The sequence below is a fragment of the Bacillus sp. MMSF_3353 genome (genome assembly GCF_030733445.1).
GTDB lineage: Bacteria > Bacillota > Bacilli > Bacillales > Bacillaceae_G > Bacillus_A > Bacillus_A wiedmannii.
On the sequence record NZ_JASHJA010000006.1, the window covers coordinates 56,980 to 114,650 of the forward strand.

61 protein-coding genes, 1 pseudogene and 1 riboswitch (1 of these 63 running past the window's edge) are annotated in these 57,671 nt (G+C 35.2%); of the genes and pseudogenes, 48 read left to right on the forward strand and 14 right to left on the reverse strand.

From position 1 onward, the window contains the following. Both RBB48_RS15720 and RBB48_RS15725 read right to left on the reverse strand, forming a co-directional pair. Positions 1–240, reverse strand: partial view of an inorganic phosphate transporter gene (locus tag RBB48_RS15720; protein ID WP_048544857.1) — the beginning only. Its footprint begins 759 nt before the window's first position; the window shows 240 of its 999 coding nt (coding positions 1–240); its start codon is at positions 238–240; its stop codon lies beyond the left edge, outside the window. An 11-nt stretch (positions 241–251) separates the two neighbouring features. Then, complete coding sequence (locus RBB48_RS15725; protein WP_000231446.1) at positions 252–872, reverse strand: DUF47 domain-containing protein; 621 nt, start codon at positions 870–872, stop codon at positions 252–254. Positions 873–1,184: 312 nt separating this feature from the next. Between RBB48_RS15725 and RBB48_RS15730 the strand changes: the two genes are divergently transcribed. Continuing rightward, on the forward strand, positions 1,185–3,227 hold the full coding sequence (locus tag RBB48_RS15730) for a transglycosylase domain-containing protein (RefSeq protein WP_088062680.1): 2,043 nt from the start codon (positions 1,185–1,187) through the stop codon (positions 3,225–3,227). A 126-nt stretch (positions 3,228–3,353) separates the two neighbouring features. On the opposite strand, the gene RBB48_RS15735 is transcribed toward RBB48_RS15730, so the two are convergent. From RBB48_RS15735 to RBB48_RS15745, 3 genes and pseudogenes are all read right to left on the reverse strand, one after another. Next, positions 3,354–3,782 carry a hypothetical protein gene (locus tag RBB48_RS15735; protein ID WP_088608746.1) on the reverse strand — a complete coding sequence of 143 codons (429 nt, stop codon included), beginning with the start codon at positions 3,780–3,782 and terminating at the stop codon, positions 3,354–3,356. A gap of 195 nt (positions 3,783–3,977) precedes the next feature. Next, positions 3,978–5,063, reverse strand: a pseudogene (locus RBB48_RS15740) (Gly-Xaa-Xaa repeat protein); the annotation flags it as partial. 229 nt (positions 5,064–5,292) lie between these two features. Continuing rightward, positions 5,293–6,564, reverse strand: coding sequence for an ATP-binding protein (locus RBB48_RS15745; protein WP_000937261.1), 1,272 nt, complete (start codon positions 6,562–6,564; stop codon positions 5,293–5,295). A gap of 160 nt (positions 6,565–6,724) precedes the next feature. On the opposite strand from RBB48_RS15745, the gene RBB48_RS15750 reads away from it, so the two are divergent. Next, complete coding sequence (locus RBB48_RS15750) at positions 6,725–7,570, forward strand: DUF72 domain-containing protein (RefSeq protein WP_000897338.1); 846 nt, start codon at positions 6,725–6,727, stop codon at positions 7,568–7,570. 298 nt (positions 7,571–7,868) lie between these two features. On the opposite strand, the gene RBB48_RS15755 is transcribed toward RBB48_RS15750, so the two are convergent. The 4 genes from RBB48_RS15755 to deoD all read right to left on the reverse strand — a co-directional run bounded on the left by RBB48_RS15755 (position 7,869) and on the right by deoD (position 11,496). Next, entirely contained in the window at positions 7,869–8,063 is a 195-nt protein-coding gene (locus RBB48_RS15755) for a DUF3924 domain-containing protein (protein WP_001094861.1), read from the reverse strand. A gap of 119 nt (positions 8,064–8,182) precedes the next feature. After that, positions 8,183–8,713 carry a tyrosine-type recombinase/integrase gene (locus tag RBB48_RS15760; RefSeq protein ID WP_000806231.1) on the reverse strand — a complete coding sequence of 177 codons (531 nt, stop codon included), beginning with the start codon at positions 8,711–8,713 and terminating at the stop codon, positions 8,183–8,185. A gap of 107 nt (positions 8,714–8,820) precedes the next feature. Continuing rightward, positions 8,821–10,632, reverse strand: coding sequence for a sensor histidine kinase (locus tag RBB48_RS15765; RefSeq protein WP_088608747.1), 1,812 nt, complete (start codon positions 10,630–10,632; stop codon positions 8,821–8,823). Between the two features lie 156 nt (positions 10,633–10,788). Next, on the reverse strand, positions 10,789–11,496 hold the full coding sequence (gene deoD / locus RBB48_RS15770) for a purine-nucleoside phosphorylase (protein ID WP_000110707.1): 708 nt from the start codon (positions 11,494–11,496) through the stop codon (positions 10,789–10,791). A gap of 175 nt (positions 11,497–11,671) precedes the next feature. Between deoD and RBB48_RS15775 the strand changes: the two genes are divergently transcribed. Then, positions 11,672–12,460, forward strand: a complete 789-nt coding sequence (locus RBB48_RS15775) for a hypothetical protein (protein WP_306007842.1) — start codon at positions 11,672–11,674, stop codon at positions 12,458–12,460. 4 nt (positions 12,461–12,464) lie between these two features. Here the strand turns inward: RBB48_RS15775 and mprF are convergent, their stop codons facing one another. Beyond that, positions 12,465–15,050: a bifunctional lysylphosphatidylglycerol flippase/synthetase MprF gene (gene mprF, locus RBB48_RS15780; protein WP_048541887.1), complete on the reverse strand. Its 2,586-nt coding sequence runs from the start codon at positions 15,048–15,050 to the stop codon at positions 12,465–12,467. Between the two features lie 186 nt (positions 15,051–15,236). Between mprF and RBB48_RS15785 the strand changes: the two genes are divergently transcribed. The 14 genes from RBB48_RS15785 (at position 15,237) to RBB48_RS15850 (ending at position 28,281) form a co-directional block, all read left to right on the forward strand. Continuing rightward, positions 15,237–15,626: a hypothetical protein gene (locus RBB48_RS15785; protein ID WP_000583791.1), complete on the forward strand. Its 390-nt coding sequence runs from the start codon at positions 15,237–15,239 to the stop codon at positions 15,624–15,626. A gap of 22 nt (positions 15,627–15,648) precedes the next feature. Next, positions 15,649–16,140 (forward strand): YpuI family protein, encoded by a 492-nt coding sequence (locus RBB48_RS15790; protein ID WP_000067570.1) that lies wholly within the window; start codon positions 15,649–15,651, stop codon positions 16,138–16,140. A 105-nt stretch (positions 16,141–16,245) separates the two neighbouring features. Continuing rightward, positions 16,246–17,160 (forward strand): superoxide dismutase, encoded by a 915-nt coding sequence (locus RBB48_RS15795; protein ID WP_000082674.1) that lies wholly within the window; start codon positions 16,246–16,248, stop codon positions 17,158–17,160. A 111-nt stretch (positions 17,161–17,271) separates the two neighbouring features. Further along, positions 17,272–18,396 (forward strand): D-alanyl-D-alanine carboxypeptidase DacB, encoded by a 1,125-nt coding sequence (dacB, locus tag RBB48_RS15800; protein ID WP_001252621.1) that lies wholly within the window; start codon positions 17,272–17,274, stop codon positions 18,394–18,396. Next, the gene (spmA, locus tag RBB48_RS15805; RefSeq protein ID WP_000247806.1) at positions 18,389–18,985 is read left to right on the forward strand and encodes a spore maturation protein SpmA; all 597 of its coding nucleotides are present in this window, start codon (positions 18,389–18,391) and stop codon (positions 18,983–18,985) included. The genes dacB and spmA overlap by 8 nt, the downstream gene beginning before the upstream one ends. Beyond that, on the forward strand, positions 18,982–19,512 hold the full coding sequence (gene spmB, locus RBB48_RS15810; RefSeq protein ID WP_000029511.1) for a spore maturation protein SpmB: 531 nt from the start codon (positions 18,982–18,984) through the stop codon (positions 19,510–19,512). Before spmA ends, spmB begins: the two co-directional genes overlap by 4 nt. Before the next feature lie 292 nt (positions 19,513–19,804). Continuing rightward, entirely contained in the window at positions 19,805–20,533 is a 729-nt protein-coding gene (gene rluB, locus RBB48_RS15815; RefSeq protein ID WP_000440552.1) for a 23S rRNA pseudouridine(2605) synthase RluB, read from the forward strand. A 94-nt stretch (positions 20,534–20,627) separates the two neighbouring features. Beyond that, positions 20,628–21,149 (forward strand): thiol-disulfide oxidoreductase ResA, encoded by a 522-nt coding sequence (gene resA / locus RBB48_RS15820; RefSeq protein WP_000742211.1) that lies wholly within the window; start codon positions 20,628–20,630, stop codon positions 21,147–21,149. 121 nt (positions 21,150–21,270) lie between these two features. Continuing rightward, positions 21,271–22,896: a cytochrome c biogenesis protein ResB gene (gene resB / locus RBB48_RS15825; RefSeq protein WP_306007843.1), complete on the forward strand. Its 1,626-nt coding sequence runs from the start codon at positions 21,271–21,273 to the stop codon at positions 22,894–22,896. 14 nt (positions 22,897–22,910) lie between these two features. Further along, positions 22,911–24,068, forward strand: a complete 1,158-nt coding sequence (gene resC / locus RBB48_RS15830; RefSeq protein WP_087985530.1) for a cytochrome c biogenesis protein ResC — start codon at positions 22,911–22,913, stop codon at positions 24,066–24,068. A gap of 302 nt (positions 24,069–24,370) precedes the next feature. Then, positions 24,371–25,087 (forward strand): DNA-binding response regulator ResD, encoded by a 717-nt coding sequence (gene resD, locus RBB48_RS15835; protein WP_000426862.1) that lies wholly within the window; start codon positions 24,371–24,373, stop codon positions 25,085–25,087. Then, positions 25,087–26,862: a sensor histidine kinase ResE gene (gene resE / locus RBB48_RS15840; protein ID WP_000964666.1), complete on the forward strand. Its 1,776-nt coding sequence runs from the start codon at positions 25,087–25,089 to the stop codon at positions 26,860–26,862. Before resD ends, resE begins: the two co-directional genes overlap by 1 nt. Before the next feature lie 137 nt (positions 26,863–26,999). Beyond that, on the forward strand, positions 27,000–27,581 hold the full coding sequence (locus RBB48_RS15845; RefSeq protein ID WP_087985531.1) for a cob(I)yrinic acid a,c-diamide adenosyltransferase: 582 nt from the start codon (positions 27,000–27,002) through the stop codon (positions 27,579–27,581). 85 nt (positions 27,582–27,666) lie between these two features. Next, positions 27,667–28,281 carry a peptidoglycan DD-metalloendopeptidase family protein gene (locus RBB48_RS15850; protein ID WP_088062685.1) on the forward strand — a complete coding sequence of 205 codons (615 nt, stop codon included), beginning with the start codon at positions 27,667–27,669 and terminating at the stop codon, positions 28,279–28,281. Between the two features lie 29 nt (positions 28,282–28,310). Here the strand turns inward: RBB48_RS15850 and RBB48_RS15855 are convergent, their stop codons facing one another. Next, a complete protein-coding gene (locus RBB48_RS15855) occupies positions 28,311–28,997 on the reverse strand; it encodes a hypothetical protein (protein WP_000711800.1) in 687 nt (228 codons plus the stop codon). Between the two features lie 245 nt (positions 28,998–29,242). Continuing rightward, positions 29,243–29,382, forward strand: a riboswitch (FMN riboswitch). A gap of 162 nt (positions 29,383–29,544) precedes the next feature. Between RBB48_RS15855 and RBB48_RS15860 the strand changes: the two genes are divergently transcribed. Then, the gene (locus RBB48_RS15860) at positions 29,545–30,123 is read left to right on the forward strand and encodes an ECF transporter S component (protein ID WP_000810851.1); all 579 of its coding nucleotides are present in this window, start codon (positions 29,545–29,547) and stop codon (positions 30,121–30,123) included. Positions 30,124–30,246: 123 nt separating this feature from the next. Here the strand turns inward: RBB48_RS15860 and RBB48_RS15865 are convergent, their stop codons facing one another. Beyond that, positions 30,247–30,495, reverse strand: a complete 249-nt coding sequence (locus tag RBB48_RS15865) for a ferredoxin (protein ID WP_001151994.1) — start codon at positions 30,493–30,495, stop codon at positions 30,247–30,249. A 289-nt stretch (positions 30,496–30,784) separates the two neighbouring features. Between RBB48_RS15865 and RBB48_RS15870 the strand changes: the two genes are divergently transcribed. The 12 genes from RBB48_RS15870 (at position 30,785) to RBB48_RS15925 (ending at position 40,788) form a co-directional block, all read left to right on the forward strand. Continuing rightward, positions 30,785–31,846 (forward strand): YpbB family protein, encoded by a 1,062-nt coding sequence (locus RBB48_RS15870; RefSeq protein ID WP_088062686.1) that lies wholly within the window; start codon positions 30,785–30,787, stop codon positions 31,844–31,846. Next, positions 31,836–33,365, forward strand: a complete 1,530-nt coding sequence (locus RBB48_RS15875) for a RecQ family ATP-dependent DNA helicase (RefSeq protein WP_088608748.1) — start codon at positions 31,836–31,838, stop codon at positions 33,363–33,365. The genes RBB48_RS15870 and RBB48_RS15875 overlap by 11 nt, the downstream gene beginning before the upstream one ends. After that, complete coding sequence (locus RBB48_RS15880) at positions 33,365–33,928, forward strand: CPBP family intramembrane glutamic endopeptidase (RefSeq protein WP_001025770.1); 564 nt, start codon at positions 33,365–33,367, stop codon at positions 33,926–33,928. The genes RBB48_RS15875 and RBB48_RS15880 overlap by 1 nt, the downstream gene beginning before the upstream one ends. Positions 33,929–33,950: 22 nt before the next feature. Next, entirely contained in the window at positions 33,951–34,430 is a 480-nt protein-coding gene (locus tag RBB48_RS15885; RefSeq protein ID WP_001231546.1) for a LysM peptidoglycan-binding domain-containing protein, read from the forward strand. Positions 34,431–34,488: 58 nt separating this feature from the next. Then, the gene (locus RBB48_RS15890; RefSeq protein WP_088062688.1) at positions 34,489–35,271 is read left to right on the forward strand and encodes a metallophosphoesterase; all 783 of its coding nucleotides are present in this window, start codon (positions 34,489–34,491) and stop codon (positions 35,269–35,271) included. After that, positions 35,271–36,146 (forward strand): MerR family transcriptional regulator, encoded by an 876-nt coding sequence (locus RBB48_RS15895; RefSeq protein ID WP_142291699.1) that lies wholly within the window; start codon positions 35,271–35,273, stop codon positions 36,144–36,146. The genes RBB48_RS15890 and RBB48_RS15895 overlap by 1 nt, the downstream gene beginning before the upstream one ends. 77 nt (positions 36,147–36,223) lie before the next feature. Further along, positions 36,224–36,832, forward strand: coding sequence for a genetic competence negative regulator (locus tag RBB48_RS15900; RefSeq protein ID WP_001235391.1), 609 nt, complete (start codon positions 36,224–36,226; stop codon positions 36,830–36,832). A gap of 351 nt (positions 36,833–37,183) precedes the next feature. Next, positions 37,184–38,470: an NAD-specific glutamate dehydrogenase gene (gene gudB / locus RBB48_RS15905; RefSeq protein WP_000225171.1), complete on the forward strand. Its 1,287-nt coding sequence runs from the start codon at positions 37,184–37,186 to the stop codon at positions 38,468–38,470. A gap of 78 nt (positions 38,471–38,548) precedes the next feature. Further along, complete coding sequence (locus tag RBB48_RS15910; protein ID WP_000426773.1) at positions 38,549–38,758, forward strand: hypothetical protein; 210 nt, start codon at positions 38,549–38,551, stop codon at positions 38,756–38,758. Between the two features lie 93 nt (positions 38,759–38,851). Further along, the gene (locus RBB48_RS15915; RefSeq protein ID WP_098670533.1) at positions 38,852–39,088 is read left to right on the forward strand and encodes a DUF3961 domain-containing protein; all 237 of its coding nucleotides are present in this window, start codon (positions 38,852–38,854) and stop codon (positions 39,086–39,088) included. 79 nt (positions 39,089–39,167) lie between these two features. Next, positions 39,168–39,698: a peptidoglycan recognition protein family protein gene (locus tag RBB48_RS15920; RefSeq protein ID WP_001240648.1), complete on the forward strand. Its 531-nt coding sequence runs from the start codon at positions 39,168–39,170 to the stop codon at positions 39,696–39,698. A 109-nt stretch (positions 39,699–39,807) separates the two neighbouring features. Beyond that, a complete protein-coding gene (locus tag RBB48_RS15925; RefSeq protein ID WP_088608749.1) occupies positions 39,808–40,788 on the forward strand; it encodes a YpdA family putative bacillithiol disulfide reductase in 981 nt (326 codons plus the stop codon). Between the two features lie 36 nt (positions 40,789–40,824). Here the strand turns inward: RBB48_RS15925 and ansA are convergent, their stop codons facing one another. Next, entirely contained in the window at positions 40,825–41,799 is a 975-nt protein-coding gene (gene ansA, locus RBB48_RS15930) for an asparaginase (protein WP_087985537.1), read from the reverse strand. Between the two features lie 180 nt (positions 41,800–41,979). On the opposite strand from ansA, the gene RBB48_RS15935 reads away from it, so the two are divergent. The 4 genes from RBB48_RS15935 (at position 41,980) to RBB48_RS15950 (ending at position 45,504) form a co-directional block, all read left to right on the forward strand. Further along, positions 41,980–42,153, forward strand: coding sequence for a YpfB family protein (locus tag RBB48_RS15935; RefSeq protein ID WP_000738047.1), 174 nt, complete (start codon positions 41,980–41,982; stop codon positions 42,151–42,153). 128 nt (positions 42,154–42,281) lie between these two features. Further along, positions 42,282–42,959, forward strand: a complete 678-nt coding sequence (gene cmk, locus RBB48_RS15940; protein WP_000361262.1) for a (d)CMP kinase — start codon at positions 42,282–42,284, stop codon at positions 42,957–42,959. A 334-nt stretch (positions 42,960–43,293) separates the two neighbouring features. After that, on the forward strand, positions 43,294–44,442 hold the full coding sequence (gene rpsA, locus RBB48_RS15945; RefSeq protein WP_306007844.1) for a 30S ribosomal protein S1: 1,149 nt from the start codon (positions 43,294–43,296) through the stop codon (positions 44,440–44,442). Between the two features lie 12 nt (positions 44,443–44,454). Then, positions 44,455–45,504: a type 2 isopentenyl-diphosphate Delta-isomerase gene (locus RBB48_RS15950; protein ID WP_306007845.1), complete on the forward strand. Its 1,050-nt coding sequence runs from the start codon at positions 44,455–44,457 to the stop codon at positions 45,502–45,504. 331 nt (positions 45,505–45,835) lie between these two features. Here RBB48_RS15950 and RBB48_RS15955 read toward each other — a convergent pair whose 3' ends face one another. Continuing rightward, the gene (locus RBB48_RS15955) at positions 45,836–45,970 is read right to left on the reverse strand and encodes a YpzI family protein (protein WP_000513900.1); all 135 of its coding nucleotides are present in this window, start codon (positions 45,968–45,970) and stop codon (positions 45,836–45,838) included. A 116-nt stretch (positions 45,971–46,086) separates the two neighbouring features. On the opposite strand from RBB48_RS15955, the gene RBB48_RS15960 reads away from it, so the two are divergent. The 14 genes from RBB48_RS15960 to hepT all read left to right on the forward strand — a co-directional run bounded on the left by RBB48_RS15960 (position 46,087) and on the right by hepT (position 57,553). Continuing rightward, positions 46,087–46,698, forward strand: a complete 612-nt coding sequence (locus RBB48_RS15960; RefSeq protein WP_046955225.1) for a YphA family membrane protein — start codon at positions 46,087–46,089, stop codon at positions 46,696–46,698. Next, positions 46,691–47,584: a YIEGIA family protein gene (locus RBB48_RS15965; protein ID WP_000141603.1), complete on the forward strand. Its 894-nt coding sequence runs from the start codon at positions 46,691–46,693 to the stop codon at positions 47,582–47,584. The genes RBB48_RS15960 and RBB48_RS15965 overlap by 8 nt, the downstream gene beginning before the upstream one ends. Then, positions 47,581–47,766, forward strand: coding sequence for a capping complex subunit for YIEGIA (locus RBB48_RS15970; protein ID WP_000979052.1), 186 nt, complete (start codon positions 47,581–47,583; stop codon positions 47,764–47,766). The genes RBB48_RS15965 and RBB48_RS15970 overlap by 4 nt, the downstream gene beginning before the upstream one ends. A gap of 124 nt (positions 47,767–47,890) precedes the next feature. After that, positions 47,891–49,201 (forward strand): ribosome biogenesis GTPase Der, encoded by a 1,311-nt coding sequence (gene der, locus RBB48_RS15975; protein WP_001125888.1) that lies wholly within the window; start codon positions 47,891–47,893, stop codon positions 49,199–49,201. An 18-nt stretch (positions 49,202–49,219) separates the two neighbouring features. Then, positions 49,220–50,242 (forward strand): NAD(P)H-dependent glycerol-3-phosphate dehydrogenase, encoded by a 1,023-nt coding sequence (locus tag RBB48_RS15980; RefSeq protein WP_088062692.1) that lies wholly within the window; start codon positions 49,220–49,222, stop codon positions 50,240–50,242. 115 nt (positions 50,243–50,357) lie between these two features. Continuing rightward, positions 50,358–50,609 carry a stage VI sporulation protein F gene (locus RBB48_RS15985; protein ID WP_000369753.1) on the forward strand — a complete coding sequence of 84 codons (252 nt, stop codon included), beginning with the start codon at positions 50,358–50,360 and terminating at the stop codon, positions 50,607–50,609. Positions 50,610–50,875: 266 nt separating this feature from the next. After that, a complete protein-coding gene (locus RBB48_RS15990) occupies positions 50,876–51,079 on the forward strand; it encodes a DUF2768 domain-containing protein (protein WP_001288995.1) in 204 nt (67 codons plus the stop codon). A gap of 64 nt (positions 51,080–51,143) precedes the next feature. Next, on the forward strand, positions 51,144–51,857 hold the full coding sequence (locus tag RBB48_RS15995; RefSeq protein ID WP_306007846.1) for a hypothetical protein: 714 nt from the start codon (positions 51,144–51,146) through the stop codon (positions 51,855–51,857). Positions 51,858–52,099: 242 nt separating this feature from the next. Next, positions 52,100–53,578: a stage IV sporulation protein A gene (spoIVA, locus tag RBB48_RS16000; RefSeq protein WP_000416519.1), complete on the forward strand. Its 1,479-nt coding sequence runs from the start codon at positions 52,100–52,102 to the stop codon at positions 53,576–53,578. Positions 53,579–53,877: 299 nt separating this feature from the next. Beyond that, a complete protein-coding gene (locus tag RBB48_RS16005; RefSeq protein ID WP_001043860.1) occupies positions 53,878–54,150 on the forward strand; it encodes an HU family DNA-binding protein in 273 nt (90 codons plus the stop codon). Positions 54,151–54,270: 120 nt separating this feature from the next. Further along, the gene (gene folE, locus RBB48_RS16010) at positions 54,271–54,840 is read left to right on the forward strand and encodes a GTP cyclohydrolase I FolE (protein WP_001151478.1); all 570 of its coding nucleotides are present in this window, start codon (positions 54,271–54,273) and stop codon (positions 54,838–54,840) included. A 212-nt stretch (positions 54,841–55,052) separates the two neighbouring features. Continuing rightward, positions 55,053–55,802 carry a heptaprenyl diphosphate synthase component 1 gene (locus tag RBB48_RS16015; RefSeq protein WP_141542766.1) on the forward strand — a complete coding sequence of 250 codons (750 nt, stop codon included), beginning with the start codon at positions 55,053–55,055 and terminating at the stop codon, positions 55,800–55,802. A gap of 29 nt (positions 55,803–55,831) precedes the next feature. Continuing rightward, positions 55,832–56,545, forward strand: a complete 714-nt coding sequence (gene menG, locus RBB48_RS16020) for a 2-heptaprenyl-1,4-naphthoquinone methyltransferase (protein WP_097889741.1) — start codon at positions 55,832–55,834, stop codon at positions 56,543–56,545. A 45-nt stretch (positions 56,546–56,590) separates the two neighbouring features. Beyond that, positions 56,591–57,553, forward strand: coding sequence for a heptaprenyl diphosphate synthase component II (hepT, locus tag RBB48_RS16025; RefSeq protein ID WP_000776075.1), 963 nt, complete (start codon positions 56,591–56,593; stop codon positions 57,551–57,553). The last annotated feature ends 118 nt before the right edge of the window (positions 57,554–57,671 follow it).

The window sequence follows — 57,671 nt, forward strand, 5'->3', positions numbered from 1 at the left end:
ACCATTTTGCAAGGCAAATGGATCAACGATATCTTTTGTAATCGTTTTTGCTACACCTGTAAATGTCATCGCACCTAAAAAGTTCATAATAGCTGCCATAATAATTGCATGTCTAGGCTTTAGAGCTTTCGTTGAAACAGCCGTTGCAATAGCGTTTGCTGTATCGTGAAATCCATTGATAAAGTCAAAAGCTAAAGCGCAAATGACTACTAAAACGGTCAGTATCAAGAGTGTATCCATGATCAAACTCCTTACGCGTTCTTCATAATAATTGTTTCTAATACGTTTGCAACGCTTTGGCAGCTATCCGCTACTTCTTCAAGCTCTTCGTAAATCTCTTTGTATTGAATAATCTTAATCGGATCTTTCTCACGAGAGAATAAGTGCTTAATTGCATGACGGCGAATATCATCACATTGTGATTCGTAATCCTTAATCTTAATCGCGTTCGTACGAATGTCGACTAACTTCTTTTTAGACAGTAGTTCAACAGAATTTGCAATCTCAATCGCACATTGATTAATTGCTTCAACGAATTTAATCATGTATTCATCAGCTTCTGTAATAGAATACATTTCGAATAGACCAGCACTATGATCTAATCCGTCTAATACATCATCCATACTCATTGCAAGTTGTAGGATGTCCTCACGTTCAATTGGAGTAATAAACGCTTTGTTTAGCTCCATAATGATTTCGTGAATAAATGAGTCACCTTTTGACTCATACTCTTTCATGCGCATAGAAAACTCTTTTAAATCGCTAGCATTTTTAATTTTATACTCCACGAAAAACTGCGCGCCTTCTTTTAAATTTTCTGAAACATTCATTAACATTTCAGAAAATTTATCTTTTTTTGATTTAAATACCATTATTAGTTACCCCCACAAAAGTAATATATGTAAAATATATTGGCTAATCAATTCTAACAAAAAACTGTCGTTTTTTAAAACATTTTATCGAAAAGTTTACAAAAACTTAACATAACTCTCATTGTTGTATTAATAATATTAATAATCAATAGTGAATATCTTACTTGTAGAATGTCCTTTTCTTGCAAAAAGTATGAATGTGAAAGAAAAGCTTTACACTATAGGAACGACTACGTTATTATAATAAATTTAAAAGGAGGTATATTCTTCCTTTTGAAAAGAAGAGTGTAAACAAACGAAGGAAGTGAACGAATGAAATTGAAGAACACTCACTTAAAAAAAATGCAGGAGTGGTTCAACAAGAGGAAGAAACTTCGTAATTCATTAATTGTATTAGGGAGTTTACTCGCTACTCTATTTGTTGCTATAAATATAATAATTTCCATTCAAGACATATCTGAATTAAAACAAGCTGTTCCGCAACCGACCTTAATTTATGATGCAAATAATGAAGTTGCGACTAAATTAGCTTCTTCTAAAACAGAAGGTGTTAAAAGGAAAGATATTCCTGACATTATGGTTCAGGCAATTGTTGCAGTAGAAGATAAGGAGTTTTTTAACCATCACGGTATTTACTATAGTGGAATTATAAGTGCAGTTTTTAAAAATATTACAGCAGGAGAAGTTGTAGCAGGGGGAAGTACAATTACACAACAACTTGCGAAAAATGTATTTCTGACACAAGACCGCACATACTCTCGAAAAATAAAGGAATATTTTTTAACAAAAAAAATAGAGCGTACGTATACGAAAGATGAAATTATTGAAATGTATATGAACCAAATTTATTTTGGCGAAGGTGCTTGGGGTATAAAAAGGGCAGCTAAATCTTATTTTGATAAAGATGTAAAAGATTTAACGGTTTCAGAGGCTGCAACGATTGCTGGCTTGATTAAAGCACCGTCTGCATATTCACCATATAAAAACTTTAATAAGTCAATCGAACGACGTAATGTTGTATTAAGTTTAATGAAAGAGCAAGGATATATTTCTGACGAACAGTATAATAAAGAAAAAGAGAGCGGTCTTGTGTTAAAACGTGGTGTGGATGATAAATACAAAGGGAAATACTCTCAATATGTAGATTATATTGTTAGGGAAGCTATGGACAAGTACGAATTAACACAAAATGAAATTTTAGCAGGTGGTTATCGTATTTACACAGAGCTTGATCCGAAAAAACAACAGGCTGTAGAAGACGTTGTGAATAATGAGAGTTATTTCAAAGATAATGGCTCAGACCAGCTTATGCAAACGGGTGTAGTTCTTATGAATCCAAAAACAGGTGGTGTACCAGCTTTAGTTGGAGGTAGAGGACCGTATCAGTTTTTACAGTTTAACCATGCAACCCAATTAAAAAGACAACCTGGCTCAACGTTAAAGCCTCTGGCTGTATATGTACCAGCTTTAGAGCAAGGGTATGAAGTATACGATATATTAAAAGATGAACCATTTAATATTAAAGAATATAAACCGCAAAATAGTGATCACACTTTTCACGGTGATGTGACAATGTATGAAGCCGTGGCAAAGTCGTACAATGTTTCGGCTGTTTGGCTATTGGAACAAATTGGATTGGATAAAGGATTGAAATCTTTAGAGCGATTTGGTATTCCATTAGTGCCAGAAGATCGTACGTATCCAATTGCTTTAGGCGGGATGCATGTTGGGACCTCTCCATTTGTAATGGCTCAAGCATACAGTACATTTGCAAATGACGGTGTCCAAGTGGAAGCTCATGCGATTAGAGAGATACAAAATGCTGAAGGTGAAACAATTGGAAAGTGGTATAAGAAAGAGACACGAGTGACGAGCGAGAAAATTGCTCAAAAGATGACATATTTATTAAAAGGTGTTGTCGAAAAGGGAACGGGCGAAAAGGCGAAAGTTAATAATGTTGATACGGCCGGTAAGACAGGAACTACTCAAATTGTAAATGGACCAAGCACCGGTGCAAAGGATTCATGGTTTGTTGGATACACACCAGATTTAGTAGGTGCGATTTGGGTAGGATTTGATAAAACAGATAGCGATCATTATGTTCCAGGGGGGAGTCAAATTACGACGACAATGTTCCGGGATATTATGAAAAAAGCGAATGCCAATCCAGCTCAAAAAGCATTCCAGTTATCGCTCATATCTGAGGCTGATTATAAAAAACAATTGAATACAATAGAAGAGGAAAAACGAAGAAAAGAAGAAGAGAAGAGAAGGAAAGAAGAGGAACAGCAAAGAAAAAAAGAGCAACAAGAGTGGCTCGACAAAGTGAAAGAATGGATTCCTTCACTTTGGTAAAAGAAAGAGGCGAATAACGGAATTCGCCTCTTTTTCGTATGAGAAATTAAGTGAACTTTTAATCGGTGGGAGGAGCTGTATCTATCCCTACGAGTTGTTAGCCCATATTAATTGGGATAAATAGTATTACTCGTTAAGTGTAACATTTGTACTGCCAAAGGATTGAGAATCGTATGTGATGATTATTTTTCCTTTACTAATAGGTTCGTAAGGTAATTCTTCTTCGTAATTACCATTATTTTCATTATGGATAGAAAGCGTGATTTCATCAATTTCTTTATTTGTATACTGAACTTTAATCGTTTCAGCAATTTGAAGTAACGCTTCGGAACTAGCAGCTTTCGTAATAAGCATTCCTTTTATAACTTTTTTTTCATTATTTGAGGTATTGGAATAAGGGATGTTGCTTTGTTTTGCATACAAAAGTTTGTATGGAACAGTTTTTCTCTCTGCTTTTGATATAGTGGAATATTTTAGAGTTAAAAAAAATCCTACACATAAAATAATGCATACCATAAGAGCAATCCAAATGCGTATTAGTGACATAACTCTCATTTTCATCCCTCTTTCATATCTTTGACTTCACTATTTATCATACAAAATGAGGATTAAGACAGAGTAAATTTGAGGTAAAGAAACGTAAAGAAGGAGCACTTATCCTCCCAAATAAGTGCTCCTTTCTATATAAAGAGAGATTTAATGCACGGTTAAACGATACATATTATTATAAATATACTTATTGATTGAAAATTAGTAAATTCGGAATACGGATAGTGTTGCAGTTGTATCGCCTGTGTTAGGAATAGAAATAGTGTTTGCTGTAGGCTGTACAGCAATCGTTGTACCAGCTTGTAAAGTAACGATTGTAGAGAAAGAAACAGCACTACCGATAACGTTAGTTGAGAAGTTACGATTAGGTGGTTGGCCATTGAATGAAATACCGAATCCGAATGGTGAAGATCCTGGGAAAGTTGTAGACGCTGAGAAACTAATATCATATACGCCTGTTTCTAAAATTGTTAAAGTATCTGAAGTATCGTTGAAAGAGATATTAGTTAATTCAAAAACTTGATTGAATTGGATGTTTGTTCCAGGGGATATAGTTTGTGGATTTGAGTTTCCGATAGCTGCGATAGTTACAGGAATTGGAGTACCCGCTGCTCCTGTTGCGCCAGTAGCACCTTGAGCACCAGTAGCACCTGTTGCGCCAGCTGGTCCTTGAGCACCAGCCGGTCCTTGAGCACCAGTAGCACCTGTTGCGCCAGCTGGTCCTTGAGCGCCAGCTGGTCCTTGAGCACCAGTAGCACCTGTTGCGCCAGCCGGTCCTTGGGCACCAGTAGCACCTTGAGCACCAGCCGGTCCTTGAGGTCCAGTAGCACCTGTTGCTCCTCCTCCAAGGCAACCTGACCCGTATTGAACTAGGATAGTTTGGATCTCTGTTATGAGTTTAACTAGTTTGTCGATAGTGCAGCAATCTACTTTGAATAACTTAGCGATATACAATAAATAATTAAGCAAGCTTTGTAGCTCAACGTACAATGCTCCGCATGAGAAAGGTTTTGTTTTTAAAATAGTTAATAGATTAGCGATAATAGAATTTCCAATTTGTTTTTGTGCTGGAGATAAATCTAAGCAATTGAGGAATTTGTGTAGGTTATTTAGGGCAGCAATCAAGTTATCGATATTATTTTGAGAAGGGTTTTGAAAGACAGCTTGAATAGCTTGGCCAAGAGCTTGAAGAAGTCTAACGAATTCTGTAAGTTCGGACTTAGAGATGTTAATATAACTACAAGCTCTGACTTCGCAACAATCATTACCATAAAATACTTTTCCTTTCTTTCATAGAATCAATAGTCGTTACTATATATTAAAATGAAATTTATACTAAATTCGTGATGGACAAACTACCATTTCTAAAAAAAATAAGAAATTGGCCCTCTTAGCAAAAATAAGTAAGATAAAGAGAAGGTTTATATAATGTAAAGACGAAAAATTCAGCATAAAAAACTGCATGCTAATTGTTGTAGGTATTTAACAATTGGCATGCAGTTTGTGGAGGAGTACCTCATTTGTAGTCATTTAATCTTTCAAGGGTTGTTTTAGGTAAAATTGGAATTGAAATAGTGAAAGTTGTACCATCTTGATTACTGGTCATTTTTAATGTACCGTTATGATTTTGAATAATTTTCTTCGTTACTGACAAGCCCAGTCCTGTGCCCGAATCTTTTGTTGAGAAGAATGGATCAAAGATATACTCTTGAATGGCTGTTGGAATACCAATTCCATTATCAGTGAAAGTAATACGAACAAAATTATCTAGGCGATAACTAGTAATTTGGATAGAAAGTTTTTTTTCACCTTGAGCATCGACAGCATTCTGAAATAGGTTTAAAAAAACTTGTACAAGTTCATGACGATCAATATGGACTAATACATCATCTAATTCGGTAGAAAAATTATAATCAATTGAAATATTATGTAAAAAGACTTCACTAGCTAGTAACTGTTGAATATACTCACGTAAAAATGTATTAATAGGAAACGGTTCTCTTGTAAATTCGCGTGTTTTTGAAATAGCTAAAAATTTTGTAATAATACTATTTGCGCGGTCTAATTCAGGAATAAGTAAGTTTTCAAATAATTCTTTATTAGATGGAGAAACAGTTTCTTGTAAAAATTGTAAATAACCTCGTACGGTTGTAAGAGGATTACGTACTTCATGTGCAATCCCAGCTGCAATTCGCCCTGCTAAAGAAAATTTCTCTGCATCACGTTCTGTGTTTAAATAATGAAAGACACTAATAACTCTAAAAATCTCTCCGTTATAATCACGAATAATTCGGTTATTTAAAATGCCATAGTTTTTGTCTAAAACTTCTTCATTATATATTTCTGTTCCCGTTCTTAATGTTTCAAGAGCTTTAATTTTTTCTTCTGGCAATTGTAGTAATTGTTGAATTGGCTTTCCGATTATATCATTTCGTACTACACCAAAATCATCTGCTGCAGCTTGGTTACATAAAGTGATATTTCCTTTAGCATCAACAAAGGTTACATGATGTGAAAAAGCATCAAAAATATGAATGAAGTATGTTTCAAGTTGCTCAAATAAAAATAATGAATCGCAAGTAAGTTGAAAATCAGCCTCTTTATTCTCTTTTTTTATGTTTTGAATGGAATGAGTCGTTCTCGTTTTCTTTATTTGTAAACCAATATGTGGATTTTTGTATGTGAAATGATGTGGTAATTGATTCACAAGTTCTTCATAAAAACGTACTTTATTTTCTAATTCTTCTATTCGTTTTTCATGAGATACAATATCATCGTTTGGAAGCATAAATAAATAACCCCTCAATTTAAAAATTCTTCCATCTAGTATATCATATTTTTATACGGATACTCTTAAAGAAGGGGCTACTTAATAAAATTGATTAGCTGAAGTGTTCGGGAAGTGAGTAGAATGAATAGAAGGTGAAGTTAAAAAGGGAGGGATATATTTGCTTTTCATTGGAGTGACAGGGTGGGGAGATCATGATTCTTTATATATAGATCCCTATGAAAATAGAAATAAATTACGAACATATAGTGAGTATTTTCCTATAGTGGAAGTGGATAGTTCATTTTATGCGATGCAACCTGCACGAAACTATACAAAATGGGCAATGGAAACACCGAAAGATTTTGCTTTTATAGTAAAAGCATATCAAGGAATGACAGGACATATGAAAGGTGAAATCCCTTTTTCTACGTTTGATGAGATGTTTGATGTGTACAAACAATCTATTCTGCCTTTAATAGAAGCTGATAAATTAAAAATGATTTTATTTCAATATCCACCATGGTTTGATTGTAAAAAGAAAAATGTGGATTTTCTTCGATATACGAAAGAAAAAATGGAAGGTTTACCGTGTGCCATAGAATTTCGAAATCAAACATGGTTTTATCCCGAAATGAAAGATAAGACGATACAGTTTCTAGAACATGAGAAATGGATTCATACCATTTGTGATGAGCCGCAGGCCGGGATAGGTTCGGTACCGCTCGTATTAGAAGTAACGAATGCAGAGATGGTGTTAATACGTTTTCATGGTAGGAATGTTCATGGGTGGCTTGATAAAGGGGAAAATTGGAGAGCGGTTCGTTGCTTATATCGCTACAACAATAAAGAATTAGAAGAATGGGTAGAAAGACTAGAGCAATTAAAAAAGAAGACAAAGGACATATATGTACTATTTAACAATAATTCGGGCGGAGATGCAGCGGATAATGCGAAACAGCTTATGAAAATGATGAACGTTACATATGGTGAGCCGAAGCCTGAGCAATTAAATTTGTTTGAATGATAATAAACAAGAAAGGCACTGTACAAACAGGGGGAATGTACAGTGCCTTTCTATATGAAAAAGAGGGGTAACAATGTTACTGAGCGTTTGGTTGATTCATCAATTGTTGGCTTCGTAATAAATGATAATGGTTATCATTATCATTGTCAATAGTTTTCCGAAAAATAAATAAAAAACTTTTTATGAGACATTACCGGGTAGGAAGATTCCTGATAAAAGGTTTGGCTGAAGCAAAGAAGTTTTTCGGGGGAGAATGCTAGTAAACTCCTAATAAAGTATCAAAAAAAAAGAACAGCAATTAATGCTGTTCTTTTCCAGTGACGAATTGTTGTAAATCAAAAGGAGTTATCGCTTGGATAAACTCTTTTGAGATAAGTGTTTGAACAAGAGTACTTTCAGAAATGGAAGCACCTGTTTTCTTTTCATAAGCTTGTTTTAATAAATCAAGTTTTTCAGCCGTTTCTTTCGGTAATTCAATTGTTAATGTGTTCATAATTTCTCCCCCTTACTATTAGAGTACCACTACAATATAGGAGAGACAAGAAAAGAGAATGTGAAACATAAAAAAGGTTACCATTTATAAATGGTAACTTTTTTTATGTATAAGAGTTATTAAGCAATACCGATATACTTTAAAGTTTTTGATGGAGTACTATGATCAAAGAAGTGTTGTAAAAATGCGATATCAACACCTGATTTGTATGCACAATATCCCCAAGTTTTTCGAAGTGTATGTGAGCTAATCCCTTCTAATCCAACTTCTTTTGCAGCTTTGTTTAAAATGTACCATGCATGTTGTCTCGTAATAGATTTCGTTCCTTTTTGAGACTTTAATAATGGTTCATTACGTTTCCAAGTTTTACGTTCTTTCATGTAGTCTTCGATCGCGTGCTGCAAGTCTTCATTTACAGCAAACCATTTATGTTTCTTTACTTTTTCATTGTAAAATAAAATGGAATGGCGAACATTTTCATGTTCATCGATTACATCACTAACTTTTAATTGTAAGATTTCACTTACTTTTAAGCCAGAATTTACAGCTAATACGAATAATAAGCCATCACGTTTCGAAGATTGTAAAAGTATATTTTTGATAGTTTCTAATTGTTTTTCATTTTGAATAGGTTGTCCTGCTTGTTTCATTTCACGCACTCTCCTCTTTTATGTGTGTAAAGGAAAGGATTAACTTGTTTCCTACTATAAAGGGAGAGTGTGAATTTCATGTGAACTCCTAGTGAAATTAAGACAAATTATTTGACTTCTTTTACTTTTTGTAAATTAAAGTAGAATACAACACTATTAGTCGTGTTATATACACCGTACTCGGCATGGTGGAGGTCTAAAATGTTTTTTACAATAGATAACCCGAGACCGGTACCTCCAGTATGACGGCTACGAGATGCATCTAAACGGTAGAAACGATCCCAAATTTTTTCAAGACTTTCTTCAGGGATAGGGTTTCCTGTGTTTTCGATTTCGACTTTTACTATATCTTCCAGTTCTATAACGGAGACGTGTATTTTTTCTCCATCTGGCGTATAGCGAATTGCATTGCTAAGTAAGTTCACAACGACTTGCTCAATACGACTACGATTCGCTTTAACGAATATAGAAGAGTCTACATCTACGTTCACTTGTAAATGCTTTTCCTCCATGCTAAATAATAACTTTGTATAGACTTGTTGAATTAATTCACCGATTGAGAATGTCGTCATATCTAGTTTGTACGTACCAGATTCTAGTTTTGCTAATTCTAACATTTCAACAATAAGTCTGTTCATGTTTTCTGTTTCTTCTAAAATAACATCTGTGTAATACGTCGTATCTTTACTAACGCCATCTTTAATTCCTTCTGCGAAACTTCTAATTACACTAAGTGGTGTTTTTAATTCGTGTGATACACCAGAAATGAATTCTTTTCGCGTTTTCTCTAATTGACGTTCACGTTCAATATCTTGTTGTAATTTTGTATTGGCAACATTTAATCGATCGATTCGGTCTTTTAAGTTTACAGATAACGTATTAATACTACCGGAAAGCCCGCCAATTTCATCGTCTGCTGTCACAGGTAATTTTTCACTAAAATCAAAATTGGCCATTTTTTTTGTAACGCGATTCATTTTAATTAATGGTTTCACAATGATTTTTGAGTAGTAGAAGGATAATAAAATAATTACGAGAAATACGATGATTAAGGCATAGACATAATAATCCTTTAAAACGAGCATCGCTTCATTAACAGGTTGTAAAGATGCTATCGCAAAAGCGTACTCTGTAATTTTTCCATTTTCCACAATAGGTTTTACAAAGATACTATTTTTTATATTCTCTCCACCATCTATTATATAAGTGTTTAATTGGTGTGAGTTAGCAGTGCCATTTCTAATAATCTCTGCAAAATATTGAACGGCTTGTAATGTTTCAAAATCATTTGCAAGACGAACATCCGCTTTGGATGGAAGCTGTAACTTAGATACGATACCAGTAAACTCAATTTGAGTCACAGTTTTGGATCGGCTTGTAAGTCTATTTTTAGCAGGGTTTCCATTAATGGATTGAAAATCTGAGTTGACATTTTCGTTTTGCCATCGATTATAGTTTGTTGTCAATTCTAGTGGTGTTATGGTGGAATCTTGTACAAAACCGACGACGTTTATCATCCCATCTTTTTTCAATCCTAAGTTTTCGAATTTATTATATTCTTCTGGCGTTAAAACATTATTGAGTGGAATGGAATATGCTTTATTATTTTTAGGATTAATTACATCAATGTAGAAATTATTGTCACTTTTAATAATGCCGTTCGTATTTAAAAACTGCATTTCCGCATTTGTTTTGTCATGAAATTCTTGTTTTAGTTTTCGAATTTCCTCATAAGTTTTACCACTTTCTTCGTAAGTATTTACGAACTTCTCAAAAGCAGTTTGAACTGTTTTTACTTTTTTATTAATGTAAAATTTCTCTAAAAATAGAGATTGTCCTAAGAAAAAAAGGAGGAATATGATTGTAAATAATGTTGATGTTAATAAAAATAGTTTAAAGACGATACTTCTGTTTTTCACTGCGTCACCTCTTGTGAGAAATACTGTAAATGATTTCTTAATTATAACAAACGTTACAAAAAAGTAGAGGAGAAAATCTGTCTCTTCTGAAAGTAGTTTTTAATAAAAAGTCACATAAAAAGAACTCGACAGACGTATGACGAGTTCTTTAATGTATTATTGTTGAATTGCTGCATCTAAAGCGATTTCAATCATTTCGTTAAATGTAGTTTGACGCTCTTCAGATGTTGTTTCTTCACCAGTGAAAATGTGATCGCTTACTGTTAATACAGATAACGCATTTACACCGTATTTCGCTGCTAATGTATAAAGAGCAGTTGTTTCCATTTCTACTGCTAGTACACCATAATCTCCAAGTTTTTTAACCATGTCCATGCTTTCGCGGTAAAATACATCTGCTGTTAAAACATTACCAACACGAACGTGTAAGCCTTTTTCAGTTCCAGCATCGTAAGCTTTCTTTAAAAGGTCAAAGTTTGCAGCTGGTGCAAAATCAAAACCTGGGAATGTTAAACGGTTCATATTAGAATCTGTACAAGCTGTCATTGCAATAATAACGTCACGTACTTTTACGTCTTTTTGAATCGCACCGCAAGTTCCAACGCGAATTAAATTTTTAACTCCGTAGCTTTGGATTAATTCGTTTACATAAATAGAAATAGAAGGTACACCCATACCTGTACCTTGAACAGATACGCGTTTTCCTTTATAAGTTCCAGTGAAACCTAACATACCACGCACGTTATTATAGCAAGTAACGTCCTCTAGAAATGTTTCAGCAATATATTTTGCACGTAATGGATCACCAGGTAATAGAATAGATTCAGCAATTTCGCCTTGTTTTGCTTCAATATGTACACTCATGAAAAGTCCTCCTTATAATGTATTGATAGAAATCAATATCATTTGCATTATACACTATCAATCCTTTCAATTAAAATCTTTTAATTATTTGTAATATGTGCAAAGCAGGAGGATTTCATAAATCATAATCTAGAATATATATGTAAGAAGTTTTGTATAAACAGAGACAATAAAAATGGTAGGTGATATTTTGAAAAATCTTGTCATTGGACTTGTTGCTTTACTATTTATTGTAGTAGGCGGATTTTACATAAAAAAGTATCAGGAAACTACAGAGACTGTAGGTGATGTTCAGGAAGTAAAATGGGATGTGTCAAATGGAAAAGGAAATGAGAAAGTAGATATTTTGTTTCAATTGCTAAATAATAAAAATAACGAAGTTCGTGGTGTGAATGATCAAATTCGGGCAGTTATTGTAGACGGACAATTAAAACATGTACAACAAATGAAACCTACATTTGCAGGGAATGGATCATATAAGGTATCTTCCAAAATAGTGAAAGATGAAAGGTATACAATATTTTTATATGAAGACAAAAACAAGTCTGTGAAATCATTTGCGAAGAATGATTTTGGGAGAGAAATAGAGGAGAAAAATAAGAAAAAAGTAAAATTTCCAATTGATAGTGTGCTTACAAAAAAAATAGGGGAGTATGAAGTTTCTCTATTATTTGGTGCATTGCATCCGAATGAACCAGCGACGTTAACATTTCAATTCCAAGTGAAAAAGGGTGAGAAATTGAAATTACATTCAGAGAGAGGAGAAGTGGAAGCGCTCTATATCGTGGACGAAACGAGAGAAAACTTTTTATACGCAATACCTGTTGATACAGATGAGCAATTACAATACCGTATTACATTTCCTATAGAAGGAACGTATAAAATATGGGGAGATTTCTATATAAATGGTAAGAAATATGAAAAAGAATTTATTGTACAAGTTCAAAAAAGAAAAAACAGCTAAATGTTTAGCTGTTTTTTCTTTTTCCTATTAATTTTGTTACAGAGAGCATTGTAATTGGTAAAGAATGATTCTTTCTAAATGCTAAATATTTACCGCTCCATGCTGGTTTATATTTTTCTTTAAAATGACGTAGCCCGCTGAAGCTATACGTATAACGAACATTATTAAAGATGGCAGCAGCAACTCGTTCGGACCAAAAAGATTGTGTCGATAAACCTACATTTGAAAGTGGTGCCATACCAATATTAAAGGAGTGGTATTCATTTTCTTTTGCCCACTGGAATAGGTGGATGAAAATTGCATCCATAATGCCGCTAGGTGCATCTGGATAATAGCGCATTAAATCAACAGACAATGATCCGTCTTGATATACGGGCATAAAGGTTGTAAATGCAATGATTTTTCCATCAGCATCACATAATGTAGCGATAGGTGCTCGGCTAATATATTCACGATCAAAGTATCCGAGTGAAAAACCTTTCTCTTTTTTTCCGCCGAGCCACGCATCTGAAACTTTTCTTAACTCTTCAAATAATTCGTTTGAGAATGGTGGCTGATGAATAGAGAATGTATAGCCTTCTCGTTCGAAACGGTTGAAAGTCGCTCGCATACCGGCTCGTTTTTTTCCTGTTATTGTAAATGTGTTCAAATCAACGACAGCTTCTTCACCAAGTTTAAAGAAGTTGTAACCAAAATCATGATATAAACTCATCCATTTACTTTCTATTTGGTAGAATACACAAATGTATCCAAATCGATCAGCCTCAGCTAAAAACTCTTGTAACACAGTACGGTAGGAGGAAGGATCCCCAATTGGATCACCTAGCACAACGAGACGTTTTCCAGTTATAGAGAAGAGAAGGAGCGCTTTCCCATCACTACTGAAGAAAAATTGTTTATCTCCTAAAAATCCTAAATGACTAAGTACATTACCATCATGTTCATCTAAAAAGTTTTGCAACCTTTTATCATTAGCTGGTTGCCCGGGAAATTCATTTCGATAACGATTGGCAATGAGTGAGCCAATCAGTAAAAATGTAGGAACGAAAAAGGCAGCTGCTAAGGCACTTCGTTTCACTTGTGTAATATTACGAACGACAAAATCAGGTTTAAAAGCTTCTTTTGCACCTGCAAATAAAATACCTAAGTTTTTATATAAATATAAAGTTATGAGTAAGAATATAAAAACTTTTACCATATCAGAAAGTGAGACTTCCATTTTCTCGCGTACAAATCTTTTACGAAGCATATATAATACAGCGAGTACGATTAATAAAATAAACGTCTCTTCAATATCAATCCCTTTTAGCGTATTAAAGATGGCTGCTCCGATTAAAGAAATAATCGTCATATAGTAAGAACGCTTTGTTCCATAATATATCCCTCGCGAAAGGATCAGGAGGAGAATACCAAATGTTAGTGATAAGCTAAAAGAAAATTGAATAAGATGTTTTGGAGCTAGAATATGTAAGGCGTGTGCCCTGTTTATACTTGTCGGTAGAATGGTCGATAAAATAACCATTAATCCAGCAAATACTGTTAAAGCAGCAGAGGCCCATGAACCTAGTTTTCCTAGAAAATCACGCTGCAAAGTCCATATAACACCAGTTGTTTCTAATGCAGGCGCAATAAAAGGTTTATCTTCAAACTTTTTAATGGCCACGCCTGTCATTTCAAAAGCTGCAAAAATAAGACCAAGGCAGAAAGGTAAAATGTAATAGACGAGGCGATATAATAACATAGCAGGTAGTAATACGCCTGTATCAATGCCGTATTGTCCGAGCCCAGTTAAAAAGACAAGATCAAATGAACCAAGTCCACCAGGAACGAGACTAACAACACCAGCTAAAGCAGCAATTACATACACACCTAAAAACTTTTGAAATTCGATATCGATACCAAATAATATTAGTATGACGTACATAACAATACCGGCAGATACCCACTCAACTAATGAGACTAATGAGTATAAAACAGTTGGATTTTTTTCTTCTTCCCCTTCTTCTTGCCCTTCGGTTTGCTTTGGTTTTCTATTTTTTAGTTTAGAAAAGCCAATGTATATAGGGACGAAAAGGGCGAAGAAAATAAGAACAGGCCATAGCCACGGTTTTTCATGCAAAATAAAACTTGTGTCTAATATTCCAATAAGACCGAGGAAAGAAAGAATTGCGAGTCCGTTAATAAAAGCAGTTGTCATCCAGGCGATACTTTTAATAAGTTTGCCATTTTCTTTTATGTATGGACGATAAAGCATTGTGCGTACACCAGCTCCAACGAGACCACCAAACCCAATAAATCCATTTAAAGTATTAGCAATCCATGAGATACGAAAAATCTTTTGGACTGGTATATCAGCTTTTAAATAACGAAGCATAACATAGTCATAAAAGAACATTGTTGATACGGCAAATGCACCAAGTGTAATTGCTAAAAAGACTCCTCCGGTTGGAATGTTTTTAATTGTATTGATTGCTTCTAAAAAAGAAATGCCTGCTAATTCTTTTTTTGCTTGAAAGAATACAATTGTTAATACAACAAATGGGAAGATAATTTTCCCGATTTGTAAGAAACGTTTCCATGAAAACGACATAAATACAACTCTCCTTGTATAAGAAAACTGAGACAATAATATTATTATGACAAACTTCAAGAAAAATAAAAAGGTAAATTCCTGTATAGGGAAGCTATTTTTTATATGGGTTATATTTAAAAGAGTATTTCGTTTGTCAGAAAATTAAGTTAAAATGAATTGAAAGAAGGAAGAGAGGGGAAGTAGATGATTATAATAGGTTATGCGGGATATGAGTTAGAGAAAGCGAAACCTAATACATCAGAAGATTTCTTTAATAGATCTGAAGTGACATATATATTAAATAATAAAGAGAGAACTTTTTCCGTTTTATACGTTCGATATTTTGAAGAAGTTTTACAAGAAATTACTCCTTTTGAAGGAAATCCAGTATGTAAAGTAGAAGAACAAGACATATATTTACGGGATATTGTAGCGATATGTTGTTTACTGAAAGAGAATGAGCATCGCATGCAAAAACGTTTATATTTAAATAATATAGAAGCATTCCAACAATATTTTGATGAGGAAACAGTGGTGAAAGTACAAGAAATATTAGCTGAATTACATAAAAATAAAAGAGTAGAAATAGCGTGAAATGGCAAAGGAGAGGGAAAAAATGTCTAATCTAATGGTTGAAAATCAAACAGAACAAGTTTCTATGTTTTTAGAAGATGTTATTACTTTAATAACCAATTATGTAAATTATCATACGTTGCCTTCTTTATTAGAAGAAAAACCAGCAGGGAACGAGCAATATTATAAAGGGTTATTAGCATCAATAAGACGTCTTCTCGTTTTTTGTGAAGAAGGACATGATGCATGTTTTGTTTTGTTAAATAGCCAGCCATTTCGAAAAACAGCAGCTGAGAAAATTTTATATAAAATTTATCATCAAGTAATTGCAGAGTTTTTCTCACCAAAGAGTGATCATTGGTATGAAAATAGTCGGTCTGCCTATACAGGGAAAAACTCCATCGTTTTTCAACAAACGCCACCAGCATCTATAGAGCAAGTGATGAAGAGTTTAGAAGGAAAATTTCAATTGATGCGTGAAGAACTAGAATATTATGAGACGGATTACCAAACAAAGATGTTACACAAATATTAATTGCGAAAAAGAAGCTAAGGGGACTTAGCTTCTTTTCCTTTTGTAAAGTTATATAAGGGATTTCCTTTGAATATATTTATGGGGATAGCATTAAGGAGGTGTAACATGAGTCAGCAAGGTGTATTTACAGATTACTTTCATGAAGTAGAAAGCTGGTGTGAAAGTGTTCTTCACGTATTAGATAGCCGTGCAATGGAAGTGTATGATGTCCATATGCTTGCTTATAAAATTCAAACGTTATTAGATCGTATGAAAGAGCATGAGTATGATACAGATGCAGAGTTTATGTATGAAATAAGTGATGATGTAGAACATATTCAGCATCATTTGCAGGAAGTATTCGTGCAAGGAGAAGAGGAATATGAACTATATGAAAGAGGGGATAGTGAACGAGCTGTTCCAATTGGAGGGCATACACTTCCACCATTACCTTATCCGTATAATGCGTTAGAACCGTATATTTCTAGAGAAATTATGATGTTACACCATGATAAACATCATCGCAGTTACGTGGAAGGGTTAAATAAGGCAGAGAAAATGATGGAAGAAGCGAGAAAAACAAATCAATTTGATTTAATTAAGCATTGGGAAAGAGAAGCGGCTTTTCATGGATCAGGTCATTACTTACACACGATATTTTGGAATAACATGAAAAAAGATGGTGGCGGAAGTCCAAGAGGGGCTCTTTCACAACAGATTGAACAAGATTTTGGGAGTTTTTTACGTTTTCAAAAACATTTCACAGAAGCAGCTTCTAAAGTGGAAGGATCAGGCTGGGCGCTTCTCGTTTGGGTACCACGATCCGGAAGATTAGAAATTTTGCAGAGTACACTTCATCAATTATTTACACAATGGGATACGATACCGCTCCTCGTGCTAGACGTGTGGGAACATGCGTATTATTTACAATACCAAAATCGAAAAGATGAATATATTAAAAACTGGTGGAATGTTGTAAATTGGCCTGATGTAGAAAAAAGATTTGAAAGTGCGAAACAAATTGAATGGACACCGTATTAGACGCAGGTTCTCTGCGTCTTTTTTATTAGAAGGAGAAAGAGATTTCGTTCATATTTTAAAAGGCCAAGCATACACTTGTACAAAAAGTGCCAAAAGGACGTGGGGGGAAATATGAGACGAATTTGTGTAATAATCACGCTTCTTATTATGTACGCAAGCGTTATACCAATTCCTACATATGCAAAGATGAACAGTAATGTCAGTGCTCGAAATGCTGTATTAATGGAGCAACAGTCCGGTCGTGTATTATACGGAAAAGCAGAACATGAGCCACAAAAAATTGCTAGTATAACAAAAATTATGACAGCCTTGTTAGCTGCTGAATCAGGAAAAATGAAAGAAATGGTATCGGTTAGTAATGAAGCGGTGAGAGTAGAAGGATCAGCAATTTATTTAAAGCCTGGACAGAAAGTGAAGTTAGAGGATTTAGTATACGGACTCATGCTTAGATCTGGTAATGATGCAGCACAAGTAATTGCTGAAAATGTAGGAGGAAGTATAGAAGGGTTCGTATATTTAATGAATGAAAAGGCGAAACAAATTGGAATGAAAGATACTCACTTTTCAAACCCACATGGTTTGGATGGAGATGGATCCCATTATTCATCAGCCTATGATATGGCACTTTTAACAAAGTATGCAATGGGGAACGAAACCTTTAAGAAGATTTTTGGGACAAAAACGTATAAATCAGATTCGTGGGATTATCCGTGGAAAAACAAACATAAACTCGTGACATCTTATTATGAATTTGCGACAGGAGGAAAAACAGGTTTTACGAAGAAAGCAGGACGGACACTTGTTACAACAGCATCAAAAGATGGACTAGATCTAATTGTCGTAACTTTGAGCGCTTCTAGTGATTGGGATGATCATATGAATTTATTTGATAAAGGTTTTGAACGTTTCAAGCAAACGAACGTTGTAGGACAAGGAGCTCTTGCTGAAATAACTGAAAAGAAATATGCCAATCATGTATATACAAAAAATAGTTTTGCGGTGCCATTAACTGAGCAGGAAAGAAAGAATGTCGTATTAAAAGTTGAACTTGATAAAAGTGCAAAACTTAAAGATGGAGTAAAGGTTGGGAAGACGGAAATTTATGTTGGCAATGAGAAAGTTGGAGAACGGAATTTATTTTATAGTAAACGAAAGTTAGTAGCTACAACGGGAATGTATTGGAATAATGTGAAAGAAATTTTTTCTCATATGATAGGTGTTGGGAGCGATGGTTAATCTCGTATGGGTAGCGATGGCAGTCATAGGGATTGTATATGCCATGATAAATGGAACGATGGAAGCAATAAATAAAGCCGTATTTGACGGAGCAAAAGATGCAGTAACAATTTGTATAGGACTTATTAGTGTATTAGTATTTTGGCTCGGTTTAATGAAAATTGCAGAGGAAGCAGGGTTGTTAAAAAAGTTAGTGTCACTTTTTATGCCGATAGTAAAAAGGTTGTTTCCAGAAATACCGAAAGATCATCCGTCAATGGGATTTATTTTATCGAATATGATGGCGAACTTTTTTGGGTTAGGTAATGCAGCAACCCCTCTTGGTATTAAAGCGATGGAACAATTGAAAGAGTTAAATGGAGGGAAGGATTCGGCGAGCCGTTCTATGGTAACGTTTCTCGCGTTAAATACATCAGCGATTACTTTAATTCCTACTACTGTCATTTCGATTCGAATGACGTATGAATCAGCGAATCCTACTGAAATTGTTGGGGTAACATTCATTGCACAAGTACTCTCTATGATCGGAGCGATTTGGATTGACCGCTATTTTTACCGAAGAAGGAGTAGGAAGGGGCGGAAAAAATGAGTATTGTCAATACGATATCATTATGGGTAATCCCTTGTGTAATTGGTTTTATCCTTTTATATGGCACAATAAAGAAAGTGCCGACGTATGAATCGTTCGTTGAGGGGGGAAAAGAAGGGATTCAAATTGCGATCTCTATTTTACCGTTTATGGTTGGAATGCTTGTATCTATTTCGATTTTTCGGGCGTCTGGAGCGTTAGATGCAATGATATCAGTAATGAAGCCGATGTTAGATTTAATTCATGTCCCAGCAGAAATTGTTCCACTAGCACTTATACGCCCTATTTCAGGCTCTGCTGGTTTAAGTATTACGACCGATTTAATTGCCACATATGGGCCAGACTCGTTTATTGGAAGATTGGCTTCTACGATGCAAGGGAGTACAGATACGACTTTTTATATTTTAACAGTATACTTCGGAGCTGTTGGAATTAGAAAAATGGGAGATGCATTAAAAGTAGGACTTTTTGCCGATTTAATCGGGATTATTTGTTCAATTGTGTTTGTTTCTTTAATGTTTAAGTAAGGCGGCTATTCATTTTTTATGCTATTTCGCTTATAATACGTATACGACCACTATTAAGGTGTTGCTTAATAGTGGTTTTTTTATGTGGTATTTTTGACAAAATGATGAACTTTTATTGTGAGCAATATGAAGAATATGGACAATAATAAAAGGTAAAAACATGATTTGCCCTTTATATGTTTATTATCATCGCTATGTTGTTTAAGTAAGATGAAGCGAATGGCCGTCAAGCGTATGCGGTTGCCAAGTCTTTCTAATGTAAGGTAAGATAAATTCGAGGTGAAAAAAAGAAATGGAACGATTACAAAAAGTGATTGCGCAAGCAGGTATTGCATCGAGAAGAAAGGCTGAGGAATTAATTCAGCAAGGAAAAGTAAAAGTGAATGGAAAAATAGTGAAGGAGTTAGGAACGAAAGTAACTCCTCAAGATAAAGTAGAAGTAAATAACATCCCTCTTGAAAAAGAAGAACCTGTTTATTTTTTACTATATAAACCAACTGGCGTAATTTCAAGTGTATCAGATGATAAAGGAAGAAGTGTTGTAACAGACTTTTTCCCTGAAATTAGACAACGTTTATTCCCAATCGGACGCTTAGATTATGATACGTCTGGCGTATTATTGATGACAAATGATGGGGAATTTGCAAATGTATTAATGCATCCGAGATATAAAGTTGAAAAAACGTATGTTGCAAAAATTAAAGGGCCATTAACAGGTGAGAAAATTCGCATGTTAGAACGAGGTGTTGCATTAGAAGATGGGAAAACAGCACCAGCACAAGTGAAAATTATTTCTTGGGACAAGCGTAAAGAGACTGCGATTGTACAATTAACGATTCATGAAGGACGTAATCGTCAAGTACGCCGCATGTTTGAAGCGTTAGATTGTAAAGTAGTGAAACTAAAGCGTGAACGCTACGCCTTTTTAGAAGTGGGTAGCTTGCGACCTGGTGATGCGAGAGAATTGTCACCACATGAGGTGAAACAATTACGTGCATTGGCTTCTACAAAGCCGCGCTAATCGATAGTGTGAAACTTTCACCAGTGGAATGCTCCGCTGGTGATTTATTAAAAAATACATATATTTATCACTCGTCGAAGAGAGGGGAGACAATATGAAAAAAAATCGCTTATTATTTCGCGTTATGATTCTACTCATTTTATGCGGTGCTGTAGGATTTACACTTTATCAAGGATATTTCACTAAAGAAGAGAAAATGCAAATCGGAAAAGAAGCACCTAATTTTGTTGTAACAGATTTAGAAGGAAAGAAAATTGAATTAAAAGATTTAAAGGGAAAAGGTGTATTTTTAAACTTTTGGGGCACTTGGTGTAAACCGTGTGAAAAAGAAATGCCTTATATGAACGAATTATATCCAAAGTATAAAGAAAAAGGCGTTGAAATTATTGCGTTAGATGCAGATGAAACGGATATTGCTGTTAAGAATTTTGTGAAACAATACGATCTTAAGTTCCCAGTCGCAATTGATAAAGGTGGAGAAATTATAAAAACGTATGGAGTAATACCGTTACCAACAAGCTTCTTGATTGATAAGGATGGTAAGGTGATTCAAGAGATTAAAGGTGAACAAACGATAGAACAATTGGAAGAGTATTTAAAGAAAATTACTCCGTAATAAAGAAAGCCTTTACATACGAGGCGCTTACCTATAGCGTCTTTGATTTAAAAATTCTGAGTATTGCGGTAACTTGAGGGTAGAATATACAATAGTACATATAGATATAGGGGCGGTGAGAGTGTTGAAAGAAATTAAGTGTGAATGTGGACACGTTAATCCGATAGGAACTGTTTTTTGTGAAGCATGTGGGAAACCATTTGAAAGCAATGAAAATATAAAACTATTGGATATGCGCTATGAGGGGAGTGCTCGGAGATCTCTCACGCAAACAAAAACGATAGTCGATAAAATTTGGAGCTTTTTCTCTTCTGTAAAAGTGGGTGTATGGCTCATTGTAATCACTTTAGCTGCATCAGCGATAGGAACTATTTTTCCACAAGAAATGTACATAACTCCAGGAATTGCACCAGCTGAATATTATAAGCGAGAATACGGATTTTTAGGGCAATTATACTATCAATTAGGATTTAATAATTTATACGGTTCATGGTGGTATATGATTTTAATTGCTTCAATTGGTATTTCACTTGTGATATGTAGCTTAGACCGTGTCATTCCACTTTATAAAGCTTTAAAGAAGCAAGGGGTGAAAAGACACCCTAGCTTTTTAAAGAGACAAAGATTATACGGTACTGGTACACCGCAAGATGGTGATCTTGAAAGAGTGCAAAAGAATTTAAAGAAAAGAAACTATAACGTGAAAGTGGAAGACGGAAATATTTTGGCGGAAAAGGGACGGTTTTCACGCTGGGGTCCATATGTGAATCATATTGGTCTCATTATCTTTTTATTCGGTGCAATGCTCCGTTTTTTACCGAGTATGTACGTAGACGAAGCCCTTTGGTTACGTGACGGTGAAACGAAAGAAATACCAGGAACGGATGGTCAATACTATTTAAAAAACGAGAAATTTATTAAGGAAGTTTATGATAAAAGTAAGGACAAGGAAGTTTTTGATGAAGCGATTGATCGTGTAGGCGATAAAATGATTGCGAAAAACTTCCAAACGAATGCTGTATTATATAAAGCGGTCGGCGAAAATATAGCAGGACAAAAACCGAAATTAGAAAAAGTAAAAGAAGCGGAAATTCGAGTGAATGAACCGCTGAAATTTGATCAATTTGCTATATATCAAGTGGATTACAAAGAAAGTGAATTTAAAAGCATGTCATTCCATTTGCAAAACAAAGAAAATAATCAAAAGTGGGGACCGATCAAAGTTGATTTAACGAACCCTACAGAAAAATATGATTTAGGAAATGGTTATTCTTTAGAACTATTAAGCTATTTCCCTGACTTTTATTTTGATGAGAGTGGAAGACCAAATACGAAAACGAAATTACCAAACAACCCTGCATTTGTGTTTAAAATGTTTACGCCCGAAACACCAGATGGTGAAGTGAGTTTTGTTGGTATTCAGCAAAATATAGAACCTGATGGAAATAATAAATATAAAATGTCGTTTGCAGGTGTGGAAATGCAAAATGCAACAGCACTTACTGTAAGGAAAGATTTAACGCTTTGGATTCTCGGTATTGGAGGATTTATATTTATGGTTGGTGTCATTCAAGGGATGTATTGGAATCATCGTCGTATTTGGATACAACGCGTTAATGATGAATGGTGGATTGCAGGACACACGAATAAAAATTGGTTCGGTTTAAAGAAAGATATTGAAAGAGTACTAGAAGGTACGGCAATTCCGCAGCCAAGCGATAAAGTAGTGGATAAAAAAATTAGTTAAGGTGGGGAAACGATATGGTGCAAATAAGTAGTAACTTTCTCTTTACCGCATTTATTTTATATTTAATTGCAACTCTATTTTTCGGGGGAGCAATTAAAGAAAAAGGTCATAAATGGGCAAATATAGGAATAACGATTACAATTTTAGGGTTTATTGCACAAACAGTATATTTTGTTACAAGATGGATTGCATCAGGACATGCACCAGTTAGTAACTTTTTTGAATTCGGTACATTTTTCGGCATGATGCTTGTCGGAGCATTTATTGTCATGTATTTTATGTATCGCGTAAGTATAATCGGACTTTTTGCATTACCAGTTGCACTTTTATTAATTGCCTATGCAAGTATGTTTCCGAGGGAAATATCTCCGCTTATTCCTTCTTTAAAAAGTAATTGGTTGCATATTCACGTGACGACTGCAGCAGCAGGACAAGCAATTTTAGCAATTAGTTTTATTACGGGCGTTATGTATTTATTGAAAAATGTAGACCAATCAACGAGAAGCAAACGTACATTTTGGTTAGAAACGGTAGTGTTCACACTTGTTTGTACAGTTGGTTTTATTGGAGTGACAACGTTATTTTCTAGTATGAAATATGAAGCGAAGTTTCAATGGGTTGATAAAAATGAACAACAAGTGGAAATGAAGTACAATCTTCCAGCTTTAGTAGGACCGCACGAAGGAAAGTTATTGACAGAAAATAAATTAGAACCGACAGTTGAAGTTCCAGCGATTGTAAATGCGAAAAAATTAAATACTGTTATTTGGTCAGTGTTAGTTGGGACATTACTTTATATTGTATTAAGACTTGTTTTACGCAAACGAGTATCGGCAGCACTTCAGCCGTTAGTAAAGAATACAAATAGTGATTTACTGGATGAAATCGGATATCGTTCTATTGCAATTGGATTCCCGGTTTTCACATTAGGTGCATTAATTTTTGCCATGATTTGGGCTCAAATAGCGTGGACACGTTTTTGGGGTTGGGATCCAAAAGAGGTTTGGGCGCTTATTACTTGGCTCTTTTATGCGGCGGTATTACATTTACGCTTATCAAAAGGGTGGCACGGAGAGAAGTCAGCGTGGTTAGCGGTAATTGGTTTTGCAATCATTATGTTTAACTTTATTGTAGTAAACTTAATTATCGCGGGTTTACATTCATACGCATAGAGAAATAAAATAGGAGAGTGAATGTCACTTTCCTATTTTATTTTTGTCAACTTTTCTTCTTTTTTGAGAAAAACATGACAAAGTAGCGGTTGATTTTGTAAAATGATGTCGAGGACATTATATCCTGTTCAAAAAAAATACATAGTTTTGGAAAAAAATTGAACAAACTTTATTATTCTTGTGAAGCATAATATGGGAAGTGAAACATTTAGAAGATTGCTTAAATAAACGAGAATAGCGCAACATACTAGTGTAGAAGGGTAGGTGTAAACCGTTGTGGTAAAAGTACGCAACGGGTAGAAATGGAAAATGAATCAAGAATTTTAATTGTAGACGATGAGGATCGTATTCGTCGTTTGTTGAAAATGTATTTAGAAAGAGAACAATACACAATTGAAGAAGCGGACAATGGTGATACAGCTTTAGAAATGGCGTTACAAAATGATTACGATTTAATCCTATTAGATCTTATGATGCCAGGTAAAGATGGTATTGAAGTGTGTAAAGGGGTTCGTGAGAAGAAAGCGACGCCAATTATTATGTTGACGGCAAAAGGTGAAGAAGTAAACCGAGTACAAGGGTTTGAGGTAGGAACTGATGATTATATTGTGAAACCATTTAGCCCACGTGAAGTAGTGCTTCGTGTGAAAGCGGTCTTACGCCGTTCTGTACCAACAACGTTCTTTACACAAGATACAACGACAAAAGATGTTACTGTGTTCCCTCATTTAACAATTGATAATGATGCACACCGTGTTACAGCAGATGGTAATGAAGTAAACTTAACACCGAAAGAGTACGAATTACTATTATTCTTAGCGAAAGCGCCTGATAAGGTATTTGATCGTGAGCAATTGTTAAAAGAAGTATGGCAATATGAATTCTTCGGAGATTTACGTACAGTTGATACGCATGTAAAGCGTTTACGTGAGAAGTTAAGCAAAAAATCACCAGATGCTGCGAAGATGATTGTTACCGTTTGGGGCGTAGGTTACAAATTTGAGGTTGTGAACGACTGATGCTTTGGAGAAGTGTAGTAGGGAAGTTATGGATGACTATATTACTTCTCGTTTCGTTTGTGCTCGGATTTGTTGCGATTTTACTTTCACAGTTTTTTAGAACATATTATGTTGATATGAGTGAAGCTAGGCTTCAAAAAGTTGCAACAAGTGTTTCAGAGTTAATTGAGGAAGGTGCCGATGTAAAAACGATTGAGAATATCGCGTACAAATTCTCTGATCCACTTTCAAGGATCATTATTGTAGAAGATGGTAAAGAAATATCTTCTTCGCCGAAACAAGAAGGATTAGTCACTCTTACAATGGATGATTTGAAAGAAGACAAAGAATTAGCGGCTGTTTTTACAGACAAAAAAGAAATTAAGAATAACATTAGAAAAGCCTCTAATAGTAGAAAGAATAAAAACACTGAAAATGATATTATGATTGTCGGAAAACCAGTGCATTCAAAAAATCAAAGTGCAGTGTTCGTATACGAATCTTTACAAGTACCGATACAAGGTATGGAGAGAACGACTGATTTTATATTCTTATCAGCAGGGATTGCGATTATATTAACAACGTTCTTTGCATTCTTCTTATCTACTCGAATTACAGCACCACTCCGTAAAATGCGTGAGGTTGCTTTTGAGGTCGCGCGTGGGAAGTTTGATGCGAAAGCACCTATGGTATCTCAGGATGAGATTGGTGAGCTTGCAACGGCCTTAAATCAAATGGGGAAACAGTTGAAGTTTAATATGAATGCCCTGCAGCAAGAAAAAGAACAGTTAGCTAGTATTTTAAGTAGTATGGCAGATGGGGTTATTACGTTAAATCAAGAAGGTGAAGTCGTTGTAATTAATCCGCCGGCTGAACATTTCTTACAAGTTTGGCAAGAGGAAAAGGAAGTAGAGCTCAGTAAAAAACTACCTTCTGAACTTGTTGAACTATTCCATCTCGTTGTAGAAAGTGAACAACAACAAGTGGTTGAAATTAATTTACAAAAAGGGAACTATGTAGTTCTTATGACGCCGCTTTACAATCAAACGAAAATTCGTGGTGCTGTAGCTGTATTACGTGATATGACGGAAGAGCGCCGTCTTGAGAAGATGCGTCAAGACTTTATTGCGAACGTATCACATGAACTTCGTACACCGATGGTAATGCTTCAAGGGTATAGTGAAGCGATTTTAGATGATATTGTGCAAACGAAAGAAGAAATTAATGAGTTTGTTCAAATTATTTATGATGAATCCGTTCGTTTAGGTAAACTTGTAAATGAACTATTAGATTTAGCGCGTATGGAAAGTGGTAATGTAGAGTTACATATAGGTGAAGTTGATATTCATCCTTTCGTTGAAAAAATAGGTCGTAAATTCCAAGGAATTGCAAAGGATAAAGAAGTCGCATTAACGGTTGATTTCCAGAATCCAATTGAACAATACCCGTTTGATGCAGATCGTATGGAACAAGTATTGACGAATTTAATTGATAACGCAATTCGTCATACGAATGCAGGCGGACATGTAACGCTTGTAATTAATACGAAAAATAATGGTCTTACTTTTGAAGTACAAGATTCGGGCGCTGGTATTCCAGAAGAAGATATTCCATTTTTATTTGATCGTTTCTACAAAGCTGATAAAGCAAGAACACGTGGGAAAAAAGGTGGAACGGGGCTCGGGCTTGCGATTGCAAAAAATATTGTGCAAGGCCATGATGGTAAAATTGCTGTTTCAAGTGTTGTTGGAGAGGGAACTACATTCTCTGTATATTTACCGAATCGTATAATTTAGATATACGTTTTTAAAGTTGATAATGAATAAAGTTCTACTGTTTTTTATTTTTTTGTAAAATCAATTAAATAAATAATAGTAGAACTTTTTTTCTATCTTAGTCGAATGAAGAATAGCAAGAGGGGTGTCGTGAAGCGATGAAATTATATACGAAAACAGGAGATAAAGGGACAACAAGTGTAATAGGCGGCAGAGTGGATAAAGATAATATCCGAGTTGAAGCATATGGCACGATAGATGAGGCGAATTCTCATATTGGATATGCAATGACTAAGCTACAAGGCGGATCTTTTGGAGATATTTACAATGAACTTGAAAATATTCAACATGAACTATTTGATTGCGGGGGAGACTTGGCGATAGTAGAGGGGAAAATTCCTTATAAAGTAACGGTTGAAATGGTTGAAAGCTTAGAAAGAAGGATTGATTCGTATATAGAAGAAGCACCGCCGTTAGAGCGTTTTATTTTACCAGGTGGAAGCGAAGCGGCAGCTGCTATTCATATTGCACGTACAGTTGTAAGGCGAGCAGAACGATGTGTAGTGTCCTTGCAAAAAGAAGGGAAAATAAATGAAGTTGTTCTAAAGTATGTAAATAGATTATCTGATTATTTGTTTGCGGTAGCTAGAGTAATAAACGCTCGATTACAAGTAAAAGATGTGGAGTATAATCGCAGTGCAATCGTTTTTCGTGATAAAAACGAGAAGGAAGTGGAGTGATTCACTTTCTTTTTTTGTATACTTTTTTCTGTAATATACCAAAATAAGAGAAGGTATGGTGTTAATTAGAAAACGGAGGATGTATATGAAAGTGTTAAAATGTGGCGTCATGTTATTGACGGTATTGTTTTTTTCTCAATTACATGTGTACGCAGAGGGAAATCAATGGACATGGCCTGTTGAAGGGCAGATAAGTGATTATTTTGGGACAAGGCATGGAAAACACTACGGTATAGATATAGCGGCACCGATTGGCACGCCTGTGGCAGCTATTCAAGAAGGTAAGGTAACAAAGTCTTACTATTCAAGTAGTTATGGAAACGTTGTATTTATTAAACATGGAGAATATGAGGCCGTGTATGCGCATTTAAATAAGAGATATGTAGTTCAAGGGGATTATATTTCAAAAGGAGAAATAATTGGAGAAGTAGGAAATACAGGAGAATCGAGAGGTGCACACTTACATTTAGAAGTTCATCAAGGAAGATGGACGATGGCGAAAAAGAATGCGATGAATCCATTGCTTGTTCTAAATGAACAGAGAAATGAAGTTGTTTCCTCATCCTTATATGTCGTCCAAAAAGGGGACACTTTAGTTAGTATTGCACGGAAATTTAGTATGTCAGTTAAGGAAGTTAAAGATAAAAATGGACTGCAGCAAGATAGGATTTATCCAAATCAACAATTATACGTAAAGTAAAAAAAGAGCTAGTTAAACTAGCTCTTTTTTTACCAAAAAATAAAGACACATATAAATCCAGAAATAGCTAAGTAGCTATATAAGTAAAATACTTTCGTTCTTGTTTTTTCGTTCGTTCGAAATAGTACAATAGTCGGTTCAATTAAACCGATTGTCAAACAAAGTAAACCAAGAAGCATACAACCGATTGAAATGGAGTACAGGGCGATTTGTGGTGCTTGAAATGGAATCATCCATTTTAATAAAAATGCAATAAGTGCAGTGTAGCAAATGCTGCCGATGTATTTATTCAACGGTGCATTAGAACGGAACCCTGGAAGTTTTTTCAAGAAGGAGCGGGAAACAACTTCAGTTTGTAAAGATGTGTGCTCTTCAATTATTTTTTGAGCTTCTTTTCCTTTTTGGAAAAGGGATAATATCCAGTTTCGCTCACCTTGAAAAATAAATTGAGAAGTTGTCAAATAATGATCCACCTTCACTTTATTCCAACTTTTCCATGGGTGACGCTCACACAGTTTTAATTTACTCTCTGTTTTTTTATCATACTGATAAATACTGATGCCATCTTCATCGAAAGCAGCATAGTATGTCTCGCTTGAGAATGTGCCTAAATCAATTGGACAGTAGAAAAGTAATTCTTTTTTTAAGTAAAAGTATTCTTTTCTTAAGTTTTTTTTCATTGCTTCTCGAATAGAGTGTCTCTTTTCTTTTTTCATGACATTTCCTCCATAATCCAGAAAATGTTCTTATCTTAACAATTCAACATCTTATCACTTTTCATTATATATGACTAGGGGATTCATAGGGGAAATGCCGAATACTAAAAAATCTGGGGTGTATTGTAAAATATAGTGATTGGTTTTAATTATATAAAATTAATAACTTATTTTTAATAAGTTACACTTTTTTTGTTCACAATACGATTATGTTGTTGTATAATAAAGTGGAAAATAGAATATCGGTCTATCTTCGGGGCAGGGTGAAAATCCCGACCGGCGGTGATGAACTATATGTGATTTTGTTCTAAGCCCGCGAGCCGTTAAGGCAGGATTTGGTGTGATTCCAAAGCCGACAGTATAGTCTGGATGGGAGAAGATGGAGGTTCAAGCGTTCAAAAAAGATATGGATTTGAACGTCTGTTTGATGTGCCTTAAATTCTCCCTTTGTGTAAAACACAAAGGGTTTTTTCGTTCTATGAAAAAGTAGGCATAGCAGAACCTTTCCACTTTCCATGAGAAGATCGATGGAAAAGGAGAGAGAAAGATGAAACAAAAAAACAGTGTAGTGCAGATGGTGAGTGTAGCGATGCTAAGTAGTATTGCATATTTACTGATGATGTTGGATTTCCCGTTTCCAGGGCTTCCGCCATTTTTAAAAATTGATTTTAGTGATGTACCAGCTCTAATTGCAGCAATTATTTTCGGGCCAGTTGCAGGGATAATTGTAGAGGCGATAAAGAATATTTTACATTACGGAATTCAAGGGAGTTTAACGGGAGTGCCAGTTGGAGAAATTGCTAACTTTATTGCAGGATGTTTATTTATTGGACCGGCAGCTTTCTTATTTAGAAAGTATCGTACTGTTAAGAGTTTAACGACAGGATTAATGCTAGGGACAATTACAATGGCGCTCATTATGAGTGTATTAAATTACATCATTATATTCCCAGCTTACACTTGGTTTTTAAATTCACCAGCTATGTCTAGCGAGGCTATAAGAACAACGGTTGTAACGGCAATCTTACCATTTAATTTGATTAAAGGAATTGTTGTGACAATTGTATTTGTAGCGTTATTCTCACGCCTGAAAGTATGGGTGTTTGCAAAAATGAAAAATGCATAAAATATAAAATAAAACCATTAGTAGTATGGAACTATTAGTGGTTTTTTATTAAGTAGAATGAAAATAGAAAACAAAAAATATCCCTCATATGAATGAGGGATATTTTTTGAAGTTAATAAAAGACTATTCGAATTTTAAAGAGTCGCCATCAAATGATTCATCAGCAACTTTAATTGAGTCAGTTGGACAACCTTCGAATGCATCCATCATATCTTCAATTAATACATCTGGAATTTCAACGATACCTTGGTTATCGTCTAACGTTACAAATGCAATACCTTCATCATCATAATCATAAATGTCTGGTGCAGCAGCGCCGCAAGCACCACATGCGATACAAGTATCTTTATCAACGATTGTATATTTTGCCATCTTTTTTCCCTCCTGATAATATGTATGTGAAAAGCTCGCCATAAAAATTATAACCTTATTGTAAAACGGTTTTTAAAACTTTTCAACATAAAATTATAATGATAATCCTTATCAATTAGAGTGTCAACTAATTTTTGCATTATGTCATAAGATTTTCAAAATACGTAAATGTTATTTCGTTTGGTACAATATACTATATACAAGTACATAGTGCCGATATGATAAGTTTAATGAGTAAGTGCAATCATACTAAAAAGTAATTAAGCTAGATTGAAAGGTGGAAGCGGTAATGCAACTACAATATACTTTATTGTATTGTTTAAAACAATTGAATGGTGAAAGGACCGTTTCTTCTATTTATTATTTATTAAAAGGAAAACGATCTTCGCAAACGTTACAAGATGGAAACATGTTCCGAATTTCATTTTTGTTTGGAATATATAAATCGTTAAATAGAACAGACTATGATCGTGAAGTTGCAAAGTTGTTGCAAGCAGATTTGATTCGAGAAATACATGAAAATACATATTTGTTAACATCTAAAGGTAAAATGCAGTTACATACATGGGAGGAAGTGTATGCTTTTCCCGCGCATTTACATAGTTTACACTATGGTGAATTAGGTGAAACATTTTGGAAACGTTTATCATTAATTATTCAAACTATATCTAATTTACAACAGAATAATACGAAATTTATTCCCATTCAACAAGATACAGAAATAATGATGTGGGTAAAACGCTTTTTAACAGGTATACCATATAGGCGAAGTGAATTGGCTAAAAGATTATGGAAAGAAATACATAATCTTTTAGGAAAAGGTGATGTAGTAGAAGCGACGATTGTAACATATAGATTAACAGGATATGAACGTATCGGTTGTACATTGCAGCAATTAGCGGAAATTACGAAACAAGATATATTCCGGGTGTATTTTTTATTTTGGGGTACGATTCACTTCTTTATACAAGAAGTTCACGATAAAGAAAATGAATTTCCGCTATTGGCTGAGATTATCTCTTATCCAAATGAGAGAGCTGAATTATTTAGTTTATCAACGAAAAAAACATATAATTTTTGGAGACAAGGACGCTCTTTAGATGAAATAGCGACAATTAGAAATTTAAAGGTTGCAACGATAGAAGATCATTTTGTTGAAATTGCTTTGCGGGAAAAAGAGTTTTCAATCGAGATGTTTATGGAAAAAGACAAAATAGATAAAGTAACAAAAGTAATTGAGGCATTACAAACACGTAAGTTGCGTGAGTTGAAACAAGCGGTTGGAGAGGGTATCTCTTATTTTGAAGTTCGTCTTGTATTGGCGCGGATGGAGGGTATAAATGAAGCTTGAGGAATATTTATATAGATGGTTTGGATATTCTGAATTTCGTACAGGGCAAAAAGGGGTAATTACAGATTTATTAGAAGGAAAAGATGTTATAGCAATGCTCCCGACTGGAAGAGGGAAGTCTATGTGCTATCAACTTCCAGGGCTAATGCAAGAAGGAACCGTGCTTGTTGTATCACCATTATTATCTTTGATGGAAGATCAAGTTACACAATTAAAGTATGTTGTGAAAAACCGAGTAATAGCACTTAATAGTTTTCGGACATTACATGAAAAAAGAGAAGCGATGAAAAAATTAGCTTCATATAAATTTATTTTTGTTTCACCAGAGATGTTGCAGTCGGAAGTGTTAATAAGAGAATTGAAGAAAGTTCATATTTCATTATTTGTTGTGGATGAGGCTCATTGTATTTCACAATGGGGTTATGATTTTAGGCCAGACTATAAAAAACTAAATGTAGTCATTGAAAATATCGGGTCTCCTACGGTGCTAGCATTAACGGCAACAGCGACAAAAGATGTACTCCGAGATATAGCAGAGAGTTTAGATTTGAAGAAAGTGACGCAGCATGTATACTCTATTGATCGTCCAAATATTGCGATGGAAGTACAATTTGTGGAGACGATAGAAGAGAAGAAAGAAGCGCTTTTGAACCAGGTGATGTATTTACAAGGGCCAGGGATTGTATATTGTTCAAGCAGAGCGTGGACAGAACGTTTAACGGAGTATTTAAGAGGAAAAGGCGTGACTGGTGTCGCTTTTTATCATGGTGGTATGGAACATGAAGAGCGTATGTTAATTCAACAGCAGTTTATGAATGACCAGTTGCAGCTTGTAATATGTACAAGTGCTTTTGGTATGGGAGTAAATAAGTCGAATACGAGCTATATTATTCATTTTCATTATCCGACTAATATAGCTTCCTATTTACAAGAAATCGGAAGAGCTGGAAGAGATGGTGAACCGAGTATAGCTATCTTACTATGTAGTCCGTTAGATCACGATTTACCAATTTCAATAATTGAAGATGAATTGCCAAGTCAGTCGCAAATACAATTTTTATTCTCTTTACTACAAGAAAGAATGTTTCAAACGAAAGAATTACCAATAGAAGAGGTAGAAGAAATTTGTTATAATGCAGCAAGATTTAATGAACAATATTGGCGTTTCATCCGCTATCATCTTGAACAGCTTGGAATCATACAACAGCGAAAATTAAAATTAGAGAGCTTGTCAGATGAAATTATGAACAGATTAATAGTTGAAGTAGAAATAAGGCTACGTAATAAATATAGTGAGCTAGAAAACATGAAATCGTGGATACAAGTGAAAGAATGTAGGCGTGAATATTTGTTACAACAGTTCGGTTATAGAAAAGAGAACGAGTTGAAAAATTGCTGTGACTATTGTGGTATTACAAAAATAGATTATAAAAAAAGACAAGCGCAACAATCGGATTTCGACTATAATTGGGAAACAGAGTTACAAAAGCTTTTCGGTCTAGAAAAGATGGGGGAATGATGAACATTCAAAGGCATAATATTGAAGATATGAGTCCGAAAGAAATAAGGCTGAATCTGTATATCACACAGTTCATTATTATCGGTATCGGTTGTTTACTAGCATATGTATTATTCCGAGATATAAAATCGGTGTATAGTCTGTGGAAGTGGGAACCGGTGTCTATACTTATAATAGGTGGCTTGTTGGCGATTGGTATTGTGTTATTAGATTATGTTGCAATGCGAGTATTTCCAGAGTCTTGGTTTGATGATGGTGGTATTAACGATAAGATGTTTCAAGGAATGTCAGTTATGCACCTACTCGTTATTACGTTCATTATCGGCTTTGCAGAAGAATTTTTATTTAGAGGTGTAGTGCAGACGCACTTTGGAATTGTAATAGCGAGTTTAGTATTTGCAGTGTTACATATTCGGTATATAACAAAGCCATTTTTGTTTTGTTTCGTCTGTTTCATTAGTTTTGTCTTTGGTTATGTGTTTGAATGGACAGGAAATTTATTTATAACAATCTTTGCACACTTTCTTGTTGATTTTATAATGGGACTCCAATTAAGAAAATAAATGGAAGGTGGTGGTGAACAACATGAGAAAACGAATTCCTGATTTCGAAGAGGAATTAGAAGTTGAGCGAGTGGAAGAAAAAGAAAGTTTACCGCCGCGTAGTGAAATTCATAGAAATAAAGAGAAAAAAGAAAAGTTTAAAATGAATCATATTTTCGTCCGAGTTTTAACATTTCTATTCATATTACTACCAATTAGTATCTTATGGTATACAGATAAATATATTCAGGTGAAAAGTGATGGTAATAACGCTGGGAAAAGTGCGTTTGAGGTCATTTTCTTTGATTCAGCTAAATCTGAGTCTGAGGCAACATCTGAGAAAGTAGTAACGCATACGGTAAAAGAAGGAGAAACTTTAGAAAGTATAGCGAAGCAATATTTTTCAGATGAAACTGGGATTGAAGTGATTAAAAAGTATAATGATTTACAAGAAGATGAAGTGAATGTAGGTCAAGAAATAAAAATTCCGATAAAAGATAAGTCCGCAAAACAGGATAGCTAGTAGCATACCTACTATAAAAACTGAGGATTATCTTTATGCGGAAGGGAGTGAAAAATATATGATATGGATTATCTTATTAAGTGCTCTCATATGTATTGGTATTATATTTCTTCTTGTAATGGTAATGTATACAGAAGCGATGCGTAATACTGTGTTAGAACATACTTTACTTTTTGAAGAATTTCCGAAAAGTTTTCAAAAAGTAAAGGTGTTTTTTATTTCTGATATTCATAGAAGGGTCATTTCAAGTTCATTAATTGAACAAGTAAAAGGAAAAGTAGACCTTGTAATTATTGGCGGTGATTTAGCGGAAAGAGGCGTCCCTTTATCGAAAATTTCTGCAAATATACAAAAGTTAAGAGCGATAGCTCCTGTATATTTTGTGTGGGGAAATAATGATTATGAGATTGAATATCATGAATTAGATGCTTTGTTATTAGAAAATAATGTGAAAGTTTTAGATAATACAAGAGTGGTATTTGAGTCTGAACTAGGAGAAAAAATTTGTTTGCTCGGTGTAGATGATGTTGGTTTGAAGCGTGATCGTTTAGATTTAGCTTTGGCTGATTGCAAAGAAGATGGTTTTCGCATATTAATTAGCCATAACCCTGATATAATAAATAAAATGTCTGGAAAAGAACAAATTTCACTTGTGTTAAGTGGACATACACATGGAGGACAGATTCGATTATTCCCATCTAAAAAATATTTAAAAGGTGGCGTATATAAGCATTCAAATATGACTCTTTTTGTTAGTAATGGGTATGGAACAACGTTGATTCCACTTCGCTTCCGAGCACCTGCTCAAACACATATTATTACGTTATGCGGAGGGAAATGATGCCAACTCTAAACGGGAAATATAACATAAAAGCTGTTTCGAATATAATTGGAATTCAGCCGAGTACGCTTCGTGCATGGGAAAGACGATATCAAATTATTGCCCCGAAGCGGAATCATGCGGGGCATCGATTATATACAGAAGAGCATATTCAAATTTTGAAATGGTTAATGGACAAGGTTTCTTCCGGCATGATGATTGGACAAGCAGTTCAATTATTAGAAGGGAATCGTTTGCAGAGTAATGTTCAAAAAGAAATACATTACGATAGAGAAGTTGTTTTAGTGGACGATTTACTGCAAGCTTTGTTAAAATTTGATGAAATTACAACTTCTGCATTGTTAAACGAGGCTTTCAGTATTTATGCAACAGAAAAAGTCATAGCAAGTATTGTTCTTCAAGTGTCAAATAAATTGTTAACGTTAAAAAATAATAATGAAGTTACAATGGTGCAATTCCAATATGTCGTATCATTTTTACAAACTCGTCTAGGAATGGTGTATCATAATGCATCATCATTTTCTTCTATACACAAAGTTGTCGTGTTAGAAAATAATATGTTGAAAGGGTTTGTTTTCTCAACGTATTTACGCTTAAAAGGATATGAGGTGATATATATTAGGTCAAGCTTAGCGGAAGATGGTATTTTGTTAGCTGTTGAGCAAATACAACCTACATATGTAGTAGTCTCTTTTGATGAGGAACGAGAACTTAAGAACGCGATAAAGGACATGAATTTGTTGCAAGAAAAAAGTGAGAAACTTTCTGTTGGGTTTATAGGAGAAATAGGTGCTCGAGATCAGTTGAACATTCAAACATGCCTAATTGGTGATACGAAAGAAGAATGGGATGATTGGTTAAAAATGTTAGAATAGTTGTTCGAAAAGAACCATCTATTTTCTATTTCATATAATAAAAATTATATTCATTGGTTACGTAGGGAGGGTATGAGATGAGGCTGGAACGATTAAATTACAATAAGATAAAAATTTTCTTAACATTTGATGATTTATCTGAACGAGGATTAACGAAAGAAGATTTGTGGAGAAATGCACCGAAAGTACAGCAATTATTTCGTGATATGATGCAAGAAGCAAATAAGGAACTAGGGTTTGAAGCGGATGGTCCAATTGCAGTTGAAGTATTTTCTCTACAAGCGCAAGGAATGGTCGTAATTGTAACGAAAGAACATCAAGATGTGGATACAGATGATGAGTTCCGTGACGAGTTTATTGAAATGCAAGTGACTCTAGATGAAAGCGAGCATATACTTTATGAGTTTGCTACACTAGATGACGTAATTAACCTGTCGAATCGTTTATATAACCTTGATGTAACTGGCGGAAAACTATATACGTGGGATGGGCGTTTCTATCTTTGGATGGAAGAAGAGGAGCAGGTTCAATTACTGAAGGCAGATTTTATAGCTATTTTAGCGGAATATGGTAATCCGTCTACAGCAACTATTTATCGTCTAATGGAGTATGGTAAAGAATTAATGGCTTCTCAAGCAATTGAACAAATACACAATTACTTTGTGAAAAAACAAAACCTTAGCTAATATAACAAAGCTAAGGTTTTGTTTTTTATTTGGAGAAACCTAAAATGTTGGTCTGAAAATGTCAAAACAATTAATGGTATAGCGGGAATCATAAATATTTGGGCGCTCTTTACTATACTTAAAAATATCTTCTTAAGTTGTTATATATAAGTAAAATAAAAAACATTTAAATATTTAAGTATTTTACTTTTCTAAAAGCAATAAAAGGACTATAATGATAGTGAAAACGCTTGCAACAGGAAATAGTTTGTATATATTTGTTAGCGTTTTCTATTGCATTCCAAATTTAACGGTGTATACTAGGCAATGAAGGTTTACTAAACAAGTGAAATTACAGGGGGTTTACTTACTATGGTAGCCGAAAAGGGAACTCAAACAAAAACACAACAACAAAGGGAACAACATTTTGAACTATTGAATTCGACACAAATTGTTATTAGTGAAGCATTAGAAAAATTGGGTTATCCAAACGAAGTATATGAATTATTAAAAGAACCAATTCGTATGATGACAGTGAAAATACCAGTTCGTATGGATGACGGGACTGTTAAAATATTTACAGGATATCGTGCACAACATAATGATGCTGTTGGTCCAACGAAAGGTGGAATTCGCTTCCATCCGAATGTAACAGAAAATGAAGTGAAAGCACTTTCAATCTGGATGAGTTTAAAATGTGGTATTGTTGATTTACCATACGGTGGAGGTAAAGGTGGAATTATCTGTGACCCACGTGAAATGTCATTCCGTGAGTTAGAAAGATTAAGCCGCGGTTATGTACGAGCAATTAGCCAAATCGTAGGACCGACGAAAGATATTCCAGCTCCAGATGTATTCACAAACTCTCAAATCATGGCATGGATGATGGATGAATATAGCCGTATTGATGAATTTAATTCACCAGGATTTATTACAGGTAAGCCACTTGTATTAGGTGGATCACATGGACGTGAAACAGCAACGGCGAAAGGTGTAACAATTTGTATTCGCGAAGCTGCAAAAAAACGCGACATTGATATTAAAGGTGCACGCGTTGTTGTTCAAGGATTCGGTAATGCTGGTAGCTTCTTAGCTAAATTTATGCATGATGCAGGCGCGAAAGTTATTGCAATCTCGGATGCTTACGGTGCATTGCATGATCCAAACGGATTAGATATTGATTATTTATTAGACCGTCGTGATAGCTTCGGTACAGTAACAAAACTATTTAATAATACAATTTCAAACAAAGAATTGTTAGAACTTGATTGCGACATTTTAGTTCCAGCTGCAATTGAGAACCAAATTACAGAAGAAAATGCTAATAATATTAAAGCAAAAATCGTTGTTGAAGCTGCAAATGGTCCAACAACATTAGAAGCAACTAAAATTTTAACAGATCGCGGAATTTTACTTGTTCCAGACGTATTAGCAAGTGCTGGCGGTGTAACAGTATCTTACTTTGAGTGGGTACAAAATAACCAAGGTTACTACTGGACTGAAGAAGAAGTAGAACAACGTTTAGAAAAAGTAATGGTAAGATCATTTGATTCTATTTATGAAACAGCACAAGTTCGTAAAGTGAACATGCGCTTAGCTGCGTATATGGTCGGTGTTCGTAAAATGGCTGAAGCAAGTCGCTTCAGAGGTTGGGTATAATATTATATCGTGAGAAAACGTGATTCCTTTCGAGGGAATCACGTTTTTTTGTTGAAGTATTAGTGTGAGGTGTTGTATATGGAAAATGAAATGATGGAACGAGTAGAACAATTAGAAGAAAAGGTTAAGAGGTTAGAGGGAGAACTCTCAAGAACGATGAAAGCCCGAAAAACAAGTAACGTTCGGATGTTCGGAGAAGGACTACTGTTTTTAATATTTGGTGCAGTTGTAGTAGGGCCGATTATCGCTTTTGTAATCTCAATTCTTACTTGGATTGTTGAAAAATAAAATAAAAACAAAAAAGAACGCTTGTTCTACACGAACAAACGTGCTATACTTTCCTTAGATAAACAAAACGGAAATGATTTTAAGGAGAGATAAATGATGAAAATGACAGTAGACCAAAGATTTATGATGCCAGCAGATGTTGTAGAACGAGTGGAAGTATTAAGAAACAAACAAAGTAAGCGCGGCACATTATTACAATCTGTAAATAAATTTTTCGGTTTAGATACGAAAGAAGATTGTATTTGGTTTTACGGTTTTTATGGAGTTGCTGTAAGTATTTTATTATTTATGGTGTTCACATCAAATATTTTCGATTTTCTCTTCGCGTAAGAAATATGCGATAAGGACATTGCTACCGAATACATATATAAAGAAGTAAGGTAATCTTCTGAAGCGGGAGTTGGTAGTAATGGCGATGTTTCCTATAGAGCGTAACTATATTGGGTATGGAAGTTCACGACCGGGAATTCCTCTTTCTAAAGTAAGGTTTATTGTAAGTCATGATACGGGGAACCCTGGTAGCAATGCGATAGGGAATCGGGATTATTTTAATGAAATACAACCGAAAGCTTCGGCACATACATTTATAGATGATAAAACAATATTGGAAATTGTTCCTATAAATGAAGTTGCCTATCACGTTCGATATGGTGTGCCGACAGATAATGACTTATATGGTTATGATGCTAATAAGGCTGCCATTGGAGTGGAACTTTGTTATGGCGGTGATGTTAACTTTTGGGAAGCATATACCCGTTTTACGTGGTATCATGCGTATTTATGTCAAAACTTCGGCTTGAATCCGAAGAAAGATATCGTATCACATAAAACACTTGACCCAGCTAGAAAGATTGATCCTGAAAATGTATTAGGGAAACAAGGTATTAAATTTCAGCAGTTTTTAGCAGATGTCTATCGGATGTACGTTTCGTTTAGATGACAAATATATGAAAAATGAATACAATAAAGATAGGTGCCTACTGCTGTAAGTAGGTTTTTTCTTGTTTTTATAAATAGCGTATTGGTAGAAGACTAGGAGTGAGCTGAGTATGCAGAAAGAAACAGCTATCATAATTGGAGGCGGTCCGTGCGGATTAGCAGCAGCAATTTCGTTGCAAAAGGTAGGGATAAATCCGTTAGTAATTGAAAAAGGAAACATTGTAAATGCGATTTATAATTATCCAACTCATCAAACATTTTTCTCTTCTAGTGAAAAATTAGAAATTGGTGATGTAGCTTTTATTACAGAAAATCGTAAGCCAGTTCGAAATCAAGCGCTTGCGTATTATCGTGAAGTAGTAAAGCGTAAATCTGTACGTGTAAATGCTTTTGAGCGAGTGGAAAAAGTACAAAAAGATGGAGAAGTTTTTCATGTTGAGACAACAAAGCGTGACGGAAGTACAGAAATATATATAGCGAAATATGTTGTTGTAGCAACTGGATATTATGACAATCCAAATTATATGAATGTTCCCGGCGAGGAACTGAAGAAAGTAGCTCACTATTTTAAAGAGGGACATCCTTATTTTGATCGAGATGTAGTAGTTATAGGTGGGAAAAACTCGAGTATAGATGCCGCGTTAGAACTTGTTAAAACCGGTGCGCGTGTAACGGTTTTATATCGCGGAAGTGAGTATTCACCAAGCATTAAGCCGTGGATTTTGCCGGAGTTTGAGGCGTTAGTACGAAGCGGCACAATTCAAATGCATTTCAGGGCTCACGTGAAAGAAATTACTGAACATACATTAACGTTTACAGTCGATGATGAGGCATATACAATCCAAAATGATTTTGTATTTGCGATGACTGGTTACCATCCTGATCATAGTTTCTTAACGAAGATGGGTGTTCGGATTGATGTAGAAACAGGACGTCCGATTTATGCAGAGGATACAATGGAAACGAACGCTGAAAATATTTTCATTGCAGGTGTAATTGCTGCTGGAAATAATGCGAATGAAATATTTATTGAGAACGGTCGATTTCATGGGGATGCGATTGCGCAAACCATTGCGTCAAGGGAAATATAAAAAGAAGCTGTCGAAATAAACTTCGACAGCTTCTTTTTAATTGTGCATAAACATATTTTGGATTGTTTCATGAGAATTTGTATTCTCTAATGCAACTAATAATTTAATACGTGCTTTTTGAGCATTTAAACCGTATGTGAATACAATACCCATATCTTTTAATTGTTTGCCGCCACCTTCATATGAATATACATCTTGCACGATGCCATTGAAACAGCGAGAAACTAATACGACAGGGATTCCTTTGTCGATTAATCGTTCTAGACTAGGAAGTGTTCTTGGAGGTAAATTACCTTGTCCAAGTGCTTCAATAACAATCCCGTCTACTGGAAGGTTTTCAATTGCTGCTAACAATGTATCGTCCATACCAGCGTATGCTTTTAGAACAACTACGTTTTTAGAAACCTTATTTACTGAATATGTTTCATGGTGTACTAAAGCGTGATGGAATACAACGCCGCGCTTTGTTACCATACCGATTGGTCCATACTGTGGACTCTGGAATGTTGCCACGTTACTTGTATGTGTTTTCGTTACATTTGTAGCGCAATGGATTTCGTCGTTTAATACGACTAAAACACCTTTTTCAGCAGCTTCACTACAGCTAGCTACTTTTACAGCCGATAAGAAGTTATATAGACCATCAGCACCTAATTCATTACTAGAACGCATTGCACCTGTTACAACGATTGGAATAGTTGCTTGCACTGTTAAATCTAAGAAATAGGCTGTTTCTTCTAATGTATCCGTACCATGCGTAATGACTACGCCATGAATGTTGTCTTGTTTTACTTTTTCATCAATGATGACTTGTAATTGTAACATTTCGCTCGGTGTCATATGAGGAGATGGTAGATGGAACACGTCTTCAACGATTAAATCAACATCGCCTTCTAAATCAGGAATAAATTTTAAAAGAGGATTTTTTTCACCTGGTTGTACGACCCCAGTTTCTTTATCTTCCTCCATTGCAATTGTTCCACCTGTGTGTAAAACTAGGATTCTTTTCAATGCTTATACCCCTTTCAAGTTGAAAAATACATTTAGAACATAACATGTTTTGAGTAAATTCGACAATGGAAATGTATAAAAGTATGCCTCGGAAATGACAATAAAGTTAGCTGATATATATACGATGTATAAAATCACGAAACGAAATGTGTAAATGTAGGATAGGAGGGAGCAATTACATTGAAAAAGATGGAGAAAATTTTTATTCGTATATTAGTAATACAATTCATTTGTCTTTCTGTTGTGCAATTGTTATTTATACATAAGTCATCAGTGAAATATTTATCTAAAATTGTTTATTATGAAGGTGTCATGGTAAAAAACAAAGCAGAAATCTTACAGGTGAATAGGTAGTTTTCATTTTCTTCTATGAAGGATTATGCTACAATAATTGAGGATTTAATGACGTGAAGCAAATGAGAAGAAGCAGGAGAATACCTGCTTTTCGTTTTGTTTTATAAGTGAAAAAATGAGGTGTTACAATGGATAAACGAATTTCAATTGCTATAGATGGTCCAGCAGCTGCTGGAAAAAGTACGGTTGCAAAAGTTGTGGCAAAGAAACTTTCTTACGTTTATATTGATACAGGCGCAATGTACCGCACGATTACATATGCAGCCCTTGAACAAAAAGTGGACATTGAAAATGAAGAGAAGTTAATGGAAGTTGTAAAGAATGTAAATATTGAGTTTCAGCAAGGAGAAAATACACAACTTGTATTTTTAAATGGACAAGATGTTTCTGAAGTAATTCGTACACCTGAGGTGACGAATCGAGTATCTATTGTGGCGAAACATCGCCTTGTTCGTGAAGAAATGGTGCGTCGTCAACAAGAGTTAGCGGAAAAAGGCGGCGTTGTAATGGATGGCCGTGATATTGGTACACATGTGTTACCAGATGCTGAAGTGAAGATCTTTATGCTTGCTTCTGTTGAAGAAAGAGCAGAAAGAAGACATTTAGAAAATATAAATAAAGGTTTCGATTCTAATTTAGAGCAGTTAAAAAAAGAAATTGCTCAGCGTGATAAATTAGATTCAGAACGCGAGGTTTCTCCTCTAAAGAAAGCTGATGATGCATTGGAATTAGATACAACTTCTTTATCAATTGAAGAAGTTGTCCAAAAAATTATGAGTATTGTTTCAGGAGTGTTTGCAAAATAAAGAAAGGGGATAACCTCTTTCTTTTTTTGTTTATATAGAAATGTAAAGGATGCGTGAATTGTGAGTCTCTTTCCTTGACAAATGCTCGGATTTGTAAGAAGTTAGTAAAAGAAGGATAAAACTTTCAGAATATATTCGCTATTATATTTCAAAACATACTTTCTTCAAGATGATTTTGCTGTATACTATTTATATAGGTTTAATATATTTTCTAGTGAAATGTATGAAAACTGAGTATGTGATGATAAATTCTTAAACATGCAAATGAAAACATATGTTTTCATTTCGTATATACATAAAAAATGCTTTGTCAATTCTGTAGGGAGGTATTTCCATGGTAGAGAAAATGAATGAAGAAGTTATGGATTCAAAAGAATTACAAGTTGGTGACGTTGTTACAGGTTCTGTAACGAAAGTTGAAGAGAAACAAGTGCTTGTAAATGTTGGATACAAAACAGATGGCGTAATTCCAATTAGTGAATTAGCTAACGTTCATATTGAAAAAGCAAGCGATGTTGTAGAATTAGATCAAATACTAGAATTGAAAATTATTAAATTAGAAGAAGATGATCTTGTCTTATCTAAACGTGCTGTTGATGCAGAAAAATCATGGGTAGAATTACAAGAGAAATTTACTTCTGGTCATGTGTTTGATGTTACTGTAAAAGATATCGTGAATGGTGGATTAGTTGTGGACCTTGGTGTTCGTGGTTTTATCCCAGCTTCACTTGTAGAAGTACATTATGTAGAAGATTTTACTGACTATAAAGGCAAAACATTAGCCGTGAAAATTGTTGAATTAGACCGCGAAAAAAATCGTGTAATCCTTTCGCATAAAGCAGTAGTAGAATTAGAACTAGATTCTAAGAAAAAAGAAGCGATTTCTTCATTAAAAGAAGGAGACGTTGTTGAAGGAACAGTGCAACGATTAACGGATTTTGGTGCTTTCGTTAACGTTGGTGGTGTGGACGGTTTAGTTCATATTTCACAAATTTCACACGAACGTGTAGAGCAACCTTCTGAAGTATTAGAGCAAGGTCAAAAGGTAAAGGTAAAGGTATTATCTGTTGATGCTGATACACAACGTATTTCTTTATCAATTAAAGCAGCTCAGCCAGGACCTTGGGAGAATGTTGCTGGCGAAATAAAAGCTGGAGATATTCGTGAGGGAGTAGTAAAACGTCTTGTTACATTCGGTGCATTCGTTGAAATTTTACCTGGCGTTGAAGGTCTTGTGCATGTATCTCAAATTGCAAATCGTCACGTGAAAAATCCAAATGAAGTATTGGAAATGGGACAAGAAGTAAAAGTGAAAGTGCTTGAAGTCCATGTTGCAGAGAAACGTATTTCTTTAAGTATAAAAGAAACGCTTGAGGAAAATAATGTAATTGAGGATTACAGTCAGTATGAACCAAATGCTGATTCTGCTACTTTCCAATTAAGTGATATTATTGGTGAACAACTGAAAAAATTAAAGAAATAAAGAGGGGTACAAGTGGTAAGGGCAAAACGTAAATTAGATCATATTGAATACGCTCTTTCTACTGGTCAGTCTCGTACGCATGGATTTCATGATATTGATTTTGTGCATCAAGGATTGCCAAATTCAAGTTATGACACAATAACATGTGAAACAAAAATCGGCGAACTTTCACTAAGTTCGCCGATTTTTATCAATGCGATGACTGGTGGTGGGGGAGAGAAAACGTTACATATTAATGAGCAATTAGCATATGTAGCGAAACATCATAATCTTGCTATGGCTGTAGGGTCGCAAATGGCGGCGTTAAAAGATGAAAGTGAGGCTGCTTCTTATACGATTATCAGAAAAGTAAATCCAAATGGTATTTTCTTTGCTAATTTAGGTAGTGAGGCAACTATCGAACAAGCAGAGCGTGCCGTTGATATGATTGAAGCGAATGCATTGCAAATTCATTTAAATGTCATACAAGAGTTAACGATGCCAGAAGGAGACCGTGACTTTACTGGTGTACTTCAGCGCATTGAGAAAATTGTATTAAATAGTAAAGTTCCTGTCATTGTGAAAGAAGTTGGATTTGGGATGAGTAAGGAAACAATACAACAGCTAGCGAGCATAGGTGTAACGGCAATTGATATTGGTGGACAAGGTGGTACAAATTTTGCTGCTGTTGAAAATGAAAGAAGACAGCGAATGCTTTCTTATTTTAATAACTGGGGCATACAAACAGCAACCTCGATTATTGAAGCAACCTCTACAAATAATAACCTCTCTTTTATTGCATCTGGGGGTATACAAACAGCGCTTGACGTAGCGAAAGCAATCGCATTAGGGGCGAATACAACTGCGTTTGCTGGATACTTTTTACGTATTTTAATGCAAGATGGTATCGAGAAGTTAGTGGATGAAATTGATCTTTTACATACAGATTTGAAATTTATTATGACAGCTCTTGGTGCAAAGACGATAGAAGAGTTACAGGCTGTACCTCTTGTTGTAAAGGGCGAAACGTATCATTGGTTAACGCAGCGTGGTATTGATACGAAGCATTATAGTAGAAGATAAAAAAATCAACCGTTTGGTTGATTTTTTTGTTTTTTGTTCGTTTTAGTAATATAAAGTGAGGAATGGAATTAATATTCTATCAAAATAAAATTATTCCTATATAAACACTATCTTGTGCAAGTTGCGACTGAAAAAGAGGCTGGAAAATGTAGATAGTTTGCTACTGAATTATTAGGGAGGGTTTAATTTCGTAAAGGAAAAATAGGTGGAGATAAAAATAAACCATAGAAAAATTCGGATGTTAAATATTATTTTGATATAAGTAAAAATCATTAAAATAATTATGTAAAAGACGGTTTCGTACAATATCGAAACCGTCTTTTTGTGTTCATTAGTGCTGATTTTGTTTTCGGGCTTGCTCTGGTGTATCCAGTCCAGTTGCACCCGGATATTGTAGTGATTGGTCACGATCAGATTCAACGCGTCGTGATTCTCTTAGTTTTCGTTCTTGACGATCTTTACCCATAATGAATAGCACCTCCTTATTAAAAGTGTTGCTGTTATATGAAAAAACTATGCGCGAAGAAAGTGGATTAACTTTCATAAAAAGTTCCCATAATGGAAAACATAGGAGGTGAAATGATGGAAGGGAGTACTTTTTATTTTTTAGCTTGGATAGGGTGGATTGTTGTAACTTTTTTTATGAAAAAGGACTCTATGCGGTGGAAGATAAGCGCTTGTATATTGATTTTTATTATTTGCTCTCCGTTACATGTAACGATTGCTTCATTCACGGTATCAGTAAATGCACTTTTGCTTTGTATTGTTGCTTTTATAGGAATCGCACTATATTCTATTTGGAAAAAATTATATAGCTTACTTTCGGCACTTATTATTGCAATGTTATATACAAGTTTTCATTTGTTAGAAGTATATGATCCGATTTGGATTGTGGTGGACAGGTTGTTTTTGGTAAGTGGTGCTCTTGTGTATGCATCGGTTTTATTGCATGAGGATCGCATATTACGATTATGTTCTCTTTATATAGGAATGTTACAAGGGGAATTGTTAGTGACACTTATTTTTCGAAAACTACATTTCCCTTATGATTACGGAAGTTTAGCGTTTTTTGATATCGTCGCCGTTGCTACATTTTTCATGGCAATTTTGTTTTGGATTGCAAAAGCATCAGTATACATGGAACAGTTCAAGAGGAAATCACGTAAAAGAAAGGCGAGGGTAATACATGACTGAATATACACCGGCCATTTTATGCGGAGTAATAGCGGGGACAGTAACGAGAGTGCTAATGCTCCGGACAGATACGCGTCAATATCCGACGAGGCTCCACGGGAAAATTATTCACGTTGCGATGGGGTTAATTGCAGCGGCTTTAGGAGCGATTGCAATTCCGTCAATTTTGAAAAAAGATTTTTCTGCTATTACATTTCTTACATTAGCAGCAACACAGTTTCGTGATGTGCGTAATATGGAAAGAAATACCCTTCAACAATTAGATGGATATGAGCTCGTACCGCGTGGAAATACATATATTGAAGGGATTGCATTAGTTTTTGAAAGTCGAAACTATTTGGCGATGTTAACGTCGTTTGCAACGACGTTTGCGTATATAGGATTCCATTCATGGATTGCTGGAGTAATTATGGCTATAATCGCATTTATTATCGCGAAAAAATTAATGTCTGGCAGAAGGTTACATGATCTTGTTGATATCGAGCATGTTCCACTTCGTTTTGAAGGAGCGGGGCTGTATATTGATAATATTTACATTATGAATATTGGATTACCAGCAAGGCAAGAGGAAATTATGAAATATGGAATGGGCTTTATTTTAAGGCCGAAAACAATTGATGCGATGGTGACAATCTCAAACTTAGGACAACGACAAGCTATTTTACATGATGTTTCTGTTGCTTTAGGGATTTATAGAGATTCTGGTACGCCAGCGCTAGTGCCGCTAGCAAAGCGTGATTTAGAAGATGGTAGGGTTGGGATTTTTGTCTTGCCACAAGATCAAGATGCAGAGAAAGCGATAGGTGTCATAGGGAATGTGCCGACGTTAGAAAGTGCTGTTCATATGTCATCGGAAGCCCCGAAAGGAAGGGGAGATAAAAGATGATGTTAGAAAGTGTAATTCTCGCGGTTATTACAACAACGCCGGAGAAATTTGCTGGTGGTGCCCCTTTGTTTACTTGTGAATCGACAGATGAGTTAGAATTTGTTGCAAATAATTTAGAGGCAATTTTAGATGGTATTGCGCATCGCTTACAAGAGAATGTATATATTATTGTGAAACATTAGTAACGTGTGGTATAATGTGAGGTGTTTTGATACGCTGAGAAATATTCTGGAATGCAAATCCCTTCTTGCACAAAGAAGGGTTTTTTACATAATAAACAGAAGCAAGTTGAAAGGATGAAAGTATATGCCGAAACCAGTAATAGCAATAGTAGGCCGCCCGAACGTAGGAAAATCTACTATTTTCAATAGAATTGTTGGAGAAAGAGTTTCAATCGTAGAAGATATACCAGGTATAACGCGAGACCGTATTTATAGTGCGGGAGAATGGTTAAATCACGAATTTAACATTATTGATACAGGTGGAATTGATATTGGAGACGAGCCGTTCTTGACACAAATTCGTCAACAAGCGGAAGTAGCGATTGATGAAGCAGATGTTATCATTTTTATGACGAATGGTCGCGATGGTGTAACTGCAGCAGATGAAGAAGTTGCTAAAATTTTATATCGTTCTAAAAAACCAATTGTACTTGCGGTAAATAAGGTTGATAATCCAGAAATGCGTAGTGATATTTATGATTTTTATGCATTAGGATTTGGCGAGCCATTCCCGATTTCAGGTACACACGGTTTAGGACTTGGTGATTTGTTAGATGAAGCTGCAAATCATTTTCCAAAGATTGAAGAAGAAGCGTATGATGATGAAACAATTCGTTTCTCTTTAATTGGACGTCCAAATGTAGGGAAATCATCACTTGTAAATGCACTTCTTGGTCAAGAACGTGTAATTGTAAGTAATATAGCGGGAACGACACGTGATGCTGTTGATACACCATATAGTAAAGATGGTCAAGATTATGTAATCATCGATACAGCTGGTATGCGTAAAAAAGGGAAAGTATACGAAAGCACAGAAAAGTATAGTGTACTTCGTGCACTTAGAGCGATTGAACGTTCTGACGTTGTTTTAGTCGTTTTAGACGGAGAAGAAGGAATTATTGAACAGGATAAAAAAATTGCTGGATATGCTCATGATTCAGGACGTGCTGTTATTATCGTCGTAAACAAATGGGATGCAGTGAAAAAAGATGAAAAAACAATGAAAGCATTTGAAGAAAACATCCGTGCTCATTTCCAATTTTTAGAGTACGCACCGATTGTATTCTTATCTGCGAAAACGAAAAAACGTACACAAACATTATTACCAGTTATTAATGAAGTAAATGAAAGCCATAGTATCCGTATTCAAACGAACGTATTAAATGATGTAATTATGGATGCGGTAGCGATGAATCCAACACCAACTCATAATGGTAGCCGTCTGAAAATCTTCTATGCGACACAGGTTGCGGTAAAACCACCAACATTTGTTATATTTGTAAACGATACAGAATTAATGCACTTTTCATATGAGCGCTTCTTAAAGAATCGTTTACGTGAAGCGTTCGGTTTTGTAGGAACGCCGATTCACATTATCGCTAGAGCAAGAGACTAATGGAGAGGATGTGATTTTATGACAAAAATCACAGTAGTTGGAGCAGGTAGCTGGGGAACAGCGTTAGCGATGGTATTAGCTGACAATGGACATGATGTACGTATTTGGGGAAATCGTTCTGAACTTATGGATGAGATTAATACAACACATGAGAATAGTCGATACCTTCCAGGAATTACATTGCCAAGCACAATCGCAGCCTACTCTTCTTTAGAAGAAGCATTAGTAGATGTAAATGTAGTACTTCTTGTAGTACCAACGAAAGCGTATAGAGAGGTATTACAAGATATGAAGAAATATGTAGCAGGTCCGACTACTTGGATTCATGCAAGTAAAGGGATTGAACCTGGTACATCAAAACGTATTTCGGAAGTGATTGAGGAAGAAATTCCAGAGGACTTGATTAAAGATGTTGTTGTACTATCTGGACCGAGTCATGCTGAAGAAGTTGGTTTACGTCAAGCGACAACTGTTACGTCTGCAGCAAAGCGTATGGAAGCGGCTGAGGAAGTACAAGATTTGTTTATGAATAGTTACTTCCGTGTATACACAAATCCAGATATCGTTGGAGTTGAGCTTGGTGGTGCGTTAAAAAATATTATCGCATTAGCTGCTGGGATAACTGATGGACTTGGATTAGGTGATAATGCGAAAGCGGCATTAATGACACGTGGTTTAACGGAGATTGCTCGTTTAGGAAGAAAAATGGGCGGAAATCCATTAACGTTTGCTGGTCTAACTGGTATGGGAGACTTAATTGTAACTTGTACAAGTGTTCATAGCCGAAATTGGCGCGCTGGAAATATGCTTGGAAAAGGACACTCTTTAGAAGAGGTGTTAGAAAGCATGGGTATGGTTGTAGAAGGTGTAAGAACAACGAAAGCTGCTCACGAATTAGCAGAGAAAATGGAAGTTGAAATGCCGATTACAGCTGCTTTATATGACGTGCTATTCAATGGGAATAATGTGAAAGATGCAGTAGGCTCATTAATGGGACGTGTTCGAAAACATGAAGTGGAAGCTATACCTGACTTACTTTAAAGAAAAGCGACAGAAGTACATTTGTACTTCTGTCGCTTTTTATTTTTATGGGTCTTTTCACCATTTTTTTAATTTTGCATAGGATGAAGAGTAACTTGAGGAGAGGGTGAAAAGAATGGATAATAACATTTTTAATAACATTGAAAAAGAAGCGAAAGTGAATAAAGAAGATATTTTTAAATTAGCATCATCTGTACAGAATGCGAATTTACGTGATGAGACTGTGCTTCGTCAATTGATTCATCAAGTGGCTCTTATGGCAGGACGTGAAGTGCCGAAAGAACAAGAGGATCAAATTGTAAAAGCGATTATTAACAATAATATGCCCGCTGATTTTGGTTCGTTAAGCAAAATGTTTAAAAAATAAGATATAAGAAACAAAGAGTTTGTAGATTGCATATGATAGCCATGAAAGTATGGGAATAGAGCTGTTTTGGGCATATTTGGTCAACCGAAGCGAGAGATACACTCGCTTCGGTTTTATTTTTATTTAGATTAGTGGAAGATGCGAAAAAACCTGTTGATTAAAGTTATATATTCTTAATTTGTAGTAAAATGTTCTTTTTGTATTTGTTTAAAGATTTTAATTTGTTAAAATAGTATAAAAATAGATTAATAAAAAGGGGTGTGTATATGTCAGAAGGGCTCATAAAAATGTGGTTTGCTTTAGGAGCAATTGGATTTATGTTTTTTGCAGTAAGTTTTATTTTACTAAGTAGATACAAAATAAAGAATAAATTTTTGAAAGGGATTACAGCGTTAGTAGCGTACACCCTTATGATTGTGTCAGGAATTGTTATTTTTCTTGTTGTATTTAGTGGACCTGTACAGCAGTAAAGGGAATGGTCTCGAAAATGCTACATACGGAGCAAGTTATATTAGTATGAAAAGGTGATTGCTAGTGAAAAAAGTCCATATTATTTTAATATTTTGTTGTATGAGCCTTTTAACAGGATGTCTGTATCCGAAAGAAAATATGAAACAAAATGCCGTTCCTTATGAAGATCAGATACAGGTTGTTCAAAAAGCTGTAGTGACATTTAAGGAGCAAAATGAGGGGATATTGCCAATTAAGACGCGGGATATGAGTACGCCTATTTATCAAAAGTATCCAATCGATTTTCAAAAGATTGCTCCGCGTTACATACAGGAAGCGCCAGGAAATGCGTATGAAAGCGGAGGAGTATACCAATACGTATTAATAGACGTTGAAACAAACCCGACAGTAAAGTTAATTGATGTTAGGATGGCTGAACAAATCCAGGAATTATCATTAAAGCTTAGGATGTATCGGGATGAACATCAATATCCGCCTTTTAAAAAGGTAATTTCAGATGGTGTATATGAATTAGATTTCAAAAAACTAGGATATAAAGATGTGCCGCAAGTGACAAGTCCGTATTCTGGTAAAGGGCTTCCTTTTGTAATCAATGAAAAGGGAGAAATTTATGTTGATTATCGAATCGACTTATATGAAGCGTTGAAAAAAAATGAAGGGCAATTTAAGGAAGGGGAAGATATTCGGAATATACTTTCGAAAGATTCTCCACTTGTACCTGCGTATTCTTTACCGTATACGGTAAAGAATGGAGAACCAATTTTTTTAAAATCATAAGTCATGAACCTTTCTTTTAGTGAATAAGTTCTAGAAGAAAGGTTTTTTATGTTACACAACTTGCGATGCAAACAAAAGGTATTTTTTAATAGTCATATGAAATTGGACAAAATTATATGATATATTGTCCGAACTTCTAGAATACCATTATATTATATCAGATATTATAGGCAACGTTAGAGAAGGTATTAGTTGACTATAAATGTGGAATTATTCCCAAAAATATTGAGGGAGGGAATCACTTGGAAAAGGTAGATATTTTTAAAGATATTGCGGAACGCACAGGCGGTGATATTTATTTTGGAGTTGTAGGAGCTGTTCGAACAGGGAAATCAACATTTATTAAAAAATTTATGGAACTTGTAGTTATTCCTAATATTGAGAATGAGTCTGACCGTCAAAGGGCGCAGGATGAACTGCCTCAAAGTGCTGCTGGTCGTACAATCATGACGACGGAACCGAAGTTTGTTCCAAACCAAGCGGTTTCTATCGAAGTAGATGAAGGTCTTGAAGTGAATATTCGATTGGTAGATTGCGTTGGATATACGGTTCCAGGAGCAAAAGGCTATGAAGATGAGAATGGCCCGCGCATGATTAATACTCCTTGGTATGAAGAACCTATTCCATTCCATGAAGCTGCAGAAATCGGAACACGTAAAGTAATTCAAGAACATTCCACAATTGGTGTTGTAATTACAACAGATGGAACGATTGGTGAAATTCCAAGAAGAGATTATATAGAGGCAGAAGAACGCGTAGTAAATGAGTTAAAAGAAGTCGGAAAACCTTTCATTATGATCATTAACACTGTACAGCCGTATCATCCAGATACAGAGCAATTGCGCCAAAGTTTATCTGAAGAATATGATATCCCAGTCATTGCGATGAGTGTAGAAAGTTTAAGGGAAACAGATGTGTACAATGTGCTTCGAGAGGCTTTATTTGAGTTCCCGGTTTTAGAAGTGAATGTTAACCTTCCGAGCTGGGTGATGGTGTTAAATGAAGGGCATTGGTTGCGCCAAAGTTATCAAGAAGCTGTTCAAGAGACTGTGAAGGATATAAAACGTCTTCGTGATGTGGACCGTGTCGTTTGGCAGTTTAGTCAGTATGAATTTATTGATCGAGCGAGCTTAGCTGGCATTGATATGGGGCAAGGTGTAGCAGAGATTGATTTATATGCACCAGATGAATTATATGATCAAATTTTAAAAGAAGTAGTAGGAGTAGAAATTCGAGGGAAAGATCATTTATTAAAGCTTATGCTCGATTTATCTCATGCGAAAATAGAATACGATCAAGTGGCGGATGCCCTGCGTATGGTAAAGCAAACAGGATATGGTGTAGCAGCGCCTGCGTTAGCTGACATGAGCTTAGATGAGCCAGAAATTATTCGTCACGGTTCAAGGTTTGGTGTGAAACTAAAAGCTGTAGCTCCGTCTATTCATATGATTAAAGTAGATGTGGAGTCAACGTTTGAGCCAATTATTGGTACTGAAAAGCAAAGTGAAGAATTAGTTCGTTATTTAATGCAGGATTTTGAAGATGACCCATTATCAATTTGGAATTCTGATATATTCGGACGTTCACTTAGCTCTATTGTTCGAGAAGGCATTCAAGCGAAACTATCTTTAATGCCAGAAAATGCAAGATATAAATTAAAAGAAACGCTAGAAAGAATTATTAATGAAGGATCTGGCGGATTAATTGCGATTATATTATAAGAAAAAATCCCTCTCATCGTAGAGGGATTTTTTTTGATTTTCGCGTATAGAATAGCAAAATAAACAGTCATTATCTAATATATTGTTGTAAATTGTCAAGTTTCATCAGATTTTCACATTTTAAGAGTAACAATTTCCTTAAAAATATTGAATTATAAAGGAGAATCGTATAATATAGGCGTTGATAATGATTTATCTACATCTTTGTAGTATAGAATTTGTAAAAATTGCCTACAAATGAAAGTAAGACTCATTTTATGATCATTATACAGTCTTATCTTTGGGAGGAGGTGAATGGCATGAACAAGACAGATTTAATCAATGCTGTTGCAGAAGCAAGTTCCCTTTCTAAAAAGGACGCAACAAAAGCAGTAGACGCTGTTTTTGATTCTATCTTAGAAGCTTTAAAACAAGGTGATAAAGTACAACTGATCGGATTCGGTAACTTCGAAGTTCGTGAGCGTGCGGCTCGTAAAGGTCGTAACCCACAAACAGGTGAGGAGATTGAAATCGCTGCAAGTAAAGTACCTGCATTCAAACCTGGTAAAGCGTTAAAAGATGCGGTTAAATAATCCTTACATATTAACAGGGAAGAAGAGTTTCCTTTTTGGGAACTCTTCTTTTTGCTTTTAAAAACATAAATATGCTAGAATGTGTTCGTATCACTTTTAGGTTTTCGGGAGGGCTAGCGGATGGCAAAAGTTAATTTAGAACAAATTGAACATGCAGTACGCCTTATTTTAGAGGCAATCGGAGATGACCCAAATCGTGAGGGAGTACTTGATACACCAAAGCGTGTGGCAAAAATGTACGCAGAAGTGTTCGCGGGTATGCATGAAGATCCGAAAGAACATTTGCATAAAGTGTTCGGAGAAGATCACGAGGAGCTTGTACTAGTAAAAGATATACCGTTTTATTCGATGTGTGAGCATCATTTAGTTCCATTCTATGGAGTTGCTCACGTTGCATATATTCCGCAAGGCGGAAAAGTGACAGGGTTAAGTAAATTAGCTCGAACTGTAGATACAATTGCACGTCGTCCACAACTGCAAGAACGTATTACATCAACAGTAGCGAACTCTATTATGGAAGTACTAGAACCGCATGGTGTAATGGTAGTAGTAGAAGCGGAACATATGTGCATGACGATGCGTGGTGTGAAAAAGCCGGGCGCGAAAACTGTAACAACAGCAGTACGTGGTGTGTTAGAAAATGATGCAGCGGCACGTAGTGAAATTTTATCTTTTATTAAAACAAAGTAAAGAAAAGTAGGAAACTGCTTTTCTTTTTTTTTTATGTAAATAAATGATATAGTTTTAGCAAGGCAGAGTGAGAATAGAAAGACTACTAAAAAGAATGGAAGATGTTATTTAGTTCGGTGGAAGTTTGGAAAGAGTAGCCAAGTTTTGGTTATAGAAAATAGAATGTATGTGTTATAATAAGTTTTATGAATTAGAAAACAAGGGTGATTTTTGTGTGTGACATCTACGGAGGGTATGCGGGTATAAGAGAGAAATTGATGGAGAAATTACGCCATCCTTATTTTATAAACTATATTGAAGAACCATTTATTGATGAAGAAAAAATAGCATTGTTGTATGGTGCTTTAAAAAGTGAAAATTTACATATAGAACAAATTGAGCATTATGTAGTAACGATTATGCTTGTGCAAATTGCACTTGATACACATGAAAGAGTATCAAATAAAGCAGGGGAAGAAGCAAATGAATCGCATAAACGTCGCCAGTTAACAGTGCTTGCTGGTGATTACTATAGTGGGTTATATTATTACTTACTGTCTATGAATTGTGATATTGTTTTAATTCGTGCGCTTGCTGAAGGAATTAAAGAAATTAATGAACACAAAATAATGTTATATCAAAAAGCGCATGAAACGATGGATGACATAATGGAAAGTGTAGTAACGATTGAGTCTGCACTCTTGCAAAAAACATGTGATCATTTTCATTTATCGCATTGGAAGCCGTTTATAACGTATGTACTAGGAAAAAACCGTCTTCAAAAAGAATATGAACTGCACGCTGATAAACAACATTCACCTGTTTTTCAAGCAGTTCAAGGGATTATGAAGGATAAAGCGGAGGTAGAAACAGTTATTCATGGATGGATGATGGAACTCAGAAAGAAAGAAAATCAATATTTGGAAAACCACACAGATATAAGCGAAATAAACTCTGTGTTAAGAGATAAATCGAAGACATAAGCAATTTTACATTGGAAGAAGGTACGAGCATGCAACAATCAAAAGAAGAAAGAGTACATGATGTATTTGAGAAAATCTCTGATAAATACGATGTGATGAATTCTGTCATTAGTTTTCAAAGACATAAAGCGTGGCGTAAAGAGACGATGCGCATTATGGATGTAAAACCAGGTAGCAAAGCTCTTGATGTATGCTGCGGGACAGCGGACTGGACAATTGCGCTAGCTGGAGCGGTAGGTGAACAGGGCGAGGTTGTTGGTTTAGACTTCAGTGAAAATATGTTATCTGTCGGTAAGCAAAAGGTAGAGGCGTTACAATTAAAACAAGTAGAACTTTTACACGGGAATGCAATGGAACTTCCATTTGAAGATAACACCTTTGATTATGTAACGATTGGATTTGGTTTACGTAACGTACCGGATTATATGCACGTATTAAAAGAAATGACGCGTGTAGTAAAACCAGGTGGAAAAGTGATTTGTTTAGAAACATCTCAACCAACAATGATTGGTTTTCGACAAGGGTATATTTTATACTTTAAATATATCATGCCGTTATTTGGAAAGTTATTTGCGAAAAGTTTTAAAGAATATTCATGGCTGCAAGAATCTGCTAGTACATTCCCAGGTATGAAAGAATTGGCTAATATGTTCGAAAAAGCTGGACTTGAACGTGTACAAGTGAAGCCGTTTACTTTTGGGGTAGCAGCGATGCACTTAGGTATGAAACCAGAATCAAAATAGAAAAAAGAAAAAAGAAAAAAGAAGTTTTAGGTTAAGGTGAACAATATGAAGTTACAACTTATGTACTCTTTTTTACGATCGGATATTAATGTGATAGAAAAAGAATTAAAAAAGACAGTTGCTTCTGAACAGCCATTGGTAGAAGAGGCGGCATTACAACTTATTGAAGCTGGTGGGAAGCGAATTCGTCCTGTATTTGTGTTGCTTGCGGGAAAATTTGGAGATTATAAGTTAGATGCAATTAAACATGTAGCTGTTGCGTTAGAACTTATTCATATGGCTTCTCTTGTTCACGATGATGTTATTGATGCTGCATTTTTACGACGTGGTAGTGCAACTGTGAATGCGAAATGGGGAGATCGTATTGCAATGTATACAGGGGACTATTTGTTCGCTAAGTCTCTTGAATGTATAACAAATATCGAAATTCCAGAGGCGCATCAGGCGCTATCGCATACCATTTTAGAAGTGTGTAAAGGTGAAATTGAACAAATTAAAGATAAGTACAATTATGACCAAAATTTACGAACGTATTTAAGAAGAATAAAGCGAAAAACAGCCTTATTAATTGCTGCGAGTTGTCAACTAGGAGCAATTGCTGCTGGCGCTAATCGTGATACGGTAAATCGACTATTTTGGTATGGGTATTTTGTAGGAATGTCGTATCAAATTATTGATGATATTTTAGACTTCGTTTCCACAGAAGAGAAGCTTGGAAAACCTGCTGGTGGTGATTTGTTACAAGGGAATATTACGCTTCCTGCCCTATACGCTATGGAAGATCCCGTGCTTCGTAAGAAAATCACATCTGTACATGAAAATACAACAGCGGACGAAATGAAAGGAATTATTGAGGCTGTAAAAAATAGTGACGCTATTGATCAAGCATTTGCGTTTAGTGAACGTTATTTACATAAAGCATTAGAAATCATAAAACCACTTCCGCGTGGACAAGCGAAGTATGCATTACAAAATGTAGCAAAGTATATTGGGAAACGAAAATTTTAGTGTTTTTTCTAAAAAATAAAATAATCTCTCTATTTCAAAACTATTGCGCAATTGTGATAAGGGTGTTAATATGTGTGTGGGGATATACAATTACATACATAATTCAGAAGTGGAGAGA

Coding starts and splice junctions, on each gene's coding strand:
- RBB48_RS15725 (WP_000231446.1), bottom strand. CDS start 872: ATGGTATTTAAATCAAAAAAAGATAAATTTTCTGAAATGTTAATGAAT.
- RBB48_RS15730 (WP_088062680.1), top strand. CDS start 1,185: ATGAAATTGAAGAACACTCACTTAAAAAAAATGCAGGAGTGGTTCAAC.
- RBB48_RS15735 (WP_088608746.1), bottom strand. CDS start 3,782: ATGAGAGTTATGTCACTAATACGCATTTGGATTGCTCTTATGGTATGC.
- RBB48_RS15745 (WP_000937261.1), bottom strand. CDS start 6,564: ATGCTTCCAAACGATGATATTGTATCTCATGAAAAACGAATAGAAGAA.
- RBB48_RS15755 (WP_001094861.1), bottom strand. CDS start 8,063: ATGAACACATTAACAATTGAATTACCGAAAGAAACGGCTGAAAAACTT.
- RBB48_RS15760 (WP_000806231.1), bottom strand. CDS start 8,713: ATGAAACAAGCAGGACAACCTATTCAAAATGAAAAACAATTAGAAACT.
- deoD (WP_000110707.1), bottom strand. CDS start 11,496: ATGAGTGTACATATTGAAGCAAAACAAGGCGAAATTGCTGAATCTATT.
- RBB48_RS15775 (WP_306007842.1), top strand. CDS start 11,672: ATGGTAGGTGATATTTTGAAAAATCTTGTCATTGGACTTGTTGCTTTA.
- mprF (WP_048541887.1), bottom strand. CDS start 15,050: ATGTCGTTTTCATGGAAACGTTTCTTACAAATCGGGAAAATTATCTTC.
- RBB48_RS15785 (WP_000583791.1), top strand. CDS start 15,237: ATGATTATAATAGGTTATGCGGGATATGAGTTAGAGAAAGCGAAACCT.
- RBB48_RS15790 (WP_000067570.1), top strand. CDS start 15,649: ATGTCTAATCTAATGGTTGAAAATCAAACAGAACAAGTTTCTATGTTT.
- RBB48_RS15795 (WP_000082674.1), top strand. CDS start 16,246: ATGAGTCAGCAAGGTGTATTTACAGATTACTTTCATGAAGTAGAAAGC.
- dacB (WP_001252621.1), top strand. CDS start 17,272: ATGAGACGAATTTGTGTAATAATCACGCTTCTTATTATGTACGCAAGC.
- spmA (WP_000247806.1), top strand. CDS start 18,389: ATGGTTAATCTCGTATGGGTAGCGATGGCAGTCATAGGGATTGTATAT.
- spmB (WP_000029511.1), top strand. CDS start 18,982: ATGAGTATTGTCAATACGATATCATTATGGGTAATCCCTTGTGTAATT.
- rluB (WP_000440552.1), top strand. CDS start 19,805: ATGGAACGATTACAAAAAGTGATTGCGCAAGCAGGTATTGCATCGAGA.
- resA (WP_000742211.1), top strand. CDS start 20,628: ATGAAAAAAAATCGCTTATTATTTCGCGTTATGATTCTACTCATTTTA.
- resC (WP_087985530.1), top strand. CDS start 22,911: ATGGTGCAAATAAGTAGTAACTTTCTCTTTACCGCATTTATTTTATAT.
- resD (WP_000426862.1), top strand. CDS start 24,371: ATGGAAAATGAATCAAGAATTTTAATTGTAGACGATGAGGATCGTATT.
- resE (WP_000964666.1), top strand. CDS start 25,087: ATGCTTTGGAGAAGTGTAGTAGGGAAGTTATGGATGACTATATTACTT.
- RBB48_RS15845 (WP_087985531.1), top strand. CDS start 27,000: ATGAAATTATATACGAAAACAGGAGATAAAGGGACAACAAGTGTAATA.
- RBB48_RS15850 (WP_088062685.1), top strand. CDS start 27,667: ATGAAAGTGTTAAAATGTGGCGTCATGTTATTGACGGTATTGTTTTTT.
- RBB48_RS15855 (WP_000711800.1), bottom strand. CDS start 28,997: ATGAAAAAAGAAAAGAGACACTCTATTCGAGAAGCAATGAAAAAAAAC.
- RBB48_RS15860 (WP_000810851.1), top strand. CDS start 29,545: ATGAAACAAAAAAACAGTGTAGTGCAGATGGTGAGTGTAGCGATGCTA.
- RBB48_RS15865 (WP_001151994.1), bottom strand. CDS start 30,495: ATGGCAAAATATACAATCGTTGATAAAGATACTTGTATCGCATGTGGT.
- RBB48_RS15870 (WP_088062686.1), top strand. CDS start 30,785: ATGCAACTACAATATACTTTATTGTATTGTTTAAAACAATTGAATGGT.
- RBB48_RS15875 (WP_088608748.1), top strand. CDS start 31,836: ATGAAGCTTGAGGAATATTTATATAGATGGTTTGGATATTCTGAATTT.
- RBB48_RS15880 (WP_001025770.1), top strand. CDS start 33,365: ATGAACATTCAAAGGCATAATATTGAAGATATGAGTCCGAAAGAAATA.
- RBB48_RS15885 (WP_001231546.1), top strand. CDS start 33,951: ATGAGAAAACGAATTCCTGATTTCGAAGAGGAATTAGAAGTTGAGCGA.
- RBB48_RS15890 (WP_088062688.1), top strand. CDS start 34,489: ATGATATGGATTATCTTATTAAGTGCTCTCATATGTATTGGTATTATA.
- RBB48_RS15895 (WP_142291699.1), top strand. CDS start 35,271: ATGCCAACTCTAAACGGGAAATATAACATAAAAGCTGTTTCGAATATA.
- RBB48_RS15900 (WP_001235391.1), top strand. CDS start 36,224: ATGAGGCTGGAACGATTAAATTACAATAAGATAAAAATTTTCTTAACA.
- gudB (WP_000225171.1), top strand. CDS start 37,184: ATGGTAGCCGAAAAGGGAACTCAAACAAAAACACAACAACAAAGGGAA.
- RBB48_RS15910 (WP_000426773.1), top strand. CDS start 38,549: ATGGAAAATGAAATGATGGAACGAGTAGAACAATTAGAAGAAAAGGTT.
- RBB48_RS15915 (WP_098670533.1), top strand. CDS start 38,852: ATGATGAAAATGACAGTAGACCAAAGATTTATGATGCCAGCAGATGTT.
- RBB48_RS15920 (WP_001240648.1), top strand. CDS start 39,168: ATGGCGATGTTTCCTATAGAGCGTAACTATATTGGGTATGGAAGTTCA.
- RBB48_RS15925 (WP_088608749.1), top strand. CDS start 39,808: ATGCAGAAAGAAACAGCTATCATAATTGGAGGCGGTCCGTGCGGATTA.
- cmk (WP_000361262.1), top strand. CDS start 42,282: ATGGATAAACGAATTTCAATTGCTATAGATGGTCCAGCAGCTGCTGGA.
- rpsA (WP_306007844.1), top strand. CDS start 43,294: ATGGTAGAGAAAATGAATGAAGAAGTTATGGATTCAAAAGAATTACAA.
- RBB48_RS15955 (WP_000513900.1), bottom strand. CDS start 45,970: ATGGGTAAAGATCGTCAAGAACGAAAACTAAGAGAATCACGACGCGTT.
- RBB48_RS15960 (WP_046955225.1), top strand. CDS start 46,087: ATGGAAGGGAGTACTTTTTATTTTTTAGCTTGGATAGGGTGGATTGTT.
- RBB48_RS15965 (WP_000141603.1), top strand. CDS start 46,691: ATGACTGAATATACACCGGCCATTTTATGCGGAGTAATAGCGGGGACA.
- RBB48_RS15970 (WP_000979052.1), top strand. CDS start 47,581: ATGATGTTAGAAAGTGTAATTCTCGCGGTTATTACAACAACGCCGGAG.
- der (WP_001125888.1), top strand. CDS start 47,891: ATGCCGAAACCAGTAATAGCAATAGTAGGCCGCCCGAACGTAGGAAAA.
- RBB48_RS15980 (WP_088062692.1), top strand. CDS start 49,220: ATGACAAAAATCACAGTAGTTGGAGCAGGTAGCTGGGGAACAGCGTTA.
- RBB48_RS15985 (WP_000369753.1), top strand. CDS start 50,358: ATGGATAATAACATTTTTAATAACATTGAAAAAGAAGCGAAAGTGAAT.
- RBB48_RS15990 (WP_001288995.1), top strand. CDS start 50,876: ATGTCAGAAGGGCTCATAAAAATGTGGTTTGCTTTAGGAGCAATTGGA.
- RBB48_RS16005 (WP_001043860.1), top strand. CDS start 53,878: ATGAACAAGACAGATTTAATCAATGCTGTTGCAGAAGCAAGTTCCCTT.
- folE (WP_001151478.1), top strand. CDS start 54,271: ATGGCAAAAGTTAATTTAGAACAAATTGAACATGCAGTACGCCTTATT.
- menG (WP_097889741.1), top strand. CDS start 55,832: ATGCAACAATCAAAAGAAGAAAGAGTACATGATGTATTTGAGAAAATC.
- hepT (WP_000776075.1), top strand. CDS start 56,591: ATGAAGTTACAACTTATGTACTCTTTTTTACGATCGGATATTAATGTG.